Origin of the sequence: Neisseria sp. HMSC066H01, assembly GCF_001837375.1 — a bacterium.
Classification (GTDB): Bacteria; Pseudomonadota; Gammaproteobacteria; order Burkholderiales; family Neisseriaceae; genus Neisseria.
The window spans coordinates 494949-552619 of the sequence record NZ_KV832194.1; the positions used below are offsets into that span (position 1 = coordinate 494949).

The window sequence follows — 57671 nt, forward strand, 5'->3', positions numbered from 1 at the left end:
CGACTTGGGAGATAAAACCAAACCGTTGCCCATTAATTACCTGGTAGTAAACAACCTGATGCGGCCGATACTGACACAAAAGCTGAACGACTCATTACATACTGCCTTCGGCAACGGCAAAAACCGTTATTCAACCTCACAGGGTTATTACTGGCTGCATCGCTGGGATAATGCCAATTTTGAAAACGGGATTTTTGATCCTAAAGGGACGAAGCAGGAACTGATGCCTGTTTACCGTCAAAAGCCTTTGGAAGCCCCTTATGCAGGAATGTGGATACCCGATAATTTGGAGAACGCGATAGAACGACATTTTGAAGAAGGGGAAGTTTTTCCCGAAAGGGGAGAGTATTACAAGCACCTTCTAAACGGCACAACGGAAATTAGGAAAGGCTTTTGTATCTGGCGTTTGGTCAAGCGGGACGACGGAGGCAGTGTATTGGTAGCTTCGGAATTTTAGTCGATGACTATCAAAGGTCGTCTGAAACTTTCAGACGGCCTCTTTAGCAATGTTGATTGCCTTATTTGACAGTTTATGCGGCTATAGTCGTTATATTTGAGATATTTGATTACACATCAAATCTATTTGAAGCAGCTTGATGATTACGCCAATGAAATGAAGGCAAAGTATGGGGGAAATGTCAAAAGGACTTTTTTGCAAAGGTCTCAGGCCGTCTGAAATATGGAGTTTTACTTTCAGACGGCCTTAAATGTAAGAAACGCCAGAATAGGGGCAATATGACAACCAAACTATATGAATCACTGCAACGGGAAGCCGATGAAATCCTGATGTATGACGAAGACTACAATATCAATGCCCGTCTGGGACTGACCATATTGATCTACTACACGGGCGGAGGTTCGGTAGCGGGACAGCGTAAGACGCTGGAAGTTTTCGAACGCTTTTATTCGCAGTACCATGGGTATTTGAAAATGCATTTTTGGACAGACATGCGCCGTTTTGCACGGCTCAATTCGACCACATTTCAAAATAAAATAGACCGTACCATTAAAAATGCCGAATCAGGACGCAGATTAGAATGTGTGCTTACTTCGGATACGGAATATGGCCAAAGGGCTCCGGAATATCAATTCAAAACCCTATCCTCCCACCCAATAGATGAAAAAGGATTGTCTTGCCTTCAAATTACCCTGCCTTTGTCCTTTTTATCGACCACTGCCCAACAGCAGGAATTCGAAGATTGGGTGGAATATTTTTGCAAACAGTTTGATATTTTCCACGGCTATGCCGGACTGACCATTGCCCTCCCTGATTCCTACTATAAATACCAATTTTATGAATACGCTGTGACTAAACGTTATTGGGGGGTAACACCTGATTCAGATTCACCCATAACCCTCCTTTGGTACGAAGGTATAAAATCTATCAGCTGGTACACACTTGTCGGCAAGACGTTCCAAGATAAATTGAACAGCATGGAAATCCAAAACGTTTTAAACCATTATCCGGACATTACGCTGAAGACCTATAACGGCACCATGGTATTCAAAGCAGGGAAGTTTCCCGACTTGGGAGATAAAACCAAACCGTTGCCTATTAATTACCTGGTAGTGAACAACCTGATGCGGCCGATACTGACGCAAAAGCTGAATGATTCGCTGCATACTGCTTTCGGCAACGGCAAAAACCGCTACTCGGCTTCCCAAGGCTATTACTGGCTGCATCGTTGGGATAATGCCAATTTTGAAAACGGGATTTTTGATCCTAAAGGGACGAAGCAGGAACTGATGCCTGTTTACCGAGAACGTCCTTTGGAAGCACCTTATGCTGGGATGTGGATACCTGACGATCTCGAGAATGCGATAGAACGACATTTTGAAGAAGGAGAAGTCTTTCCTGATAGGGGAGAGTATTACAAGCACCTTCTAAACGGCACAACGGAAATTAGGAAAGGCTTTTGTATCTGGCGTTTGGTCAAGCGGGACGACGGAGGCAGTGTGCTGGTGGCTTCAGAGTTTTGATTATTTAGGTATCAAACGTAAGTCAAGTTGAAAAAACCAACTTTAATAAAGGCCGTCTGAAAAACCTTTCAGACGGCCTTTTTATTTTTGAATTCTGTAAGTGATTGTACTACTGAGAGAAACAGGATTTAGCAGGCTAAAATACTAGCATTATGAATTTAACATAATATAAATTAATTTCCTTTTCTCTATTCTTCTACAAATTCCGCTTATTGTTCCTATATGTCAAATGAGAATTAATGATACTCTAGAGAGAGTGCTCATAGTACTCCAATTTTTAGTATGTAATCAATAGGTTTTAAGATAAATTTGGCTACTTAATTTTACCTTACCTTTACTACCTAATTTATTGTGTAGTGGAATAGGGGAGGTATAAGAATACCAAGTAGCATCAAACTCTTGTGAAATAAATAAAGCGTCGAGGATAGCTAATTTATACTGCAAAGGCTGTCTGAAACATTAAGTCCAGACGGCCTATTTTGCAAATTTTTTTGGCAAGCTGATAAGTTAAACTATAAGAAATTTGCAAGTTAATTACATTATGAATATAAAATAATAATCTTACAAGATCTCATCTGGCCGACCTTTAATTTCAAAACCTATGTTCTATTTTAATTAGAAATTCATTCCGTTTATAACGATTTAGCCAGGACGAGCTTTTGTTGTCGGTGTGTTTGATGCTGAAAACGGGCGTGATGCCGCGAAGGAAAGGGCGATCGAATTTGATGTCTAACTGATAGGTGCGTTCGAAATCATGGCGGCGGGTTTCCAGCCAGGCATGGTAGTCCTGATAGGCTGTTTTACGCCAGATTGCCTGAAAGGTGGCGTCGATGCCGGATTCGAAACGTTTGTTGACACCCGCGCGCAGGCCGTGTCGACGGTAGGAATCCACTTTTTCGCGGCTGTTTTTGCGTAGATAGTCGTAGCCGCCGAATATCAGCCAGTCTTTCGGCAGGGCGTAGATGGCGGTGGTGAACAGAAGCGTCTGCGGGCCGTTGAAATGTTTTAATTCGCCGCGGTAGCGGTCGTATTTCTGGTCGAGCTGCACGCCCAGCGAGGCTTGGTCGGAAAAGGTGCGGCTGTATGCCGTGCTGATGCCGGCGCTGCTGTCGCGCAGTTTGCCGCCCGACCATTCGTATTGCACCTGCGGGCCGACACTGAAGGAATGGTCTTTGTTCTGAAAACTGTAGGCGGGGCTGACGTTGATATTGTGTTCGCCGTATTCTTTGTTGCCGGGATAGAGCCGGCCCCATGCGTAGCCGCCCAGTTGCAGACCGTGGTGGCCGTTGAGTGAAATGCGTCTGCTCAAGTTGGCTTCATATACCCACATCCGGTTTTTCAACGCATCGGGCGCGTAGGCGTCAAGCTGTTCGTTGCGGCAGGACAGCATTCCGGCATCGTCCAGAATCGGCTGCCCGTTCGAATCGAAACCGCAGCTTGTCTGATTGCGGACAACCGTCGCGCCCGACGACTGGTTTAAGTTGGTGTCGTAACCCGCGCCGAACGAAACCGAGCCGCTCCACGCATCGCGTTTCTTCAAAGCGTCGGCAAACACTTTGATTTTCTCATTGACGGCGGGCACTTCGGGAATATCGATGCCGTCGAACAATGCCGCCGATTCTTTGTTTTGTTTGTCTATAAACAGCAGCCGCGCCAAATCCAGGCGGCCGCGCAGAAATTCGGGATTTTGGTGGTAAAGCTCGCGGTATTTCGCCAGCGCGGCCTTCAAATCGTCGCGGAACACCGCCTGATTGGCCTCGGCAAACAGCACTATATCGGGATCGTAAACATCCTGACGGCGGTAAATGTCCAACAGCCGCACCGTTTCCTCTTCGTTTTGCGCGTTGACCGCCTTCATCAGCGACAACGCCAAATCTTCGCCGTCCTGCACTTCTCCCGCGCCGAACTCAACCGCCGTATTGTCCGCTTCGTTCCTTTCCTGCTGCGCGCGGCGGAGTTCCGTCCCCTGTTTGAGCTGCATGAAGCGGTCTTCCCTGTCGTCGGCAAGCGCGTGGGGCAGCAGGCTGATAAAAAAAGGAAGGAGCAAAAGGCGTTTCATAAAATTCTTTCCTGTGTATCGGGCGGCTTTGTTTTTCAGACGACCTTTTCAAAGAAAAGCTGACATTTCATCTTTACCGGGCAAAAACATTTTTTATTTGAATGAAAGCCCCTGCCGGGTCGTCTGAAAAATGAGCTTCTCAAGCCCATCGAAGCAGCACGCCTTCAAACTCACGGGCCGTTCGGAAAATACCGGCTTAAACGCATTGCGAAGCCCGATATTTCCGAACGGCCCTGTACGATGTGCATTGTGTGTCGGATGATTTGTGTTTTATAGGCGGACGGAATGAGGAACGTCAAAAACCGTCCGCCTTATCGCATTATGATTCATTATTTGCCGGTTTTCGTACCGCCAAAGGCAGTGTTGAGTTCACTGTTTCGGCCAAAATCAGCCACGCCCGCAATCGCTGCGCCTTGGTTGCCGAAGAAATGACCACGGGTCGTACCGGCCACTTTGTTTGCTGTAGCTTTACCGGAGAAGGAAGCCTGAACCGTATTAATCGTGGCATTGTTGATGGTGACATTCAAACCTGCGCGTTCCATTTCTCCGTTCAGCGTTCGCTTACCGAAATCAGCTTTCAACGTACCATTCAAGAGGGCTGTATTTTGCGTATGATATTGGTTGATACCCTTAACCGTATAAGTGGCAGTACCCGTAGTCGGCAGATTGGTGGTTCGGCCCGTGCCGCTATAGAAGGCGGTGTAATTCGTACCTTTTGTACCGACAGCCGCACCAGGTGCAACATTAGACCAATCACCGAAATAGACATCTAAATTGCCTACTTGTGCGTAAGACAGGCGGCCTAAATGGGAGTGATCATGCATAGGAATGCGTTCCCATATACCACCACTCATACGGTGTAGGTTTGCCACTGTTACGCCATTTCTATCCTTAGAAGCAATTGAAGAATAAAATAACTTCACTAACGGATTGTTACGAACTGCATTAACCTGTTCAAATGATACTGGTTTATTGTTCGCATATTTCTTCTTCGCTGTATCCTTAAGGGTATTATCGACAATATTGATAGCAGCCTTACCGACATATTTACCCGAATCTTCTACTGTTGTTTCCAGATGACGTACATTTGCTGCATTATTCGCAACAGTTTTATCACTTGCCGGATTAGCAGCATACGCAACAGAAACAGAAGACAATGCAAAGATAGCAATTGCAAATGAATTCATTTTCATTTTGAAATCCTTTGTCAAATAATTGAAAATTCCCCAAAAAAAGAATCACCAAATAAACTATATGGAAGATTTCTTTCTCAGGCAGAACTATCATACCATAAATATTCGTAATGATAATAGTTTCTTTTTATATTAGAACTTGCCTGTAATCCCTATTCTGATGGTTCTACCCGGCGCGGGCATATGGGTAGGATTGATTGGGTCAAGATAATAGCGATTGCCCAAATTCGTTCCAACCAGTTCGGCGGTTAGGTTCTTGCCGATTTTGTAGCGCAGATAGGCATCCCATGTAGCGACAGGCTGCCATCTCATATAGTCGGGGTCTGCCTGTTTTCCATTACCTGCTTGGTCGTGATATGCCTGAAAAATCGCCCTGCGGTTTTGATAAACCCTACTGTGGAAATGGAAACGGACGCCGCTTTCCAGTTTATTGCTAAAGAATCGCCCGCCCAAATCTGCATCGATAGACCAGCGGGGTTGAATCGCCGTAGCAAGATAACCGCTAGTGATGCTGCCATGATTACAGGTTGGATGTTTGATTAATTTTCCTTCTTGAAGATATTTTGATACAACATCAATATCCCTGTATGCATAAGAATCATCACACATCCAGTTTTTCAATGTCCTCAGTACGCCCAATCCGCCAAAAAATTTTCCAGTATCGAAACGCGTCTGCAATTCCACGCCTGTCCTCAATAATTTGTCGAACTGCTCAAACTCGAGATTGTAGTCGCGGTCGATGACGTTTTTTGTTTTGTTGTGGAAGTAGTTGATGCGGAAATCCGCACTTTTCATTTTCGGAAACAACCCTGTCAAATCATGAATATAGCCGATCTCCCAGTTTTTTGCGTGTTCGGGCTTCCAGCCGTAGCCGTAACGTGCGAATGAGCCTGCCGCTGTCGAGAAGCCGTATGTCCCCTCAAAAATGCTGGGAAAGCGCAGGGTTTCGGTATAGCGCAGATAGGCGCGGGCATAATCGGTAAAATTGACGGTCGCGGAAAAAGCTGGAGCCCACCCGCTACCGCCCTGTTTTCGGGCGCGCTGCAACTCCGCAGGTGTAATCGGAGTCAGATAATTATCCCCGCCATCTCTTGCAAGCACTTTATATGGCAACACCATACGGGGACTGTCAGGGTTATTTGGATCGTATGCGGGGTTGACCACAGGTGTAACCAAACTAGGTGTAGAGAAAATCGGATTTGTACTCGGATTCAAACGGCCTTTATCGTCCTTAAGCCAATAGTATTCCAGCTTGTCCAGCATTGGTCTGTTTTCGTCATGACGGGGGGTGGGATTTAATATTGCCAACCCTCTTTCATCTATTACGATACTGTCTCTTGCCGCATTGAATTCGTCATTGTTAACCGCATTCAGATAATCACGATATTCCTGCTCGGTAGCCACACGTGTCAGCTTGTAAGCCATCCCACGATTCATCATCAAAGGCTGCCCCCAACTGTCTATTCCCGTTTTCAAACGCTCACTGTGATCTTGTATTTTGAAGTTGGTATAGCGCGCACCTGCCGTCAGTGTCAGCCATTTCAGCGGCTGATACCGGAAATTGAAACCGAGATTCCATTCCCTACGCCTACCGTTGCGCGGTTCTCCGAAATTGGTCAACTCATAATTGGCTCGGATTTTGCCTTCTTCCACTTCTTCGGGGTATTTGTCCCTTCCCTCATTACGCAATTCTTCGGCAAACTCATTACGGGATCTCAATTTTTCATTTTGGAAATCACCCATTAAGGTCAGCGTCAGTTTATCGTGCAATTTCATACGGTTGGAAAAATTGAAACCGTTGCGGGTATTGTTGGCATAGTAGGCATTGCCCTCTATGGTATTGAAGCGCCCGTTGGTATTCGGAAGCTGTTCGACGACATCCGGTTTTTTTGTGTAACCTGCTTCTTCAATTATTCTCTTGGTTTCTTCGTCATAGGTATGCCATCGATTCATGGCGGTTTTCCATGGAGACAGATTATCCACCCTGTCTTCATACAGAGCATCGCCGGGTGAACCGCCTGCTGTATTGGTTTTGGATTTGGTACGGGTTGTCCACAATGATGCGCTCAAATCTATCCAGCGGCTGCCCTCGGGCTTCCATGCATAATCGATATTGTAGGAACGCTGCTTAACCCATGCCCTCGGCCATTCTGCAATCTTATTCAAGTTTTCCGGCGTGGCATAAATCGGACCGATAACGCGGGAAGGCATGATTTCGCCAAAAATAGCATCAGTATGGCGTAGGCCGAATTTAAGAGTCTGATGGTTCGGCAGACGGAAGGTGGTTTTACCTACCCATGATTTGGTTTCGAGCGAAGTATTGGTTACCTCTCCGCCCGGATGATAAAAAAGTCCGATCTTGGCAATGTCAGGTGAACCTAACATATTTTCACTACCGTAAAATTTTTCGCCTCTTGCCGCGGCATCTGCAACCCGTCTGTTTAATTCATTGACCGTTTCCATCGTCCAAGGACCGATGTAACCGTAGCGTTCCGCACCTTTTTTACCGGAAAAATAATTGCCTTTACTGCGGTAGGCATAGGCAAGCATGGCATCGAAATTGTCCTGCTTGGTGGCGGCGGCAATGCGGTAGGCTTTATCCTTCCCAAATTTATTGCGTCCGTTGAAACGCTGGTCGATTCGGTCGGTATCGTCCAACATCGCCCGCCAAATACCGCCGAGTGCGACAACAGGCGCATCCAATGTCCGATAATCGACCGATTTTTCATAGACATTGGCACGTTGTTTGATGGAATTATTGGAAGCCTCCGCCTTCACTTCAAATCCGTATTTCTGCCCTTCGGGGACAATATCGTCGGCATCAATGGTTTTCAGGGCGACGGAGCCGCCTATGCCGCTTTTCATATCGCGGCTGAACGAGGGGCCTTTTTCGATGGAAACGCTGCTGATGATGTTGGGGTCGACGTAGTTGCGGTTGTTTGCGCCTGCGTAGCCGCGCCAGACGGTAATCGCCTGCTCGGTGCCGTCGATGGTAACGGGAATCCGTCCCTGTCCCTGTACGCCGCGTATATTTGGGTCCAGCGCACCGCTGTTGCGCGCGTCGCCGCTGTACACGCCGGACATACCGCTTAAAAGGTCGGATACGGTGTTGCCTTTGAAGGTTTCGACTTCGTTTTTGCCTTTGTAAAGATTGACGATTTCGCGGGTATAAACTCGGTTTTTACCGATTTCATCCTTATTTCGAGTTCCTTTGACAGTGATGGTATCGAGAATAACTGTCGAATTATCTGCAGCATAAACGGTAGGTGCAAAACCAATGGCGGCGATACAGGCGGAGAGGGTTGTAATTTTGATCGGTTGCATAGAATGTATCCATATGGCTTGATTGGTAAGGCCGTCTGAACAAGACAGACCGAAAATAGATGCGATTACACTCTGACTGAATTTAGGTAAATAAGTTTGATTATTATTTATAATTTTGTGTAATTCTAACTAATTTTTAATAATATGGAAATGTTTTTGAGTCTGAAGTAAATAGAAGGATGAGGGATAAGAGGAACAAATAAAAACTTGTTTGAAAATTTCAGATAGCTTTTGATTCGGATTTCAAATGCAACACTCGGGCACCAGTGGTTGGAACAGATTTAAAAATAAAATACTTGGCGTTTCATAAGCTAAATGTTTTTTCGGCGATGCGCTTTTCTGATTTTTGCCGATGAAGGTGTCGGCTTCCCAATTGCCGATGTGAGATTTTTGGTCAAAGACGGCGGATGGGTTTTCTACGCTGACGAGGTCGGGCACTTTGCCCCTGGTTCATGAATTACTGATTTAGCTGCGTCATACTATATTTTGCGATTCGAAATGGTTGTTAGTGCTGTCTTACGGTTTCTAAACTTGCAAAAACCGCCTATTTGTTTTATAAATGAAAACCATTTTTATTCGAATAATAAGGTTATGTAATGAAAAAGAAAGCGATTGCCTGTGTAGTAGGGGCGGTTTTTTCCGGACATTTATATGCGGCTCAGATGCCGGTAGAGCAGGCCGAAATAGAGCCTGTGGTGGTTACTGCCGACCGTAATGCGCAAACCTTGGATAAAGCCGCGCCGAATGTGTCGGTTATCGGACGCAAAACCTTGAATCAAGCCTCGGCGCAGAATTTGGACGATATCGTGATGTATGAATCCGGCGTCAGTGTGCCGTCTGACAACAACCGCCGTGGCCATGCGGGCATTAATATCCGGGGCATAGACGGCAACCGCATTCTGATGATGGTGGACGGTGTGCGCATTCCCGAATCTTATGCAGGCGGCGGCTCCAACGGTGCGATTTCGGGACGCGATATGGTCGAAAGCGACACGCTCAAGCAGGTCGATATTGTCAAAGGACCTTATTCCGCGCTCTACGGCAGCGATGCGCTCGGCGGCGTGGTGAACATGGTCACGCTCTCACCGAGCGATTTCGTCGATGCGGATAAACGCGGTCATTTCAGTTTGAAACACGGCTATCGCAGCCGCGACCGCAGTCACGGCGTAACAGCGACAGCCGCCGGTTTCCATGAAAACGCCGAAGGTCTGCTGATGCTGACGCGCCGTCAAGGTCATGAAACCGAAAACATGGGCAGCGATACCAGCTACTCGACTGCACGTACTGCTACCAACCCGCAGAAAAACAATGCCTACAATATCTTGGCGAAAGGCAATATCGGCAACGAACGCCACCGCTTGGAAACTTTGTACGAGCAGTATTACCACGCCAACGATACTGTATTGGCAAACGGCTTGGGTTCGCAATCGCGCGGGCCGGTAACCATTGCAACATCCGAGAGCAACGCCCGAGACCGCATCCGCCGTCAACGTATCGAAGCGGGCTACCGCTACACTGGTGAAGGCCGTCTGAAAGAAGCGAACCTGACTGCCTATCAGCAAAAATTGCGTACAGAAGACGATGCCGTCGATGTCAGCATGACGCGCATGGGCGCGCGTCTATTAGGTAACTCGACCCGTTATTCCGACTACGGTTTCAATCAGACCATACGCGGACTGAACGGGCGAGGCGTGTGGGAATTTGATGGCGCGGTCAAACAAACCGTCGTTGCCGGCGCAGAATATAAACACGCCGAGACCGCCCGTCCGCGTGACAGCCTGACAGTGGACAACCTGACCGGCGCCGTCAGCAAAATCTATGCAGGCAGCACCTATCCGAATAAAACTTTCCCCGATAGTAAGCGCAAAACGTTTAGCGTTTACGCGCAAGACAGCCTGACCTTCGGCAACGGCATCGTCCTGACCCCGGCCTTGCGTTACGAAAAAGACAAGCTGAACACTTCGACCGACCAAGCTTATCTTAACGCCAACCCCAGCGGAACGGCGACGCGCTTCAGTGATTCCGCGTTTACGCCCAGCCTGCGCCTGAGCGTGCCGATGGGTGAGCAGTTCACCGGTTTCGCTACTTATTCCCAAGGCTTCCGCACGCCGCCGTTTGACAGCGCGACCATGGCGTTTGCCAATACGACCTACGGCTATGCCGTCATTCCCAATGCCAACCTCAAATCCGAACGATCCAACAGCTTTGAATTGGGGATGAAATTTAAAAACGAACGCACCCGTGCGCAAGTCACCGCGTTCTACAACCGTTACCGCAACTTCATCAACCGCACTGAAATCGGTACCTCCACCGTTGGCAGACGCCCAATTATCCAGTACCAATATCAAAACCTAGATAGGGTCAAAACCTACGGTGCAGAAGCCTCTGCCGCCTACAAATTCCTGCCGGGCTGGCAGGTTTCCGGCAGCATCGCTTGGATGAGCGGCAAACAGCAAGACGGTACGCCGCTGGATTCCGCTTATCCGCTCAACGGCGTTTTGGGCTTGGATTACACGCAGGAAAAATGGGGTATCGGCACCAAGCTGCGCTGGTCGAAAAAACACAGCCGCGTCAGCAGCGACACTGTTTTCCAAGCGCCGGGGTATGGTGTATGGGATGTCGGTGCGTGGTACAAGCCGTTTAAAAACCTTGAAATCGGCGCAAACATTTACAACGTCGGCAACAAAAAATACTGGCAGCATGCAGACGTTGCCGGCATGAGCCGTACCAGTGTGATGGACTTGTACACCGAAAGCGGCCGCAATTTCGCCGCAACCGTACAACTGAAGTTCTAAAGTGATTCAACCGTTTTCAGACGGCCTGAGAAAGTGAGCAGGCCGTCTGAAAGCATTCGACAAGGAAAATCAATGAAACTCAAACTCCTTCTGCTTTCCGCGCTTATTTCGTTGGCCGGCACTGCACACGCGCAACGCATCGTCGTGTTAACCCCTGATACGGCAGACATTGTTGCTGCGCTCGGCGCATTGGACGAAATTGTCGGCCGAGATCAGACCGTTCAAAACCCGGCGTTGAAAAACAAGCCCAGTATCGGCATTCATCGCCGTCTGACGGTTGAGCCGATTGTGGCCGCCAAACCCGACATTGCCATCGGTTCATGGATGGCGCAGCCTGCCGATATTTTTGCCCACCTGCAAAAAGCAGGCATTAAAGCCGTCAATGTTGCACCCGACGACAGCATCGCCGCCTATCCGCAAAGTATCCGCAACATCGGTCAGCTTATCGGTAAAAGCGCGCAGGCGGACAAGTTGGCAAGCAAGTGGCAGGCGGATATGAAACAGCAGCCTTCCAACGGCAAACGCTACCTCTTCAGCTACGACGGGCGCATCGTATCGGGCAAGAATACTGCCGCCGACGAAATCATCCGCCGTGCCGGCGGTATCAATGCCGCAGCCGCCATTGACGGCCTCAAACCGATGACGCGTGAGGCATGGATTGCGGCCAAACCCGACATCATCATTATTGCCGACCACAACACTGCCATGATAGGCAACGTCAAAACCTTTGCCGCACGTCCCGAAATCGCCGGCTCGCCTGCCGCGAAAAACGGCAAAATTTATTTGTGGAAGGCCAACGATATGTTCCGTTACGGGCTGGATACGCCGCAAGTGATTCAGCGTTTGCACGGTTTGGCGAAATAAACGCGCCTGATTTGAAAAAACTGCCCGATTTTTGTTTTCAGACGGCCTTGATGTGTTCCTTCTTGTTGAGGAGGCAAAACGGCTGTCTTAAAAATGCCGTCTGAAACCGTTCCTCAATCCGCTTGAACCGCATGATGTCATGAAACCGCATACCCTTACCCTCTGCCTGCTGCTTACTGCCGCCGCCGTTTATTTGTGCTGCGGCATCGGTTTTGGCGCGTGGGAGTCGCCGCTGGCGATGGATGAAACCGTCCGCCAAATTCGTTTACCACGCATCTATACCGCGCTTTTGGTCGGAGCCGGTTTGTCCGCTTCGGGGGCGGCATTGCAGGCTTTATTTGAGAACCCGCTGGCCGATCCGAGTTTGATCGGGACATCGGGCGGTGCGGCCTTGGGCGTGATAGTGTTATTGGCTTTGGGCGGCGGCGCGATGGGTGTGCCGGCGGCGGCTTTTCTCGGTGCATTGGGTGTGTGCCTGCTGATTTTGGCGGTGCACAAACTACTCGGCGGCGGTACTTTGGGATTGCTGGTGTTGGGTTTTGTGTTGAGCGCGTTTTCGGGTGCGGTAGTCAGCATGATTTTGTTTTTATCTGACGATTTGGTATTGCGCAGCGCGACCACATGGCTGTCGGGCAGCCTTGCTGAAGCCGGTTTCTCATCGCCTGTCACGGCAATCGCGGTCATGTTGCCCGGTTTTCTGATTTTGCTGTCGGCAGGCAGGCGGCTGGACGTTTTGATGACGGGGGAAGACACGGCTGCCAGTATGGGGGTGTCGGTTGGGGCATTGCGTGTGCAAACCGTAATTGGCGCAGCATTGATGACGGGGGCGGCGGTGTCGCTTTCGGGCATCATCGGTTTTCTCGGCATGATGATCCCCAATGTGCTGGCGCAAACCGTCGGTGGCAGCCGCCGCAAATTGATTGCGCTGTCGGCTTGGTTGGGCGCAGTATTTTTGATGGTGGTGGACGGCGCGGCGCGCTGGCTGACATACCCTGTCGATCTGCCGGTCGGTATCGTGATTGCCTTATTGGGCGGACCGTTTTTTATGTATTTGTTTATCAAGCCTTTGAAAAGCCGTTGATGTTTGAACAGGCCGTCTGAAACTTCATTGCCTCATATTTTTTGCCATGCACTCTTTATTTCAAATCCGTAATCTTTCCGTCCGCGTCCAAGACAAAACCCTGCTAGAAATCGATCAACTGGATATACCTCACGGCATAACCGTTATTATCGGCCCAAATGGTGCGGGTAAATCTACTTTGCTGCGGGCCTTAATCGGGCAAACAGGGCAGGGGGAAATCACGCTTTTCGGTGAGGCCGTTGCGCCGCAAATCCGCACGGGCAGGGTGGCATGGGTCGGGCAGCATGGCCGTTACAACATGCCGATGAGCGTACGCGAATACATTGCGTTGGCATCATTCGTACAAAAAGGCCGTCTGAACCATGAATGGGCGGACGAGTTGCTCGATTATTTTGATTTGACGGTCTTGGCGGATAAGCGCATCGGCAAGCTCTCAGGAGGCGAACAGCAACGCGCCAACATCATCCGCGCCCTGTTGCAAAACGCGCCGGTCTTGCTTTTGGACGAACCGTGCAACCATCTCGATATCCGCCACCAACACCGCCTGATGCAGTATTTGGTCGGGCATTTGAACCGTGCCTCATCAATGATGGTATTGCACGATTTAAACCTCGCCGCGCGTTATGCGGAACATATTATCTTGATGAATAAGGGAAAAGTAGTTGCATCAGGCAAGGTGGGCGAAGTGATGCGCCCCGACTTGCTTGAATCGGTTTACGGTTGGCAGATACGCCGTTGCAAAGATGAGGCAGGGTTTTATTTCAGAAGCTGAGCGCCAAAAGGCCGTCTGAAAAACGATAAATAAAATTTATTGTATTGTTCAAAAATAAAACGAGATGGGAGGATGTTCTCAGCTTGAAGAACCAAATTTTGCGCATTTCACAAGTAAAATGCCGATTTCCATCAAATAGAAATATATTTTATTATTTATAGAATACAATATTTTAAAATAATACTAATTTTTAATTACACAAAAATATTGACAAGAAAATGATGATGGTTATTTAATATATAAATCTTATTAATAATTTTTATTAATCATTATCATGGTACAGCAGCTTGTTTGGACTCCGAAACAATCCGCGCCCAAGGCATTTCCCGAACGTCAGGCATTAATGCCTGTTTGGGGCGGTGTTCCAATGCCGCGTCCCCAGTGGCAGAACATTTGGAAGAAAAAGCTTCCCTATGCTACCGATGTGGATGCGCTTGCTTATCTGCATATTCCATTTTGCGCCAACCATTGCGTTTTTTGCGGCTTCTACCGTAATGCGTGGAAGGATAGCCAAAGCAGCGTGTACACCGACAAAATTATCGAAGAAATGGCCGCTGAAGCCGAAGTTCGTACAGGCAAGGGCAAAATCCGAGCTGTTTATTTCGGGGGCGGTACGCCGACCGCATTGCTTACGGAAGACATCGTCCGCTTGATTCGTGCCTGCTATCAATATCTGCCGCTTGCCGAAGACTGCGAGTTCACCATCGAAGGGCGCATGAGCCATTTCAATTTGGAAAAAGCACAGGCCTGTCTCGAAGCAGGGGCCAACCGCATTTCCATCGGCGTGCAAACCTTCAATACCGCCATCCGCCGCCGTCTCGGCCGCAAACACAGCGGCGACGAGGCGTTTGAATATTTGGCAAAATTGTGCGAGCTTGATGCCGTAATTGTGGCCGATTTGATGTTCGGCCTGCCCAATCAAACCGATGAGGTTTGGCAAAACGATATTGCACGAGCCGCCGAACTGCCGCTGTCCGGTTTGGATACGTATGCGTTCAACCTTTATCCCATGCTGCCCATCAACCGCATGATTGAAAAAGGTGCATTTCCGACACCGCCGGGTTTCGATATTCAGGCAGACCAATATGCCTACACGGTTGAAACACTGCTGGAAAAAGGCTGGGAACAGGTCAGCAACAGCCACTTCGCCTATCCCGGCCGCGGCGAGCGCAACCGCTACAATACCCTGATCAAATCCGATATTTCCTGTTTAGCATTCGGCTCCGGAGCAGGTGGTAACTTCGGCGGTTTCAGCTATCAGGTGCAGGGCGATTTGGAGAGCTATCTTGCCACGCCGAAAGGCGAGAAAAACATCGCATTTATGAGCGGCCATAGCCCAAATAAAGCACTTCTCAGCAAAGTCCAGCACGATATTGAAACAGGCCGTCTAAATCCATCATTGTTCGACGGCAACAAAGCAGCGCAAAAGCTGATTGCCCAATGGCAGGAAATGCAGCTTTTTAAAGAACCCGATTCAGACGGTCTGATCCGTTTGAATACCAGCGGCCGTTATTGGTCGCCCACCCTTATCCGCAAACTCATGCTCACTCTTCCGACTCAAGAAAAGGATCAAACCATGCAAAAACTTTCAGCCGAACAACAAACCATGTTACGCCAATCATTGGAAAAAAATCCCGGCCAAGTGCTGGAAATGCTGGCCGCGCAAAACCAATGCAGTTTTGAAGACGTTATCCGCTGCCTGCCTGAAGAGAACGTGCGCCAAACCGAAGGCAGCCGCATTGTCGAAATTCTCCAAGCCATCGCAGCATGGGATGAATCCGTTACCTTTATCGCCCACACCCCCGATGCCATCGTCGAAGTCAGCGGCAAACTGCCTAACGGCAAAGTCGGCCGCGGTTTCTACAACTTTGACCATCCCGAAACCGACGGCGGCGTACACGGTCATATCTATTACGAAAACTGCGCCTCCATCTACCTTTTGGAACGCCCGTTCATGGGCAAAGCCACTTGCTCGCTCAACTTTATCAACCGCAACGGCGGCGCCATGTTTAAAATTTTCGTCGGCCGCGATGAGACAGGCGAGTTGAAACAACATCAAATCGAAGCCATGCGCAAACTGTTTGATGCTGCTTAAACAGTTTCAGACGGCCTGAAAATCCGTTCCTTGTTGCATAGAGGAGCGGATTTTCTAACAACAAACATCTACCATACAAAGGAACCCCAAACATGCAACTCATCTTCGGAGCCAACGGCCCGTCCGGCCGCGCCTATATCCGTACATTGAACAATTCAGCCGATACCGTCGCCGTATTGAGAAAGCCGTCTGAAGACAGCTTTTTTGCAGAACACAATATTCAAACCGTCGTCGCCGATGCACTTGATGCAGACGCGCTTGATAAAGTGTTGGCACAATATCGTCCCGACACCGTGATCAGTTTTGTCGGCGGCAAAAACGAAGAGGGCATCCGCAGCGATGCTCTGGGCAATATTAACATTATTGCCGCCACGAAAGCCGCCAATCCGCAAGCCCGCTTTGTACTGATTACCAGCATGGGCTGCGGCGAACAATGGGATATGATGAGTGAGCCGTTCAAACAGGCACTCGGCGAAGCCGTCCGTGCTAAAACAGAAGCCGAAATCTATCTCAAACAAAGCGGTTTGAATTGGACCATTTTGCGCCCCTGCGGCCTTGCCGATGGCGAAGATAATGCCTATACCTTGACACAAAATGCCCAAGAAATTCCGCAAAAATACATGACGCGCAACGGCTTGGCCACCGCTGTTGCTGCCGTTGTCAGTCAAGCGGACAGCAAGGGCGAAACGTATAGCGTTGGTACGGCATAAACGGATTGAGTAGATTGCCTACTTTCCATTGTTAAAGTTGGAGTAGGTAATTGATTAGCAGCTGATCAAACAATAAAGGATTTGCTGAGAAAAGACTGGGGGATATAAATAAAAGGCCGTCTGAAAAATTTCAGACGACCTTTTACTTTTGAATTCTGTAAGTAATTGAACTACTGAGTAAAACAGGATTTAACAGACTAAAATGTTGGCATTATGAATTTAACATAATATAAATTATGCGAACTTATGCTGGTATGATGTAAAAGCCTTGTCTACAAATTATGGCCACAACCAAGCCCATGTGCTTCGGCCTTCGCCTTGTAGTAAAACTAAAGTTCTACAAGCTGAAGCTGTGTTCATGCATTCGAAGCCGATTCCGTAGGCTGATAAGGCTACAGCAATTTTTGGATGCAGAAATTTTTGTTTTGCTCCTGTACCTATAATAATGACTCCTGGACGGTTTTCTGCTGTTTCAATTGCTGATATAACAATTTGTTCGTTTAATTCTTCGATGGTTGTTTGAGGAATAATACTAATTTTGCCATCTTGCCAGCAGATGGGTTCTGAGTATGTTTGTTTACCGATTTGCAATATGCCTTGTGAGGATGAAAAAAATGATGCGGTTTCATCAATATGGTTTTCTGTGATTTTCATGGTAATTCCTGTTTTTATGGTAGAACGATTTTTCAGACGGACTTGGGAAACTTGCAAAAAAAGGTGCAAAATCAAGCAATATCAGGTAGGATTCAACGTTTGACCTTGTGCATTGATGCTTTGTTCTGAATTTACGATTGCAAGCGATTATAACAAGCCTTGGTTTTTCGTGATTATTTTAAAGTATCGGCTCAAAAGGAGACACAATGAAGCCAGTAAATATCGGTCTTTTAGGTTTGGGTACAGTCGGTGGCGGTACGGCTACTGTATTGCAGGACAACGCTGCGGAAATCAGCCGCCGTTTGGGACGTGAAGTCCGTATTTCTGCTGTTTGTGATTTGAGCGAAGAAAAAGCCAAACAAATTTGCCCGAATGCTGCTTTTATCAAAGATCCGTTTGAGCTGGTTCAACATCAAGATGTTGATGTTGTTGTGGAATTGTTTGGCGGTACCGGTATTGCCAAAGATGCGGTTTTGAAAGCAATTGAAAACGGCAAACACATTGTTACTGCGAATAAAAAACTGCTGGCTGAATACGGCAATGAAATTTTCCCTTTGGCGGAAGAAAAAAATGTTATGGTGCAGTTTGAAGCTGCTGTTGCCGGCGGTATCCCCATTATCAAGGCTTTGCGTGAAGGCTTGGCTGCGAACCAAATCCGCAGTATCGCCGGTATTATTAATGGCACCAGCAACTTCATTCTGACTGAAATGCGTGAAAAAGGCAGCGCGTTTGCAGACGTACTGAAAGAAGCTCAGGCTTTGGGCTATGCTGAAGCTGACCCAACTTTTGACATTGAAGGTCATGATGCCGGCCATAAAATTACGATTATGAGCGCATTGGCATTTGGCACGCCGATGAACTTTTCTGCCTGCTATCTGGAGGGCATCAGCAAACTCGATAGCCGCGATATTAAATACGCTGAAGAACTCGGCTACCGTATCAAATTGTTGGGCATTACCCGTAAAACCGACAAAGGCATCGAGTTGCGTGTACACCCTACTCTGATTCCTGAAAGCCGCCTGTTGGCTAATGTGAACGGTGTGATGAATGCTGTCCGTGTCAATGCCGATATGGTTGGTGAAACCTTGTATTACGGTGCAGGCGCCGGCGCATTGCCGACTGCTTCTGCCGTAGTTGCCGATATTATTGATATTGCCCGCCTGATTGAAGCGGAAACTGACCATCGTGTCCCTCACTTGGCATTCCAACCTTCGCAAGTTCAAGCGCAAAATATTCTGCCTATGGATGAAATTACCAGCGGCTACTATCTGCGCGTTCAAGCAACCGACGAGCCGGGTACTTTGGGTCAAATTGCCGCCCTCTTGGCCAAAGAAAATGTTTCTATCGAGGCTTTGATTCAAAAAGGTGTGATTGATCAAAGTACTGCCGAAATCGTGATTTTGACTCATACAACTGTGGAACGTAATGTCAAACGCGCTATCGCAGCGATTGAGGCACTGAGTTGCGTGGATGCTCCGATCACCATGATCCGCATGGAAAGCCTGCATGACTGAGCAACAAACGGAAAGGCCGTCTGAAGAACAACTGGCGGCCAGAAAAAAAGCCAAGGCAAAAATCCGCACCATCCGCATTTGGGCATGGATTATTTTGTCTTTACTGGCTCTGACCGCCCTGCTCTCACAATGCGCGATGAACAAGCCGCAGATGAAACAAAATGTGGTGGAATCTTGCGTGAAAAACATTCCTTTTGCTGAAAAATGGCAAGCTGATTTGAAGGCAAAAGGTTTGGATGCGCAAAACGAGAAATTGGCTCAAGACTATTGTGTCTGTATGTGGGATCAGCCCTTAAGCAAACTCTCTGACGAACGAATCCGAAACTTCGGCAAAATCAGCCCAGAGGAGCAACTCAAGCTCTTGGGTGGCGCGGAAGCTTTTGAGGCACGCGATAAGCAATGCGTGGCTGATTTAAAGGCTGAGTAAACCAAAATATGGGTTTAAGCCAAAGGCTACAAGGCCGTCTGAACAACAGACGGCCTTTCTTATATTGAATAAATAGTAATAAGAATTGATTTCATTATATTTTAAGTTTAAGATAGCTTGGTTAATTGCTTTTCTATGGTTGTTGCCATGCGCTACCACTTTCCTATTGCCATTGATATTTATGATTTTTTGTATACCGGCCGGTTTGATTATCTGGAAATCGGACAATCGGCAGAGTCTATTTTGCAGATGTTTCCTGCGCCTGATTGCGTTCCTAAAGGCTTGTTGGTACAAAAAGGCTGGAATATTTGGCTTTATGGCGATATCGAACTGCATTTCTCCGACAATCGTTTGACACAGATTCGCGCTGATTTTCAGCCTGATGCTGCACTAAGCGGCGGCCGTTGGGTAAAATTGAATCCGTGGTTTTTTGCAAATGGCTGCCTTGATGTATATGCCGTCATTCAGCGCTTAGTACAACGCAATATCGATTTTATTAAAACGGAAACGCATACCAATTTGATTTTACAGCTGCAAAGCGGGGTCGAATTGATTTTTGAAAAATGTCGGGGTATGAAACTTGCCTCGTTCCGCAAACAAAAAGCCTCCCTGCCCCATTGGGCGCGTGAAACGGCTTCTTAAATAAACAATGCCGTCTGAAAACATCATTTCAGACGGCATTATCAGTTACAAACCATTCAATAACTGTCGGATTTTCGTCATCGCCATAGAAGTCTGTTCATCACAGCCCTCAGTCCCTACTCCGCTATCAAAGCAATCAATGCTGCTGATGCTGCAAAAGTGGGCATAGGCCATTTTCAACTCTCTGGCCAAAACGACTTCAGGCATACCGGTCATACCAAGTACATCTACGCCGTCCCGTCGATAACGGGCGATTTCTGCGCGGGTTGGACGGCGCGGACCTTGCAGGCAGCCATAAACGGCGGAATCGTAAATCGGCACATTGTGCGCTTTCGTGATATTTAATAACTTTTGTCGCAATTCATTGCAATAAGGGTTGAAAAAATCGGTATGAACGACAGGGCATTCTTGGCCTTCAAAAAAGGTATCTTTGCGGCCATAGGTATAGTCGATCAAATCGTCCGGCAACACCAAACTGCCGTTTTCAAAATCGGGATTGATACCGACGACTGAAGAAATGGCAATGATGTTTTCAACGCCTAAAGAGTGCAACGCCCAGATATTGGCGCGATAGTTGATTTCATGCGGCGCGATGGTATGACTGAAGCCGTGTCGGGCGAGGAAAACAATATCCAAACGCCCCAACCTGCCGAACAAAATAGGGCTGCTGGTTAAGCCGTATGGAGTGCGTACGATTTTTCTTTCAGTAATTTCGAGTTCCGGCAGTTTGGTCAAACCGCTGCCGCCGATAATGGCTAACATATAGACTTCCTTTGTTATCAATGGCCGTCTGAAACTTGGATTTCAGACGGCCTTAATATTATCGATTATTTATGTTTGTAGAAATGGCTGCCGAAATAGGCAGATGCACCTTCACGCAATATAACCAGCGTCACGGCGGCAAGCGGCAGACCGGCAAGCATACCGACAAAACCCATCAGTTGTCCGAAAGCCATCAACGAGAAAATCACCCAGAACGGAGACAAACCGATGCGGTCGCCGACGATTTTAGGCGTAATGAAAAAGCTTTCCAAGAATTGTCCGACACCGAATACAGCCCAGACCATCAACAAACCCTGCCATGAGCCATATTGCAAAAGCGCGGCAACTGTTGCCAGCAAAAGGCCGGTAAATGCACCCAAATACGGAATAAATACCAAAATACCGGCAATCATACCGATGGCAAAGCCGGAATCCAAACCGACCAGCATCAAGCCCAAGCCATAGACCAAGCCCATAATCATCATCACCATCAGCTGGCCACGCAGAAACTCGCCCAAAACTTCATCCATATTGCCGCTGATACGCGTGTAAGTTTCGATAAAACGGCGCGGAACCAATTTGCTGATTCCGGAAGACCAGCGTTTCCAATCCAACAAGAAGTAATACAGCAGCAAAGGTAACAACACCAAATTGCTGACGCCGCTGATCACGTTGCCGCTTTGACGCATCAAGGTAGGAATCCATTCTTTGAGCGTATTGCTCAACTCATCCGTATGCGACTGCAACCATGCGATGATTGATTCTTGATCGATTTGAATATAATCCCCGCTGACGCTGTTGAGCCACGGCAGCAATTTGTTTTGAACAAAGCCTACGATTTGTGGCAGGCGTTCGGCCAGATTGTTAAACTGGTTCAACAACATAGGCACGATAATCAGCACCAACGACAGCAATATCAGCAAAGCCAGTGCCATAATAATCATAGAGGCCGGCGCGCGACGGATACGCTTCAGTTGCAGCCACTCGACCAAGGGATTCAAAACATAGGCCAAAACGGCGGCTACGATAAACGGCGTCAAAACATCGCCCAAGGCATATAAAAGCCAAATAAAGGCTGCGATGACGCAAGCCATAATAATCCACGGTTTTACACTGCGCGCTTTCTTTTGATACATAAAAAGGTATTTCCCAATTGATGTTTAAGGTTTTCGAAATAAATAAGCAGTATAACAGATTCACAAAGGCCGTCTGAAAGCGCGACGGCTATTAAGATAAAATAAAAATTGTTGACAATAATGCCAAAAAATTCAGCCTGAATCCTCCAATTTAAGATAAAATACGCTCCGACAATCTACCCATACCCGAATAAGGAAATCCAATGAGCACTTCTTTGAGCTATCGTGACGCAGGCGTGGATATCGACGCAGGCGATCAACTGGTCGAAAACATCAAACCTTTTGCCAAGCGTACTATGCGCCCTGAAGTGTTGGGTGATTTGGGCGGTTTCGGCGCTTTGGTCGAAATCGGCAAAAAATACAAAAATCCGGTATTGGTTTCCGGTACGGACGGTGTCGGCACCAAGCTGAAACTGGCATTCGACTGGGACAAACACGATACCGTCGGCATCGATTTGGTTGCCATGAGCGTCAACGACATTTTGGTTCAAGGTGCAGAACCTTTGTTCTTCTTGGACTATTTCGCTTGCGGCAAGCTGGATGTTGCCCGTGCGACTGATGTGATTAAAGGTATTGCCCAAGGTTGCGAAGAATCCGGTTGCGCTTTGATTGGCGGTGAAACTGCCGAAATGCCGGGCATGTATCCCGAAGGCGAATACGACTTGGCAGGTTTTGCCGTCGGCGTGGTTGAAAAAGAACGCGTTATTAACGGCCGCAGCATTCAGGCCGGAGACGTTGTTTTGGGCTTGGCTTCCAACGGCGCACACTCCAACGGCTACTCTTTGGTACGCAAAATCATCGAGCGCGACAATCCTGATTTGGACGCGGAATTCGACAACGGTAAAACTTTGCGCGAAGCCATTATCGCCCCTACCCGCCTGTATGTGAAACCTATCCTTGCCGCTTTGGAAAAATTCACCATTAAAGGCATGGCCCATATTACCGGCGGCGGCCTTACCGAAAACGTACCTCGCGTTTTGCCTGAAAATACCGTTGTACAAATCGATGCTAAAGCGTGGGAATTGCCTAAACTGTTCCAATGGCTGCAAAAAGCAGGCAATGTGGAAACCCAAGAAATGTACCGTACATTCAACTGCGGTATCGGCATGGTCGTTATCATTGCTAAAGAAGATGCCGATGCAGTACAGGCATTCTTGAGCGAACAAGGCGAAACCGTTTACCGTTTGGGCGCAGTTCGTGAGCGCAACGGCGACGAACATCAAACCCAAGTGGCTTGATTGAGTTGTAATTAAAAAAGTGCGGATGATGAGTCCGCACTTTTTATTGTTTATGGCCTAGGAAAATCTTCGCCCTAGCCTACTTCTTCCAAAAAGCCGGCCAACTGCGCCGTATCGTGTGCAATCATCAGCTCTTCATTGGTTGGCACCACCAAAACAGCCGGCATAGAACCTGTCGGGCTGATGATACCGGAGTTGCCGTAGCGTTTGTCCATGTTGGCTTTGGTGTCGATGTGCAGACCCAAGAAATCAAGATAGGAAACGGTTTTGGCACGGATGTTACGCGAGTTTTCGCCGATACCGCCGGTAAACACGAGTGCGTCAACGCCGCCACAAGCCACAGCCATAGAAGCAATGTATTTGGCAAGGCGGTAAGTCATTACTTCCAGAGCCAAACGTGCGCCTTCATGGCCTTCATCCGCAGCGATTTCCAAAGAACGGCAGTCGTTGGAGAGTTCGGAAATACCGAGCAAACCTGATTTTTTGTTCAGCATTTCATCAACTTGGGCAACATCCAAACCGGCATGTGAAGTCAGATAGCTGTATACGCCCGGGTCGATGTCGCCGCAACGTGTACCCATTACCAAACCTTCAATCGGCGTGAAGCCCATACTGGTGTCAACGGATTTCCCGTTTTTAATGGCGGTAATGGATGCGCCGTTGCCTAAGTGGGCAATAATCATGCGGATGTCTTCCAACGGTTTGCCCAAGATACGTGCGGCTTCAGGGGCAACGTAACGCATACTGGTACCGTGGAAACCGTAGCGGCGGAAAGCGTATTTTTTGCGCAATTCGCGCGGAACGGCATAAGTGTAGGCGCGCTCCGGCATGGTTTGGTGAAACGAAGTATCCATCACGCCGACATTGGGCAGGCCCGGAAAATGCTCTTGCGCAGCCAAAATGCCGTTGATATTGGCAGGATTGTGCAGCGGAGCGAGCGGAATGCAGGCATTGAGTTCGTCCATTACTGCCTGGTCGATCAAAACAGATTCGCTGTATTTTTCGCCGCCGTGTGCGATGCGGTGGCCGATGGCTTTGATGCGGTCGTGCAGGCCGTGTTTTTCAAGCTCTTTCAACAGCATACCTACGGCACCGGCATGATCGTTACGGCCGGTCAAGGCTGTTTGGCATTTTTTGCCGTCTTTGCTGAACGTAATGACTGCTTCGGGCGTACCCAAACGTTCGCCGAGACAGCTTAAGAGAACTTTGCCGTTTTTACGGTCGATAACGGCACCTTTGAGTGAAGAGCTGCCGCAGTTCAGAACAAGAATGAGTTGGTTGGACATGGTGTTTCTCCTTTGAATTTTTGATTGTTTTTTTGGCTTCAGACCGTCTGAAAAGAGCAAAAACATTTGAGAGCTTTCCAGATTGCCTTTGGTTTGGTGTTTAGTCAGGCTTTATGCCCAACCCTAATCTCCATTGCAGGTATCGCTACCCGACTAAAATCTGCTTATTTGGTTTTCAGACGGCCTTGTTGAATACTGCGGCCGTCTGAAAACTTAAAAGCAATCTTCCGGCACTCGGACTTGTCCTTCCATAATCACGCGTGCGCTACGACTCATGACCGCTTTGGTGGCCGTCCATTGTCCGTCCTGACATTCGACAGCTGCACCGACACGCAGTGTGCCTGACGGATGACCGAAACGGACTTCTTTACGCGCTCCGCCTCCGGCTGCAAGGTTGACCAGCGTACCGGGCACGGCGGCAGCGGTAGCGATGGCGACTGAAGCGGTGCCCATCATGGCGTGGTGCAATTTGCCCATGCTCAGCGCGCGTACCAATAAGTCGATGTCGGCAGCTTTGACGGTTTTTCCGCTTGAAGCGGTGTAATCGGCCGCAGGGGCGACAAAAGCGACTTTCGGAGTATGGGCGCGGGTGGCGGCTTCGGATACGTCGCTGATCAAGCCCATTTTCAGCGCGCCATACGCGCGGATGGTTTCAAATTTTTCCAGCGCCGCGGCATCGTTGTTGATGTCGTCTTGCAACTCTTTGCCTGTGTAGCCCAAATCTGCGGCATTCAGGAAAATGGTTGGAATGCCGGCATTGATAAGCGTGGCTTTCAGACGGCCTATATTCGGCACATCAATTTCATCGACCAAGTTGCCGGTTGGGAACATACTGCCTTCGCCGTCGGCCGGATCAAGAAATTCAATTTGTACTTCGGCTGCCGGAAACGTTACGCCGTCAAGCTCAAAATCGCCTGTTTCCAAAACTGCGCCGTTTTGCATCGGCACATGGGCAATAATGGTTTTGCCGATGTTTTTCTGCCAGATTTTGACGGTACACAGGCCGTCTGAAGGGATTTTGGATTTATCGACCAAGCCTTGCTCGATGGCAAATGCGCCCACGGCGGCGGTCAAATTACCGCAGTTACCGCTCCAATCGACAAAAGGTTTGTCGATGGAAACTTGTCCGAACAAGTAATCGACATCGTGATCGGCGCGTTCGGATTTGTCCAAAATTACGGCTTTGCTGGTGGACGAACTGGCGTTGCCCAAACCGTCAATCTGTTTGCCGTAAGGGTCGGGGCTGCCGAGTACGCGCAAGAGGATTTTGTCGCGTGCCTCGCCTGCTTCCTGCGCAGCAGCCGGCAGATCGGTGCGTTTGAAGAAAATGCCTTTGGATGTACCGCCGCGGTAGTAAACGGCTGGAATTTTAATTTGCGGCATTTCGAGTTCTCCTTTGTATTTCTAGTATGGTTTTTTCAGACGGCCTCTCAAACATTCAAGGCCGTCTGAAAACCTTTTTGAGCGTAGTCCGGGTATTTTGACGATACCCGATTTACCTTACGCTGCATTTCCTTCTAAGAAGTCTTGTGCGAAGCGTTGCAACACGCCACCGGCTTCATATACCAATACTTCTTCTGCGGTATCGAGGCGGCAGGTAACCGGAACTTCGACGGTTTCGCCGTTTTTACGGTGAATCACGAGGGTCAGGTCGCAGCGCGGTGTGCGTTCGCCGACAACGTCGTAGGTTTCCGTACCGTCCAGTTGCAGGGTGTGGCGGTTGGTACCCGGTTTGAACTGCAGCGGCAACACGCCCATACCGATCAAGTTAGTGCGGTGGATACGCTCGAAGCCTTCGGCAACAATCGCTTCCACGCCGGCGAGGCGTACGCCTTTTGCAGCCCAGTCGCGGCTTGAGCCTTGACCGTAGTCCGCACCGGCAATGATGATGAGCGGCTGTTTGCGGTTCATATAGGTTTCGATGGCTTCCCACATGCGCATGGTTTGGCCTTCTGGTTCAACGCGTGCCAGTGAACCTTGGCGTACGCTGCCGTCTTCGTTTCTTACCATTTCGTTAAACAGTTTCGGATTGGCGAAGGTTGCGCGTTGGGCGGTCAAGTGGTCGCCGCGGTGGGTTGCGTAAGAGTTGAAGTCTTCTTCAGGCAAACCCATTTTTGCCAAATATTCGCCTGCGGCACTGCTGGACAAAATCGCATTGGACGGTGAGAGATGGTCGGTGGTGATGTTGTCGGGCAAAATCGCCAGCGGACGCATACCGCTCAATGTGCGTTCCCCTGCCAATGCGCCTTCCCAGTAAGGCGGGCGGCGGATATAGGTGGACATTGGACGCCAGTCGTACAACGGGCTTGGTGCTTTTTGCGCTGTGCCGGTGTCGAACATCGGGATATAAACGTCGCGGAATTGTTTCGGTTTCACATATTCGGCAACGATGGCATCGATTTCTTCATCGGTAGGCCAGATGTCTTTCAGGCGGATTTCTTTGCCGTCTGCAACGCCGAGTACGTCGTTTTCAATATCGAAACGGATGCTGCCTGCCAGTGCGTAGGCAACGACCAACGGAGGCGAAGCGAGGAAAGCCTGTTTCGCATACGGATGGATGCGGCCGTCGAAGTTGCGGTTGCCTGACAATACGGCGGTAGCGTACAAATCGCGGTCGATGATTTCTTTTTGGATTTTCGGATCCAGCGCGCCGCTCATGCCGTTACAGGTGGTACATGCGAAGGCAACGATACCGAAGCCGAGTTTTTCCATTTCAGGCAGCAGGCCTGCTTCTTTCAAATAGATTTCGGCTACTTTTGAACCCGGGGCAAACGAAGATTTCACCCAAGGTTTGCGTTGCAAGCCGAGGCGGTTTGCATTACGTGCCAACAGCGCGGCGGCAACAACGTTGCGCGGATTGGAAGTATTGGTACAGGAAGTAATCGCGGCAATAATCACTGCACCGTCAGGCATTTGGCCGTCTGAAGGCTCTTCGTAAGGTTTAGCCAAGCCTTTGCTGGCCAAATCGGCGGTCGCAAAACGGGCATGCGGGTTACTTGGACCTGCCATATTGCGCGTTACGCTGCTTAAATCAAATTTCAATACGCGAGGATAAACGGCGGTTTTCAAGGCGTCTGCCCACAAGCCTGCGGTTTTGGCGTAGGTTTCCACCAATTTCACTTGCGCATCGTCGCGACCGGTCAGTTTCAAATAATCAATGGTTTGCTCATCAATAGCGAACATCGCGGCAGTTGCGCCGAACTCAGGGGTCATATTGGAAATGGTGGCACGGTCGCCGATGGACAGACTTCTTGCACCTTCGCCGAAGAATTCGACAAATGCGCCAACCACGCGCTCTTTACGCAAGAATTCGGTCAGTGCCAACACGATGTCGGTGGCAGTAATGCCCGGCTGGCGTTTGCCGGTCAGCTCAACGCCGACAATATCAGGCAGACGCATCATGGAGGCACGGCCCAACATTACGGTTTCGGCTTCCAAACCACCCACACCTACGGAAATCACGCCCAATGAATCGACGTGCGGCGTATGTGAGTCAGTACCGACGCAGGTGTCAGGGAATGCCACGCCGTTTTTGACTTGGACAACCGGCGACATTTTTTCCAAATTGATTTGGTGCATAATGCCGTTGCCCGCAGGAATCACGTCCACATTTTCAAATGCGGTTTTTGTCCAGTTGATGAAGTGGAAACGGTCTTCGTTACGTCTGTCTTCGATTTCGCGGTTTTTGCGGAAGGCATCAGGATCGTAACCGCCGCATTCAACGGCCAAAGAGTGGTCGACGATGAGCTGGGTTTGCACCACCGGATTCACTTTGGAAGGATCGCCGCCTTTTTCGGCAATTGCATCACGCAGGCCCGCCAAATCCACCAACGCTGTCTGACCCAGAATATCGTGACACACCACGCGCGCCGGATACCAAGGGAAGTCGATTTCCTGCTTTCCCTCAATCAGTTGGCCCAGCCAGCTTTGCAGTGTAGGCAGGTCGACTTTGTCTGCGCGGTTGACCAAGTTCTCAGCCAAGATACGGCTTGTATAAGGCAGCTTGTCGTAAGAGCCTGGTTTGATGTCTTCACACGCCTGACGCGCGTCGTAATATTCCAAATCCGTACCGGGCAAAGCTTTGCGGTAGCGTTGGTTGGCAGTCATGTCGGTTCTCCTAAATCTATTCTTTTTTTGGTTTTGGGGTTTCAGACGGCCTGTTGATTTGGACCTTCAGGCCGTCTGAAACCATAAATTCTGTTTTATTGCTTGTTGTCTGAAATCTATTCGCGGTATGAAAAAAAATTGCTGCTCCGCTACCATCATTCCCGTATAGACGGAAATCCAAACTTAAATCTTTTAACACTCTTTACAGCAGAACATTTCAACTTTTGAATTTCTGCCTGTATGGGAATGACGACAGCAGAGCAGCATGTTTTCCAAACGGCCGGCTCTCTCTCTCGCATACTGCACTAGGCCGTCGAAAAACGAAAACTTAATTTATTCATTGTTTTCAAACGGCATTTCGAGATGGGGCGGGCTGGCGGCCCACCCTGCTGTTACGCGTATCAGCGATTTTCAATCTCCACGAATGCCAAATCTTCAGGGCCTGTGTAGTTTGCGCTTGGACGGATGATTTTGCCGTCTTTGCGTTGCTCGAGAACGTGTGCGCTCCAACCGGTTGTACGGGAAATCACGAACAGCGGTGTGAACATAGCGGTCGGTACGCCCAATTTTTGGTAGGAAACGGCGGAGAACCAGTCCAGATTCGGGAACATTTTTTTCTCTTCCCACATCACGCTTTCCAAGCGTTCGGCAATGTCAAAGAGGCGCATATCGCCGGTTTCTTTGCTCAAACCGCGTGCCACTTCTTTAATGACAACGTTGCGAGGGTCGGAAATGGTGTACACCGGATGACCGAAACCGATCACGATTTCTTTACGGCCGATGCGTTCGCGGATGTCAGCTTCAGCTTCGTCGGCATTGCGGTAGCGTTTTTGAATATCGTAAGCCACTTCGTTCGCGCCGCCGTGTTTCGGACCTTTCAATGCGCCGATGGCGCCGGTGATGCAGGAATACATATCAGAGCCTGTACCGGCAATCACGCGGGCGGTGAAGGTTGACGCGTTGAACTCATGCTCCGCATACAGAATCAGTGAAACGTGCATGGCTTTGATGTGTGATTCGCTCGGGCGTTTGCCGTGCAACAGGTGCAGGAAATGGCCGCCGATGGTGTCTTCGTCGCTTTCAACGTCAATGCGTTTGCCGTTGTGCGAATATTGATACCAATACAACAAGATGCTGCCGAGGCTGGCGATCAGTTTGTCGGCGATGTCGCGCGCTTCACTTTCCGGATGGCTTTCACGTTCAGGATGAACGCAGCCCAGCATGGATACGCCGGTACGCATCACGTCCATCGGATGGGTATGTGCAGGCAGGCTTTCCAAAACTTTAATCACACGGATAGGCAGGCCGCGCATGGATTTGAGCTTGGTTTTATAAGCGGCCAGCTCGAATTTATTGGGCAGATGGCCGTGAATCAGCAGGTGGGCGACTTCTTCAAACTCGCATTTTTGTGCCAAATCCAAGATGTCGTAACCGCGATAGCTCAAATCGTTGCCGGTACGGCCAACGGTACACAATTCGGTATTACCGGCCGCAACGCCGGAAAGCGCAACGGATTTTTTAGGTTTGAAAGTCGGGGTTTGAGTAGTTTCAGTCATGGTATTTCTCCTTTGTATTTTTATGGGTTTTATTTTTCAGACGGCCGATGCGGATTTGTTGAAAGGCCGTCTGAAAGCGGTTACTTATTTTTGAAACAATTTATCCAGTTTTTGCTCGAAGGCATGATAGTTCAGATGCTCGTACAGCTCGGCACGGGTTTGCATACTGTCAACCACCGCCGCCTGAGTGCCATCGCGCATAATCGCTTCATAAACATTCAGAGCGGCTTTGCTTGCGGCGCGGAACGATGACAGCGGATACAGAACCAGCGATACGCCGTTTTCAGCCAGCTCGCTTTGGGTATAAAGCGGCGTTGCACCAAATTCGGTAATGTTCGCCAACACAGGGACTTTCACCGCGTCCGCAAATTGGCGGTACATGTTCAAATCGGTCATGGCCTCAGGGAAAATCATGTCCGCACCGGCTTCCACGCAAGCTTGGGCGCGTTCGATGGCGGCATCCAAACCTTCTACCGCCAGCGCATCGGTACGCGCCATAATCACAAAGTTCTCATCAACGCGGGCATCTACGGCAGCTTTGATACGGTCGACCATTTCATCTTTAGAAACGATGGCTTTGTTCGGACGGTGGCCGCAGCGTTTTTGTGCTACCTGATCTTCGATGTGAACCGCTGCAACACCAGCGCGTTCAAAGTTACGAATGGTACGGGCAATATTAAATGCACCGCCCCAACCCACATCGATGTCCACCAGCAGAGGCGTATCCACGTTATCCGTAATGCGTCGCGCATCGATCAGCACATCTTCCATTGTGGTGATGCCCAAATCAGGGATACCGCAAGAGCAGGCTGCCACGCCGCCGCCGGACAGATAAATCGCCTTGAAACCGCTTTGGGTGGCCAATCGCGCAAAATAAGCATTGACGCAACCGACGACGGCAAGAGGATTCGATTCTTTTACGGCTTGACGGAAACGCGCTCCGGCAGAGTGTTGGCTCATCATATTTCTCCTTTATAGACTTTTATCAGTATCAATCGGCCGGTTCGGTTTTCTCTAAACCAGAAACGAACCGTTTAAAAAGAAACAATCGTTTCAAAAACTGTTTTCAGACGGCCTATAAAATTTCCATTATCAACCATCTAAAAATTTAAAATTAATAAAAACAAATAGTTATTAAAAACAATAAATACAATAAGGCTGAAGCGGAGGTATCTGTTTTTTAAATATTATTAATCAGTATATGAATGTAAACGGGGACAAGAAGTTTTAAAACCCGAAGTGTTTGTGGGAATGCGGAAACTGGATTCGGGTTGAGAGCCTTCAGACCGCCGCGACTGGCAATAAGCAGACGATGACGGGATCGGCGGAGAGGGGAGAAAATCTATAACAAGAGAGAGTGGTTTGATACAGATTCATGATGATGTTCCTTTGTAGTGCGATGTAGTTTTTATTTATGGAAACAAATTTAAAAAATAAAACAGGTCTTGTCAAACACTTTTTTCAAAAAATTTATAAAAAATTCAGTTGCTAATAAATGATTCTTTAGCAACAAACATAAAAAACAGACAGTCCCTGCCACATCAAACCCTGATGTAGCCTGGCTTCTGTCCGTTTTGTATTTTGGGTTTATAGTCAGAATGATTGTAAACAATCCATCAAAAAATAATTTATAATTGATTCATTTATAAGGAATTTTTTAATACGTTATCTAAAAAATTAGATTTTTTTAGCCTATGGCCGTTCAGACTGCCTCTATCGGATGGCTACTTCGCGCTAAATGCCGTCTGAAAAGTCTGTTTGCCGACGGTAATATCGGCAGTGTAATCATGGCGGCCCTCGACACAAAACGGCAAGCGGATTTGCAAAGCCTGCCAGCTTCGCGGAGATTGTTGCGCCAGATTATAGCGGTTGAAGCCCATGTCCATGTTTTTCATACTGAAACTGATACTGACCGCCCCTGTATTTTGCGGAACATTCTCTATCACGATATCAAACGGCTCGTGCGTATTGATGGATGTCGCACGCACTTTTGAACCGTCAGGCAGGACGCAGCCTTGTGTTAAATTACATTCGACTACTTTCGTTTTTGATTGCTGTTGCTGCCACCAATCCAAGAGCAGCAGTTTGGCCGCCGCAAACACAATCAGTAAAACAGCGGCAATCAAAAGCTTTTGATTTTTACTCATTTCAGACGGCCTCAATGTCATTATCGGTCAAAACGGCATGCGCACCCATGCTCTGCCACTGTTCGCGATAAATGGAAACCAGACTTTCCGGAGCTGCCACAATCAGCGGCATCGCCACGCCTTGCGCCAAAATATCGGCAACTTGCCCGGCGGCCGCTTCATCAGCCACTTTCCAAACAACGGCATCCGCATTTTGCACCTGCCGCCATTGTTCGGCATTTTCAATGATTGGCCACGCGCTGGGCGCTTCTATCGGCTTGCCTTGTTGCCAATCGGCAAATTCCAACAATACGGCAGATGCGCTTTGATGCTGAGCCGACATATACGGCACAACATGATATTCGCCCATGCTGTTTTGACCGCTGAATCCGCTTTTCAGACGGCCTTGAAGCCGGCGCGGAATGGATAGGGAGCGTAACAATGCGCTATTGGCTGGCAGCATCGGCGCAACGGTAAAATCCCCGGCCTTTTGCCATGCCCATTTCTGCCCTTCCCTCGATTGGATTTCGCCCGTCCATTGGTCGGCTTCCACCCATAAAAAATGCAGGCGTACATGTGCATGTTCGTAGGAATGGACTTTGGTCAGCCACGGCGTAGCGGCAAGGATACGGATACCGAGTTCTTCTTCAAACTCGCGTTGCAAGGCTTGAAAATCGCTTTCGCCTGCCTCAACCTTGCCTCCGGCAAATTCCCAATAGCCGGCATACGGTTTGCCCTCTGGGCGCGAACTGAGCAGGTAGCGGCCGTTTTGGTCGAGCAAAATTCCGGCAACCACTTGTACCAATGGACGTGTGTCTTCAGTCATCATGAGCTTATTCTTATATGCGGCAGGCGGCAACACCTGCCGATTTATGCGTAAAAAAACGATGTCGGGCCTATACGCCCGACCTTCAACAAATACCCAATCCTTCAGGCCGTCTGAAAAGGATTTTCTATTTCAGAATACTTAAATCCGGCCTTATTTTTCCGCAATGACAAAAGCCATAACAGTATCCTCTTCATCGCTCATACTGAGATGGCAGCTTCGGATACCCTGTTCTTCCAGCCATTTGGTCAAAGCCGGTGCAAAAAACAATTCAGGTTTGCCCAATGCGTCATGTCCGACACCGATATTGCGAAAAGACACCACGCCGCGTATGCCCGTACCGACGGCTTTGGCAAAAGCCTCTTTGGCGGCAAAGCGTTTGGCAAGATAGTTGACCGGTTTGCCTGCCTGTGGAAACTCCAACAGCTCTTCCGGGCTGAGAATGCGTTGCGCAAATGCCAGTCCGAATTTTTTGTTCAGGCGGATAATGCGTTTGAGGGAAACAATGTCTGTACCGATTCCGTAAATCATGGGTCTGCTCCTTGTTTAAATAGTCAGGCCGTCTGAAAGTGTGGATACCGGCCAAAGCCAATTGCCTTAGTCGGTATGGCTGATGCCGTTAAGGCAGCATTCTGGCTCTGAACATGACTTCCTTCATTTGGCGGACAGCTTCTGGCAAGCCGAGGAAGAGTGCTTGGGAAATCAGCGAATGGCCAATGTTCAACTCACGGATGGCGAGAATTTGGGCAATCGGCGTAACGTTGTGAATGGTCAGGCCGTGTCCGGCGTTGACGATCAAGCCCAAATCGCTGGCGTAATGCGCGCCGTTTTGAATGCGCTCGAATTGTTTCATCTGCTCGGCGTGGCCGTGTGCATCGGCATACGCACCGGTATGCAACTCGATAACGGGCACGCCGACATCATAAGCGGCTTGGATTTGCGCGTTGTTGGCATCGATAAACAAGGACACGCGGATGCCTGCGTCGGTCAGGATTTTGGTGAATTCGGCCACTTTATCCTGTTGCGCCAATACATCCAAACCGCCTTCTGTAGTCACTTCTTGACGTTTTTCAGGCACGAGGCATACATCTTCCGGCATGACGTTAAGCGCGTTTTCCAGCATTTCTTCCGTCAGCGCCATTTCCAAATTCAGACGCGTGCGGATGGCGTTTTTAACGGCGAACACGTCCGCATCTTTAATATGGCGGCGGTCTTCACGCAAGTGCATGGTAATCAAATCTGCGCCATGGGTTTCTGCAATCAGCGCCGCTTCGACAGGGCTGGGATAAATCGTACCGCGCGCATTGCGGACGGTGGCAATATGGTCGATGTTTACGCCTAACAACATAATAATGTCCTTTCATTAAGGTTTCAGACGTCCTGAGCCTTTATCTATCAAAGGCCGTCTGAAAATATTCAACTGCCCAAACAAAGCTGTTGCAACTGCTGCAAAACCTGCCGAGATTTGACGCCCTCGGGCAGAAGGTTGTCAATCAAAAGCCGCGTTACTTTCAAAGCCTGCCCCAGACTTTCCTGATGAACGAAACTGCCTTCCCTCAAATCGATTAAAGTCACACCCAATACGGCAACGCCCTTATTGAGCGCATGGAAACGGTCGGCCTCTGCCAGGGGAACTACAGCCTCTTCCGGTGTGAGCCAATAAGTTTCTTCGCCGTTGATTTCATTGCCGTTGCCATCGTGGAACAAATCGGGGGCAAAGCCCAAGCGTGTCAACAACGTCCATTCAAAACGGCGCAAAGCGGCAATGTGGTTGGCCTCGCAACAGATGGTTTTCATGGTTTCCGCCAAAACATCGTAAAGCTCGGGCAATGGGTCTTCACGGACGGTCAATTTCAGCATCAACTCGTTCACATACAATCCGCTGAATAATGCCCTGCCCTGCGGCTGCGGCCAACCGCCTATCCATTCGGCGCGATGCAGGGTCTTCAACTCTTGCGAGCCATACCAAGACGCACTCACCGGTACAAACGGCACTAATACGCCGCGCAATTCGCTCTGTCGTTTACGCGCGCTTCTAGCCAACAAAGCCACCCGCCCATAACGGCGGCTGAAAGCCTCCACCCACAAGCTGCTCTCGCGCCACGGGGCGGAAGCAAGCAGAAAGATAGGTTCGTGGTTGATGCGGTTCGGTTGCGCCATAAGGGTTTGGAAAGATAAAGATTGTGTCGATTATAACGGAAAATCGACACAAAAGGCCGTCTGAAAGGCCTGCTTCTGTAAACAACGCCTGAAAACCTTTATAATCCGTTTTCAATAATTTTCCGATTTTGTTGACTTTATGCCGAAATTCCCGCTCAAATCCACGCTTTCCATACTTTCTCTCGCCCTGTTATCCGCCTGCTCCTTGGTGAAATACCAACCCGTTGCCGGTATTGATGCAGTCGATTTGAAGCAAGGCTACCGCTTTGAAACCAGCAAACTCCAGCGGGAAGACGATGACGATACCTTGATTGTCGTCATGTTTTCAGGCGGTGGAACGCGTGCGGCGGCCTTGGGTTACGGCGTTTTGGAACAGCTTAACCAGCAGCAGGTAACCATCGGCGGTAAGAGAAAATCCTTGCTGGCCAACGTCGATGTCGTTGTCGGCGTATCCGGCGGATCGGTTTTAGCTGCCTATTTCGCATTAAAAGGCGAAGAAACCATCCCATTGTTTTACAAGCGTTTCCTGCATCAAAACTTCCAACGCCAAGTCATCAAACAAGCCTTTTCCATGTCCAACCTGCCCCGACTGGCCTCGCCCGAGTACGGGCGCGGAGATTTGTTGCAGGAGCAGTTTGAAAACTATCTTTTCGGCAAGGCCACTTTCCGCGATTTGGAAAAACACGGCAAAGGCCCGTTTGCCATCATTTCCGCCACCGATATGGGCATAGGCGAACGCTTCAACTTCACGCAGGAATACTTTGATCCGATGTGTATCGACCTGGGCAACCTCCGCATCGCCCGCGCCGTCGCCGCATCCAGCTCCGTCCCCATAGTCTTTGCACCGATCACCCTAAACAACAACGGCGGACGCTGCAACTACACGCCGCCGATCAAAATCGAAGACGCGGACGACAGCGAAACAGGCAGACAACAAAGCCGCACCATAAAAGAATTTTACGAGCGTTTCCAAAAATACGCAGACGGGAAAAACCGACCCTACATCCACCTGATAGACGGCGGCCTGACTGACAATCTGGGCATGCGCAGCCTTTTGGATATGACGGAAATGTATCCGGAAAAAATCCTGACAAACAAAATCCTGCAAAACAACATCCGCCATATCGTTGTCATCAACGTCAATGCGCAAAACCAAGTCAGCAGCAATTTGGACAAAACCGCGGCCGTTCCCGGTTTCCGCGACGTTGTCTCCTCTATCGTCAATATCCCCATCGACCAAAACTCGCAAGAATCCCTGCGCCGTTTCCGCGCCTTCGTCGATCAGTGGAATAAAGACAAACAAACCGACGGCATCAGCTTCTCCTTCGTCAGCCTCAACCTCAAAGACCTCCCTCCTTCCGAGTTAAGGGAAAAAGTATTGAACATTCCGACCAGTTTTTATCTGCCGCCGGAAGACGTGGACAATCTGCGTACCGCCGCAGCCGAACTGATGAAGCAATCGTTGGACTACCGCAACCTGCTGACAGAATTTGCAGCGCACCACAATCCCGATGCTATCTTTGCCGAACCGCCGCCGGACGCTAAAGATTTCAAACCGTTAAACGAAAAAGAAACACAGAAACAATCTGTTCCATAAAGTATTGCTCTGTTAAAATAGACAAATAGATTTCAACCCCTTCAGACGGCCTCAGAGATAAAGGCCGTCTGAAACAAAATATCAAAAACAGAATACAACCATGACCGAAAAAACCACGCCTATCGTTACCAATATCGACCGCCCCATCCTCGTTCCGCCCGGCGGTCATAAAAAAGTCCTGCTGCATTCCTGCTGCGCCCCGTGCAGCGGCGAAGTAATGGAAGCCCTGCTTGCCAGCGGCATCGACTACACCATTTATTTTTACAACCCCAATATCCATCCGCACAAAGAATATATGCTGCGCAAAGAAGAAAACATGCGCTTTGCGGATAAATTCGGCATTCCCTTCATCGACAAAGACGACGACTACGAAAACGACCGCAAAGAATGGTTCGCCAAAGCCAAAGGCATGGAATTCGAACCCGAACGCGGTATCCGCTGCACCATGTGTTTCGACATGCGTTTTGAAAAAGCGGCCCAATACGCCCATGAAAACGGCTTCCATGTATTCACCAGCTCACTGGGCATTTCACGCTGGAAAGACATGAAACAGATCAACGGCTGCGGCCATCGCGCTGCCGAGCCCTACGATGACTTGGTTTATTGGGATTTCAACTGGCGCAAAGGCGGCGGCAGCGCACGCATGATTGAAATCAGCAAGCGCGAACATTTCTACCAACAAGAATACTGCGGATGCGCCTATTCCCTGCGCGACTCCAATGCCCACCGCAAATCGCAAGGCCGCATCCCCATCAAGCTGGGCGTGTTGTATTACGGTGATGAATCCACTCAATACGAGCCTCAAGCCGAAAGCAAAATCATCGTTGAGAAATAAAAATCAAAGGCCGTCTGAAACCTTCAGACGGCCTTTATTCAAATCAGCCGATTAACGGCGGCGGAATTTGCCATGATCAAAATCATCAAATGCCCGATAAGCGGCTTGGCATTGGATTTTTTGTTCGGCATAAGGCAAACTGCGGAACGCTTTTGCCGCTTTTCGGTTTTCCTTCAGCTCGGCCTTGTTGCCCTTGTAGCGATACCAAGCGGCACGGCGCTCAAGGTATTGCCTGCAGGCAGGATGCAATTTATTTTTCTCCGCATGCTGGTGTTTGCTCGCTTGAGGGCCATGCGGCTTGGCCGCCACCTCGGCAGAATAAGCACCCAAACTCAATATGGCAACCGCCGCCAGTGCGGAACCTAAATTTTTCAGCATCAACATGATTCGCCTCCTAAGTAGTTTTTCCATTATATGTTTCGCTTGGTACACCGGCAAAACGCCTATTTTTTACATGACAAAAAATGTGGTTAATTACTACATCATACTACTTGCTTTGCAAAATTTAACACACCTTCCATTTAGACGAAATCTGAATATAAATCTCTTTATTTCATAAGCCTCTAGAAAAATTTTGAACAAATGTGATGCAAACACAAAATAATGCCTGACTGCCACAAACCCACATAAAACCTAGCCTGAGCCATTCCCCTCTTTAATCAACCCCTGAAAAAAGCGCATTGTCAAGTCTAGTTAAACAAAGAAAAATACATTATATTGTGCCGTTCAAAGCAATCACATACCGTATCTTGTGTTTTTTAATGGGAAGACTGAACAATGAATGCAGCAACGAATATTAAAGTAACCAAACGCGACGGACGCTTGGAAGATATCAATTTAGACAAAATCCACCGCGTTGTTACTTGGGCGGCAGAAGGCTTACAAAACGTCTCCGTATCGCAAGTCGAGCTTAAATCACATATTCAGTTTTACAACGGTATCCGTACCGACGATATCCATGAGACCATCATCAAGGCCGCGGCCGACCTGATCTCACAAGATACGCCCGATTATCAATATCTGGCCGCCCGCCTCGCCATTTTCCATCTGCGCAAAATCGCTTATGGCGAATTCGAACCGCCTCACCTCTATGATCACGTTAAAAAACTGACCGAAGCAGGCAAATACGACCGCCATATCATCGCAGATTACAGCCGCGAAGAATTCGACGAGCTGGATGCCTATATCGACCACAGTCGCGATATGACCTTCTCTTATGCTGCCGTAAAACAGCTGGAAGGCAAATATCTGGTTCAAAACCGCGTTACCCGCCAAATTTATGAAACGCCGCAGTTTTTATACATTTTGGTGGCCATGTGTCTCTTCAGCAAATATCCGAAAGAGACCCGTTTGGATTACGTCAAACGCTTTTACGATGCCGTTTCTACGTTTAAAGTATCGCTGCCGACCCCGATTATGAGTGGCGTGCGCACGCCTACGCGCCAGTTCTCAAGCTGCGTATTGATTGAATGCGACGACAGTCTGGATTCCATCAATGCCACCACTAGCGCGATTGTGAAATACGTTTCCCAACGTGCGGGCATCGGCATCAACGCCGGACGTATCCGCGGTTTGGGCAGCGAAATCCGTGGCGGTGAAGCGCAACACACAGGCTGTATCCCATTCTTCAAAATGTTCCAAGCAGCGGTTAAATCCTGCTCGCAAGGTGGCGTACGCGGCGGCGCGGCAACCTTGTTCTACCCATTATGGCATATCGAAGCCGAAAGCCTGTTGGTATTGAAAAACAACCGCGGCGTAGAAGACAACCGTATCCGCCAACTGGACTACGGCGTACAAATCAACCGCCTGCTGTACACCCGCTTGATTAAAGGCGGCAACATTACCCTGTTCTCGCCGAATGAGGTTCCAGGTTTGTATGATGCCTTCTTCGCCGATCAAGACGAATTCGAGCGCCTCTACACTCAATACGAGCAAGACCCAAACATCCGCAAACGCACTTTGCCGGCAACAGAATTGTTCTCCACCCTGATGCAGGAGCGCGCCGGTACCGGTCGCATCTACATCCAAAACGTTGACCACTGCAACACGCACAGCCCGTTTGATCCGCGCGTTGCGCCTGTTCATCAGTCCAATTTGTGCATGGAAATCGCCCTGCCGACCAAACCGCTGGACAACATCAACGACGCAGAAGGCGAAATTGCCTTGTGTACCTTGTCCGCCTTCAACTTGGGCGCATTGAACAATTTAGACGAACTGGAAGAGCTTGCCGATTTAACCGTGCGCGCGCTTGATGCCTTGCTGGATTACCAAGACTATCCGATCGAAGCCGCTCGCACCGCGACCATGAACCGCCGCACGCTTGGCATCGGCGTCATCAACTACGCCTACTATCTGGCGAAAAACGGCGTCCGTTACAGCGACGATTCCGCCCTCGGCCTGACCCACCGCACCTTTGAAGCCATGCAGTATTACCTGCTCAAAGCATCGGTAAACCTTGCCAAAGAATACGGCGCATGCCCGCTGTTCAACCAAACCGTTTATTCGCAAGGCAAACTGCCTATCGACACCTACAAAAAAGACTTGGACGCCGTGTGCAACGAGCCTTTGCACTACGACTGGGAAAGCCTGCGCGCCGACATCGTCAAATACGGCCTGCGCAACTCTACCCTGACCGCACTCATGCCGTCTGAAACCAGCTCGCAAATCGCCAACGCCACCAACGGCATCGAGCCTCCACGCGGCCTGGTCAGCGTTAAAGCATCAAAAGACGGTATTTTGAAACAAGTCGTACCGGAATTTGAAACCCTGAAAGACGCCTATGAAACCCTGTGGCAGCTTCCGGGCAACGAAGGCTACCTGAAACTCGTCGGCGTAATGCAAAAATTCGTCGATCAATCGATTTCCGCCAATACCGCCTACGATCCGAACAAATTTGAAGGCAGCAAAGTTTCCATGAAACAAATGCTGAAAGACCTGCTGACCGCCTATAAATATGGCGTCAAAACCCTGTACTACCACAACACCCGCGACGGTGCGGACGATACGCAGGCCGATATTCAAGATGATGGCTGCGCGGGCGGGGCTTGTAAGATTTAAAGGAATGATAAGATTTGATATTAAATTTTAATTAATTGGTAGATTAAAATAAATAAATAAATAACCATTGTCATTCATGCGCAAGTGAGAATCCATCGATAATATCAAAAAGTCTTTGTTTGAAAAGAAATTACTGAATTTCAAAAATGGATTTCCACCTATACCAGAATGAAGGCCTGGTGAATGCTTATTTAAATTTACTATACATTAGGGAAGGATTAATACAATGCGTCATAAAGATAAATTGATTTTAGAAGATGGTGATACTATACAAAGGTTATTGCCTACTAGTTTTGGTAAACATTTAGGGCAAGAGGAAACAGATTTGTATGAGATTAGAAATAAAGAAGGCATTGTAACTAGTGAAGTTATAGTTATAGAACATACAAATACAAAGAAACCATTTAATACAACTATTCATATAATGCAAAGGCATATTGAAAAGGGGGTTGTAGTTGATAAAATTATAAGGAACTAATATGAAAATTTTATTTCCTATTATTTCGGCATTATTCATTTTTGGATGTGCAAGCTACAAAGATCATAGTAAAACTAACTCTAATCATGATTCTTATTATAAGTCTATCGATATGAGTAAACCTGTTTATGTCAGGGGATACTTCCGAAAAAATGGTTCTTATGTCAGACCTCATACACGTAGCTATCGCAGAAGATAGTTGAGTATTTTCAATATGTTATATTGTTCAAAACGATAATTAGTGATTAAATTTTAATAAAAGGTTTATTTTTTTATTTAGATTACCTTATCTTATTTATTTAATTAGAAAGCCGTCTAAACTATATTAAGTTAATCAATTCAAACTTATCTCGAGAAAAACCCATGTCCTGCGAACACCTAGTCATGTCATACAGCACCTTTTCTAAGACAAAAAACGACGCGCTGAAAGAGCCGATGTTTTTTGGTCAGCCAGTAAATGTCGCCCGTTATGACCAGCAGAAATACGAAGTATTTGAAAAACTGATCGAAAAACAATTGTCTTTCTTCTGGCGTCCGGAAGAAATCGACGTATCGCGCGACCGTATTGACTACGCCAATCTGCCTGAACACGAAAAACATATTTTCATAAGCAATCTGAAATACCAAACCCTGCTCGATTCGATCCAAGGCCGCAGCCCGAATGTTGCGTTCTTGCCTTTGGTGTCTATTCCCGAGCTGGAAACGTGGATTGAAACGTGGAGCTTCAGCGAAACCATCCACTCGCGCAGCTATACTCATATCATCCGTAATATCGTGAATGATCCGTCAGTCGTGTTCGATGATATTGTGCAAAACAAATACATCATCGCCCGTGCTGAAGACATTGCCTGCTATTACGATGATTTGATTGAATACACTCAGTATTACAATCTGTTGGGCGAAGGTTCGCACAATGTCGGCGGCAAGCTTGTTACTGTATCTTTACGCGAGTTGAAGAAAAAACTCTATCTCTGCCTGATGTGCGTCAATGTATTGGAAGCCATCCGCTTCTACGTTTCATTCGCCTGCTCGTTCGCCTTTGCCGAGCGCGAATTGATGGAAGGCAACGCCAAAATCATCAAACTGATTGCCCGCGATGAAGCCCTGCATTTGACCAGTACCCAGCATATGCTCAACCTGATGCGCGCCGGTGCCGATGATCCTGAAATGGCTGAAATCGCGAATGAATTGCAGGACGAGTGTTTCAACCTCTTCAAAAAAGCAGCCGAGCAGGAAAAAGAGTGGGCGGCCTATCTGTTTAAAGACGGTTCGATGATTGGCCTGAATAAAGAGATTCTGGCGCAATACGTTGAATACATTACCAATCTGCGTATGCAGGCGGTTGGCCTTCCTGCCGGATTTGAAGGTGCGACCCAAAATCCGATTCCTTGGATCAACGCATGGCTATCTTCTGACAATGTACAGGTTGCGCCGCAAGAAGTGGAAATTTCCTCTTACCTGATTGGTCAGATTGATTCGGAAGTCAATGCCGACGATTTGGGCGATTTCGAGCTGTAATTGAACATTCGGTTTTATGATTAAGGCCGTCTGAACGGTGTGGCAGAAATCTTTGATTTCGTCTTTACACCGTTTCAGACGGCCTTTCCAATCCAAACAAATCATATGGCACTCATCAGCACACACGACAAAACCTTCCAACTCCAACAAGGCGAAACCTTATTGGAGGGTTTGGAGCGCACCGGACACGAGGTTGAATACCAATGTCGCAGCGGTTATTGCGGTTCGTGCCGGGTCAAAATCTTGGATGGAAAAGTCTCTTATGATAATTTTCCGCTCGCTTTTGTCGCACCCGGAGAAATTTTGCCGTGCTGCTGTCGGGTTACCGAAGACATCAAACTTGATTGTCGGGAACGCATCAAAGAGCCGGATTTATTTGATGTCGATTTATTTGAAGACAAATAAAAAATGCCGTCTGAACATTATGGCCGAAATCTTCGATTTCATTTCCACCGTTCAGACGGCATTTTGTATGACAAAGCTTATTTACACTCGCAAACCGGCAAAACTGTTTTGCCGAAAGATTCGTTAATGACTTCCGCAGCGGCCAAGTAGAATGCACCAAGTGCAGTTACCAAGCCTAAACAACCGCCGATATGGACGATGCTATGATTTTCCATGCCATCGCCAATGCCCAGGGCAAAGAAAGTCAGTGTCAAGAAAAAGAAAATACCGCTCAATACTTTAGGCTTGGTCAAGGCGGCCACAAACATCATCAGCGAAAACATACCCCATGCGCAAAGATACCAGCCGATAAATGCCGGAACTGTTTCACCTTTGAAAAAGATGGTAAACAAAGCCCATGTCCATCAGAATGCGCCATAGCTGATAAAAGCGGTAAAGCCAAACGTATTGCCTTTCTTGAACTCAAACATACCGGCAATAACTTGGGCGATACCACCAAAGGCGAGAGCCATGCCCAAAACTAAGCCGACACCTTCTTGAGCAGTAAAAAAGCCGCCGTTAATCAGACTGAGCAACCAAGTTGTCAATGCAAAGCCGCACAAGCCGACAGGACCTGGGTTCGCCAGGTTTTCTTTAGTAGTAGTCATTTTATTTCTCCTCTAGTTATTAGAAATAGGAAGCCCATTGTTACAGGTTTTATTTAAAATTAAAAGAAATAAATTTAAAAAAATCAGGCCGTCTGAAAAATATTTTTCAGACGGCCTTGAATATTAATAATTAAACTATCCCAAAATTGCCAAGATTTTCCTCAAATCATTAGCATCAATTTGGCCGGGGGCCGACGTTTTTTGTGCTGCACCAAAGGTAACGGCTGAACCGAAAGTCGAACCGGCCAAGCGGCTGATAGCTCCGGTTTTACCCATGGACATGGTAATAATCGGGCTGTCGATAATTTGTGAAGCATCATATGTCGCCTGCAACAGGGTCAACACATCTTGCGGCGATTGCGGCATAACGGCAATTTTGCAGATATCCGCGCCCCACTCGGCCATTGTTTTCAGACGGCCTGTAATGTCTGCCAAAGACGGCGTGGCTTGAAAATCGTGATTGCAAAGCAAGGCGGCAGCTTGATGTTCATGTGCCAAGGCAATGGTTTGTTTGACGCCGCCCTCCTCGGCAAAAAGCTCGATGTCGATAATATCGGCTTGTTTGGAACAGATGATTTTTTCCAATAATTCAAAATAATAGTCTTCCGAACAAGGCGTATTACCGCCCTCTTGCGCCCTTCTAAACGTAAACAGCAAAGGTTTGGTAGGAAAAGCCTGTCGGACAATGCCTAATTGCTCGGCAATAAATTCGGCATTAAGCGCTGCTTGGAAAAAATCCGCACGAAATTCAATGATGTCAAAAGCCGTCTCTTTTAATACGCGCAAAGCCTGCTCCAATTCCTGCGTATTGGCGGCCACCAGCGGCACGGCAATTTTAGGCAGGCCTTTGCCGATCTCGATATTTTTGATGATGACAGATTTCATATTGTTCCTTTTTGCTGTTCAAGCCAATCAGTGCAGATGCTCGTAAATGGTTTCCGCCAAGGCTTTGCTGATGCCTTCCACTTTTTCCAAGTCCTCGCGGCTGGCTGCAATCACGCCGCGCAGGCCGCCGAATCGGGTGAGCAATGCTTGGCGGCGTTTGCTACCTATACCGGGGATTTCGCTGAGTGAGGAAGTAACGCGCGCTTTATCACGTTTTTTGCGGTGGCCTGTAATGGCAAAGCGGTGCGATTCATCGCGTACGGTTTGCAATAAATGTAAAGCCGGGCTGTTGGGCGGCAGGCGGAAAACTTCGCCGGTAAAAGGCAATATGAGTTCTTCCATACCGGCTTTGCGTTCTGGGCCTTTGGCGATACCGACCAAAGGAATGTGCAGCCCGAGTTCTTCCCATACCGATACGGCTACGCCGATTTGCCCTTTACCGCCGTCAATCAACACGACATCCGGCCATTTGACGGCTTCGCCGTTGGCTTCGGCTTCCTGCATTTTGCCGTAACGGCGCGTCAACACTTCGCGCATGGCGGCGTAGTCGTCGCCGGGTTTGGCGGTCGTGATGTTGTAGCGGCGGTATTGCGAAGGCTGGATGTTTTGTTCATCGTACACAACGCAGGACGCAATCGTGGCTTCGCCTTGCGTGTGGCTGATGTCGAAGCATTCGAGGCGATTGAGGCCGTCTGAATCCATGCCGAGGATTTTGGCCAGTTCGTCGATGCGGTGTTGCTGGCTGCTTTGTTGCAGGCGGCGTTGTGCAATCGCCATTTGTGCGTTTTGTTCCGCCATTTTCAACCAGACTTTGCGTTCGCCTATGGTTTTGGTCACGAACTGCATCTGTTTGCTGTGTTCGCCTTCCAAGGCCTCTTTCAGCGCATCAGGAACGGGAAAGTTGCTGATGATAATGTCGGGTTTGCTTTTGCCCAAATAATGTTGGGCGACAAAGGCTTCAGCGTAATCTTGTCCGTTTGGCTCCGGATCGTTTTTAGTGTCGGGGAAAAAGCTTTTATCGCCGACATGCCGTCCGCCGCGTATGCTGACCCAGTGTACGCAGACTAGGCCGTCTGAAACCGCCAGCGCGAGCAAATCGATATCGTTGGGATTGTTCGGATTTTTGCTGTCGATAAACTGATTACTCTGCATGATACCGAGCGCTTGAATTTGATCGCGGTAACGGGCAGCTTCCTCAAATTGCAGATTGGCGGCGGCGGTTTGCATTTTGTGTTGCAAGGTACGCGTCAGCTCGTCGGTTTTGCCATTAAGGAAAGTCGCGGCTTCACGCACGCTGTCGCGATAATCTTCTTCGCTGATGTGGCCGACACAAGGCGCGGTGCAGCGTTTGATTTGGTAAAGCAGACAAGGACGGTCGCGATGCTCGAATACGCTGTCTTCGCAGGTACGCAACATAAAGACTTTTTGCAACACTTGAATGCTATCGCGCACGGCGTTGCTGTTGGGATACGGGCCGAAATATTGATTAGGCTTCTTCAGCGTGCCGCGGTAATACGCCATTTGCGGATATTGATGGCCGCTGAGCATCAAATAAGGATAGCTTTTGTCATCGCGGAAAAGAATATTGTATTTCGGCGACAGGGCTTTGATGAAGTTGTTTTCGAGAATCAGCGCTTCGGCTTCGGAACGCGTGATGGTGGTTTCGATGTGGTGAACCTGTTTTACCATCAATGCGATACGCGGCGAATGGTCGTTTTTTTGGAAATAGCTGGAAACGCGCCGCTTGAGATTGACCGCTTTGCCGACATACAAAACATTGTTGTCTTCGTCAAAAAAACGGTACACGCCCGGCAGATTGGGCAGATTTTTCAGGAAAAGAGGTAAATCGAACGGTTCGGTTGCGCTCACGGGATTTTCTTTTGGAATAAGCAGGCCGTCTGAAAATGTTTCAGACGGCCTTTTTCATTGACGTTTAAGATTCCTGAGACGGAGTATCTTCAGTTTCTACCACTTGGTTTTCAGCTGCATCGCTTTCCAAAGCGGCTTCATCTTCAGCCTCTTCGGCCACACGCTCCAAGCTGACCAAGGTTTCGCCTTCATCCAGATTAATCAGGCGGACACCTGCGGCAGCACGGCCTGTCTCGCGGATTTGCTCAACTTTGGTACGAATCAGGACGCCGCCGCTGGTAATCAGCATCAGGTCGTCGGTTTCGCTGACCAAAGTGGCGGCAACCAAATCGCCGTTGCGCTCGCCGGTATTGATGGCGATATTGCCTTGGCCGCCTTTGTTTTTACGGCTGTAATCGGCAATCGGGGTTCGTTTGCCATAGCCGTTGGCCGTAGCGGTCAATACTTGCAAATCACTTTGCTCGGCTTCGGGGGCGAAGGTAATCAGGCTGACAATCTTACCATCGGCCGGCAGGCGCATACCGCGCAAACCGCCGCTGCCGCGACCGGACGGACGGACACCATGTTTGCCGCTTGGCAATGCGTTTTCGGCATTTTCATCATCCAGGCCGTCTGAATCTTCGTTTTCGGTTTCGATATCGGCATCTTCCGCTTCATCGTTACCGGATTTTTCCCAATATTCGTTAAAGCGGATGGCTTTGCCCAAGTTGGAGAACAACATAATGTCGTCCGCACCGCCGGTTTGCGCTGCGCCGACCAAGTAATCGCCTTCTTTAAGCGCAATGGCTTTGATGCCTTGGCTGCGGACGTTTTTAAACGCAGACAGCTGGACTTTTTTCACCATGCCTTGTGCGGTAGCGAAGAAGACGTATTGGTCTTCCGGGAACTCGCGGACGGCCAAGATGGCGCTGACTTTTTCGCCTTCTTCCAATTGGATGACGTTGTTAATCGGACGGCCGCGGCTGTTGCGACCGCCTTCCGGCAGTTTGTACACTTTAATCCAATGGCACTTGCCCAAATTGGTGAAGCACATCAAATAATCATGCGTATTGGCAACGAACAAGGTTTCGATAAAGTCTTCGTCTTTGGTGGCCGCCGCCTGTTTACCTCGTCCGCCGCGACGCTGCGCCTGATAATCGGTTGTCGGTTGGGTTTTGATATAGCCGCCATGAGTCAGGGTAACGACCATTTCACGTTGCGGAATCAGGTCTTCATCGGCGATATCACCACCGAATGGATTGATTTCGCTGCGACGCTCGTCACCGAAGTTGGCTTTAATATCTGCCAATTCTTCGCGGATGATTTGGGTAACGCGTTCAGGTTTGGAAAGAATATCCACGAAATCAATGATTTTACTCATCAGATTTTTATATTCGCCGACAATTTCTTCCTGATCAAGGCCGGTCAGGTTACGCAGGCTCATGCGCAGGATGGCATCAGCTTGTAATTCGCTCAGGTAATACCCTTGGCCATGCAGGCCCAAATTCTCTGGCAAGCCTTCAGGGCGCATCATTTGCAGGTCCAAATCCGTACGGCTGAGCATATCTTCAACCAAGCTGCTGCGCCATGGGCGGGACAGCAATTTTTCTTTAGCTTCCGGCGCATTGGCAGATTCTTTGATTAGACGGATGATTTCGTCGATATTGGACAAGGCTACCGCTTTACCTTCGGCAATATGGCCTTCATGACGCGCTTTTTTTAGGCGGAACAGGGTACGGCGGGTAACAACTTCGCGACGGTGGCGCAGGAATTCTGACAGGATTTGTTTCAGGTTCAGCAAACGCGGCTGGCCGTCAACCAAGGCCACCATGTTGATACCGAAGCTGTCTTGCAGCTGGGTCAATTTGTAGAGTTGGTTCAAAACGACTTCGGCATTTTCATTGCGTTTTAATTCGATTACGACACGCATACCGGATTTGTCGGACTCGTCGCGCAGGTCGGATACGCCTTCCAGCGTTTTTTCACGTACCAATTCGCCGATTTTCTCAACCAGCTTGGCTTTGTTTACTTGATATGGGATTTCATCGATTACAATGGCTTCGCGCTCGCCGTTTTTGCCGATAGGCTCGATATGGGTTTTACCGCGCATGACCACGCGGCCGCGGCCGGTTTTATAGCCTTCGCGCACGCCGCTCAAGCCGTAAATAGTCGCACCGGTCGGGAAATCGGGCGCTTGGATGATGTTAATCAGTTCGTCGATTTCTGTTTCAGGCTCATCCAACAAGCGCAGGCAGGCATTGATGGTATCACCCAAATTGTGCGGCGGGATATTGGTTGCCATACCGACGGCAATACCGGACGAACCGTTGACTAGCAGCGCGGGGAAACGGGTCGGCAATACCAGCGGCTCATGTTCGCTGCCGTCATAGTTGGGGCCGAAATTAACGGTTTCTTCTTCAATATCCGCCAACATTTCATGAGAAATTTTTTCCATGCGGATTTCGGTATAACGCATGGCTGCCGCGGCCAATCCGTCAACGGAACCGAAGTTACCCTGACCGTCGATCAGTACATAACGCATGGAAAAATCTTGCGCCATGCGGACGATGGTGTCGTAAACGGCTGTATCACCGTGGGGGTGGTATTTACCGATAACGTCGCCGACGATACGCGCCGATTTTTTATAGGCGGAATTCCAGTTGTTTTTCAACTCGTGCATCGCGTACAACACGCGGCGGTGTACCGGCTTGAGACCGTCGCGGACATCCGGCAGGGCTCGACCCACAATCACGCTCATGGCGTAATCGAGGTAGCTCTTGCGCATTTCGTCTTCAAGGCTGACAGGCAGGGTTTCAAGTGCAAATTTATGGTCGTTGCGGATGGTTGCGTCGGTCATGATTATCTGTAATTTCGTATGGCAAAAATCTTGTTGATTCTACCACAAAACAAGCGGTTTATGGCTTTTGCGTGAAGGCCGTCTGAAACAGGATTTCAGACGGCCTTCATTATTTAATAACTTTATTTAACTGCTGCAAGAATCTTCATCGGAAGCCTGCAAACTCAATGCTTTGCGCTTTTTAGCCTTTTCATAACGGCAACGTTGGCGCGGTGTATTGATTTCCAAAGGCGGCACAGCAACCGGCTTGCCGTCTTCTACGGCAACCATGGTGAAGTAGCAGCTGTTGGTATGGCGCACTTCACCGGTGCGGATGTTTTGCGCTTCTACACGGATGCCGACTTCCATAGAAGTGCGGCCGGTGTAGTTAATGCTGGCGTAAAAGGTTACCAGTTCGCCGACATGGATAGGCTCTTTAAACAAAACTTTATCGACAGACAAGGTAACGCAGTAGTTGCCGCTGTATCGGCTGGCACAGGAATAAGCGACTTGGTCGAGCAAGCGCAATAATTCGCCACCGTGGACGTTGCCGCTGAAATTTGCCGTATCCGGCATCATCAGCTCGGACATAATGAGTTCGTGAGAAGGAAGTTGGCGTGCTTGTTCCATAGTTTGGCCTCTTGAAGTGGTTTGTTTTTAAGGCCGCCTAGTATTTCAGACGGCATGTTTTGTAGGAATTTTGATTCTACCGTTTTTGAGTGGAAAAATTCAATCTACCACACCTGATCATAACCATTTTCTACGCGAAAAGAAAATCAGCAGTCCGATGATGATGCACAGCATCACACCCAAAACCATGAAATAGCCGTAATGCCAATGCAGCTCGGGCATATTGTCGAAGTTCATGCCGTAGATGCCTGTAATGACGGTTAGCGGCATGAAGATGATGGTAATAACCGTCAACACGCGCATTTGCTGGTTCATGCGGTTGGATTGGAAGGAAAGATAAATGTCCATCATGCTCAACACCATATCTCGAGAGGCATCAAGCGATTCGATAAGCTGCATATTGTGGTCGTACACGTCGCGCAGATAAACGGTCGATTCGCCTTTGAAAATGGCGAAATCGCCGCGCACGGCCAGTTGGTAAAACACATCGCGCAAGGGCAAAAGCGTTCGGCGCAGGCGGACGGCATCACGCTTGAGGCGGTGAATCTTACTGAGAATATCGCTGTTTTCATTTTTAAACAGGGACTTGTCTATGGTTTCAAAACGGTTGTTGTATGATTCCAAAACGATAAAATAGTCGTCCACAATGCGGTCAAGCAGGCAATACGCCAGAAACGCTGTGTTTTTGTTCAAAATATTGTGCGGATTTTCGTGCATCTTCCGGCGCAGATGACTGAACAAGCCCAGCGGTTTTTGTTGGAAAGACAACACAAAATCTTTGCCGATAATCACATACACTTGGTCGGAATGGAGCTTGCCTGTGGTGGTGTAATGGTAAACCTGTGCGGCAGTAAACACATAGTTGCCGTAGTCTTCAATTTTCGGACGCTGTTTGCGGCTGAGAATGTCTTCAATAACCAGCTCATGGATACCGTAAGGCTCAAGCGCGTGTTTGAGTAAAGCAGCATCATTGATGCCGACAAAATGCAGCCAGTTGATTTGGCCTTCTTGCGGGCGTGCAATATCGGGCAAAGCCTTTCCGGCAAGATAATCATGCTGAACAAAGGTATCGGCGGAATATAAGGTTTGGTGGATGGCAGAACGCGGCGCATTGTCCGTGTTGCTGCGCTGCATGGTTTGATCTTGCAGATTGTCGTTTGTCTCAATTGGATTGGCTGGTTTGCTCATAAAAATAAATCATGTTTTTTAGTTAGAATGAATTGTACAGACAGAAAAGGCCGTCTGAAAACTGATTTTCAGACGGCCTGACAATATTGATAAACGCTTTATTAGGCTTGAGGCGCTGTTTGTTCCAACTCTAATGCCGCGGCGAGCAAGGACAAGCGTGCCATTACGCCGTAAACGTAGAGGCGGTTGTGTTCGTTATCCACGTCGCAGTCTTTTTCAGAGCGTGGCATACCGAGCGAATCCCATTGTTCGAATACGCGTTTGCAGGCTTCGGGGGCTTCTTGGGAATTATCGCCGCTGCCGGTGGGAATACTGTTGGACAGCGGCACAAATACCATACCGCCGGCGTTGAGGTTTTCGTCCGCTCCGCGTCCTTCGTGTACACGGAAGAAGCCGCCGATGACGAAACGGTCCATCATATAAACGACAGGTTCGCTGACGGCGCCGTTCATGGTTTCATAGGTATAAATACCTTCTTGGACAATGACTTCGCTGACTTCCAAACCTTCTTTGACTTTCGCCATTTTATTGCGGTTTTTACGGTTCAATCCGCGCACTTCATCGGCGGATTTGACACTCATCACGCCCATGCCGTAAGTGCCTGCGTCGGCTTTGACAATCACGAAAGGTTGGTCGGTAATACCCAATTCATCGTATTTGGCTTGAATTTTCGCCAATACGCGCTCTACCGCCCCTGCTAACGCGTCCTCGCCTTCGCGCTCTTGGAAATCCAAACCGCTGATTTTTTCAAAATAAGGATTAATTTGCCATTCGTCGACGTCAATCAGCTTAGCAAATTCGGCGGCAACTTGGTTGTATGCACCGAAATGCTCAGTTTTACGGCGAGTCGTCCAACCGCCGTGCAATGGAGGCAATACGGTTTGGCTGATGCCTTTGAGAATATCGGGAACGCCAGCGGACAAGTCGTTATTCAACAAAACAACGCAAGGCGAAAAACCGTCGGCAAGATGGACGCGCTCGCGGGTACGCAATAAAGGTTCCAGCAGAATTTTATCGCCCAAAGCAGTTTCAAACTCAGTCGGCTCGGTAACTTCCGGATTCAGGCTGCCCAAACGGACTTCATACCCTGCCGAACGCAAAATCTCGCTGAGTGCATAAACGTTTTGCAGATAGAATGTGTTGCGTGTGTGGTTTTCAGGAATAATCAATACGGATTTTGCCGTTTCACAGGCGCGCTGTACCGCATCTTGCGCGGCAACCGCCGCCAGCGGGATAAAGTTTGGATTCAAATTATTGAAGCCGCCCGGAAACAAATTCATATCGATAGATGAAATTTTGTAACCGGCATTGCGGATGTCAACCGAACCATAAAACGGCGGACGGTGTTCGTTCCAATGCGAACGAAACCATGCTTCGATTTTGGCATGATTGGCAAGAATTTTTCTCTCGAATTCCTGAAATTGAGTCAGGTACTCAGGAGCCAGAACCGGTAATTTCATTCTCTATACCTCTTGGTAAATGTGGATATTGAGTGAGAATGATAGAACTTTTTAGTGCATTTCGACAAGCATTCTTTCAGATAAAATGCATCTTTTTGTCAACAATTCTACAATTTGTCTAATTTTCGATAAGAATTTTTGAAACTTTACGACAAATTTTAAAAATTGGACAAATTTCTATTGCACAGCCCCTATAAAAAGCCTAAAATCCGCCCATAAACACAAACCATCATTCATACTTACCAATTAGCAAAGAAACTCATCATGAGCGCACAAACCCTTTACGATAAACTTTGGAACAGCCACGTCGTCCGCGAAGAAGAAGACGGCACTGTCCTGCTTTACATCGACCGTCATTTGGTTCACGAAGTTACCAGCCCGCAGGCATTTGAAGGCTTGAAAATGGCCGGCCGCAAACTCTGGCGTATCGACAGCGTGGTTTCCACCGCCGACCACAATACCCCGACCGGCGACTGGGACAAAGGCATCCAAGACCCGATTTCCAAACTGCAAGTCGATACTTTGGACAAAAACATCAAAGAGTTTGGCGCACTCGCCTACTTCCCGTTCATGGATAAAGGTCAAGGCATTGTGCACGTTATGGGCCCGGAACAAGGTGCCACCCTGCCCGGCATGACCGTGGTCTGCGGCGACTCGCACACCTCTACCCACGGCGCATTCGGCGCATTGGCGCACGGTATCGGCACTTCCGAAGTCGAACATACCATGGCGACCCAGTGCATTACCGCAAAAAAATCCAAATCTATGCTGATTTCCGTTGAAGGCCGTCTGAAACCCGGTGTTACCGCTAAAGACGTAGCGCTTTACATCATCGGTCAAATCGGTACGGCCGGTGGTACGGGCTACGCCATTGAGTTTGGCGGAGAAGCCATCCGCAGTCTTTCCATGGAAGGTCGCATGACCTTGTGCAATATGGCGATTGAAGCCGGTGCGCGCTCAGGTATGGTTGCCGTCGACCAAACCACCATCGACTATGTAAAAGGCAAACCTTTCGCACCTAAAGGCGAAGCATGGGACAAAGCCGTCGAGTACTGGCGCACGCTGGTGTCTGACGAAGGCGCCGTATTCGATAAAGAATACCACTTCAAAGCCGAAGACATCGAGCCTCAAGTAACCTGGGGCACCTCACCTGAAATGGTTTTGGACATCAGCGGCAAAGTGCCTAATCCTGCCGAAGAAGCCGATCCGGTCAAACGCAGCGGCATGGAACGCGCCCTTGAATACATGGGCTTGGAAGCCGGTACGCCATTAAACGAAATCCCTGTCGATATCGTCTTTATCGGTTCTTGCACCAACAGCCGTATCGAAGACTTGCGCGAAGCCGCCGCTATCGCCAAAGGCCGCAAAAAAGCGGACAATGTACAACGCGTATTGATTGTCCCCGGCTCCGGTTTGGTGAAAGAACAGGCCGAAAAAGAAGGCTTGCACGAAGTATTTATCGAAGCCGGTTTTGAATGGCGCGAACCGGGTTGCTCGATGTGCCTCGCCATGAATGCCGACCGCCTGACCCCGGGACAACGTTGCGCCTCTACTTCCAACCGTAACTTTGAAGGCCGTCAAGGCAACGGCGGACGCACCCATCTCGTCAGCCCTGCCATGGCAGCCGCAGCCGCGGTTACCGGCCACTTTACCGACATCCGCACTATGGCTTAAAATATTTTCAGACGGCCTTTATTCATCAGGCCGACTGAAACAATACCTTGCTCAAACAAGTTTTCTTATTATATTGCGAAAAACGTCCGAAAACCTTCTTAATCATTGATAACTTGAAAGGAATCTAGTATGAAAAAACTGTTTGCATTGGCTGCCGCAGCCCTCATCCTGTCAGCTTGTTCCAGCACTTGGTCCGGCGCAAAAGACGATACCAGCCGCAATTGGGACAAAACCAAAGAAACCGCAGAACACGTTGCCGACAAAACTGGCGAAGCCGTTAAAAAAGGCGGCAATGCAGTAGGCCGCGGCATGAGCCATGTTGGAGAAAAAATCGAAGCCGCTACCGAATAATTCGGTAAATCAGGCCGTCTGAAGCTCCTAACTCCGTTTCAGACGGCCTGATACATTATTAATTTTTCAGACATTTTCACGATTCCAAGCAAAGGAAGAAACAATGAGCAATCCGTCAAGCTGGTTTGGTATTCACGCTCATGATTTGGATCGCGCCAAGGCCTTTTACGAATCCGTATTTGACAAGCCCTTGCAAGACGTTGGTGGCAACGGATTCCGTTTCATCATTTTTCCAGCCGATTACACCCAACACGGCACGGCGGGCATGATTTGGCACGACAGCAATGCCCAATCCGGCCACGGTGGAACGACCATTTTCTTCAATTGCCCGGATTGTGCCGAAACCGCAGAAAAAGCCGTTGCAGCAGGCGGCAAACTGTTACAAGAGAAATTCCGCATTGCCAACGGCTTTGCCGCATTTATCGAAGATACAGAAGGCAACCGAATCGGCTTGCACAGCACGCGCTAAGCCGAATAGCCATAAAATTTCCCATTATTACTATAAGAATCTGACATGAAAGCCTTTACCAAAATCACCGCCATCGTCGCCCCGCTCGACCGCAGCAATGTCGATACCGACGCCATCATCCCCAAACAATTTCTGAAATCCATCAAACGCAGCGGCTTCGGCCCTAATGCCTTTGACGAATGGCGTTACCTCGACCATGGCGAACCGGGCATGGACAACAGCAAACGCCCGCTGAACCCCGATTTCTCCCTGAATCAACCACGCTATCAAGGCGCGCAAATCCTGTTGACGCGCAAAAACTTCGGCTGCGGCTCTTCACGCGAACACGCCCCTTGGGCATTGGACGACTACGGCTTCCGCGCCATCATCGCACCTAGCTTCGCTGACATCTTCTTCAACAACTGCTACAAAAACGGCCTTTTGCCCATCGTTTTGACCGAAGAACAGGTTGACCAGCTTTTCAAAGAAGTTGAAGCCAACGAAGGCTATCAACTCTCCATCGACCTTGCCGAGCAAACCCTGACCACTCCTAGCGGCGAAACATTCACATTTGACATTACCGAACACCGCAAACATTGCCTCTTAAACGGCTTGGACGAAATCGGCCTGACTCTGCAACACGCCGACGAAATCCGCGATTTCGAAGAAAAACGCCGCCAAAGCCAGCCTTGGCTGTTTAACGGTTGACATACCAAAGGCCGTCTGAAAAATTTAAGCGTTTCAGACGGCCTTTAATCAACACAAATATATTATGATTACCGACACCATAAGCAATGCCACCCGCTATGCTGCCCTGCATCCCGACTTTGCCGAGGCCTTCCATCTATTGCAGACCCTAGATTTTGCCAATCTGCCGGACGGCCAAGTGCCGTGCAAAAATCCCAATATCCGTATTTTTATCGGCAGCGAGCCGATGAGGACTAAAGACGAAGCCCAGCCTGAAGCGCACTTAAAACACATTGATATTCAAACACCGATTGATGGCAGCGAAACATATGGCTGGATAGACAGAGGCCGTCTGAAAAACGGTTTGGGCTACGACGAAAAGCGCGATATCGAGTTTTTCGACTGCGAGCCGGAAACTTGGTTGACCTTGGAGCCCGGCGAATTTGCGCTATTTTTTCCGAATGATGCGCATGCCCCATTAGTCGGCGACAGACTGAACATACGCAAAGTTGTTTTTAAAATCCGTGTTGAAACCGAACGCCTATAACTTTCCAGACGGCCTTACTTCCTTATTCAGGACACAATATGTCTTTTTTCAGCAGGTTGTTCCGCTCCAAACCTAAATTAATGACTTGGCAGGAATTTGTCGAATACTTTGCCCGTCGTATCCAAGAAGAATTGGATCTTGAGGCGAAAATCGACTGGGGCGAAAACATTGCTTCTTCGCCTATCATCGTCCAGTTTTCCGAAGACGATGAAGCATCGTTCAGCACATATTTGAGCAACCATTACACAAGTTATCTGCAGAATCCCGAGGCCTTGGAAGCTATTGTTGCTGCCAATTTAGCGGTTATCGATAAGATTCAAGACACTGATGCCAGTGTTTCAGCACAACAAATTCTTCCGACAATTAAAAATACGATTTATCTGGAAAACGTCAGACTGATTACAAATACGGACAAAGACGAACCTGCCGATTATCTGGTATACAAACCGATTGCGGGCGATATCATGTTGCTTTACATGGTGGATACGGACGAATCCATGCATACGCTCAATCGTGAGCATATGAAAGAGGCCGGTATTGAAGATGAAGACGCTTTGTATCGTACCGCCATGGATAATCTGCGCCAACGGATGAATGGACGTGTCCAAATTCATCATGCCGAAGGTTGGTCATTGACTCAAATCCATTTGGACAACGACTATGATGCTTCCCTGATTTTGCTTTTGGACGAAGTACTTAAAGACGATCCTATGCTGCCGGCCAACCCCGTTTTTGCAGTCCCGGCACGCAACGCCCTGCTCGTTTGCAGCCCGTCCGATGAAGAAGCTTTGCAGGCGATGGCGAATATTGCCCTGCAGGCATTTGAAGAATCTGCCTACGCGATTTCTACCCAGCTTTACCAGTACCATAATGGTACAATCAGCGTTTTCAGAGCAAATTGATTTAAGGCCGTCTGAAAAACAGACGACCTGCCCTTTACCTAAAACCTTCCCATAAGGAAACCCGAAATGACCAAACATATCGCTATCTTGCGCGGCGACGGCATCGGCCCTGAAATCGTTGCAGAAACCGTCCGCGTACTCGACAAACTTATCGAACAAGGTTTGGATGTCAGCTACGAATATGCGCCTTTGGGCGGCGAAGCCTATGACGAATACGGCCATCCTTATCCAGAATTCACGCAAAACCTTTGCCGTAAAGCCGATGCGGTTCTGCTTGGTGCAGTCGGTTCTCCTCAATACGACAATCTCGACCGTCCGCTGCGCCCTGAACGCGGCTTGTTGGCCATCCGTAAAGACTTGAATCTGTTTGC

47 protein-coding genes and 3 pseudogenes (1 of these 50 only partly in view) are annotated in these 57671 nt (G+C 48.8%); 25 read left to right on the forward strand and 25 right to left on the reverse strand.

Annotated features, from left to right (window positions below):
• Both HMPREF2551_RS10720 and HMPREF2551_RS06500 read left to right on the forward strand, forming a co-directional pair.
• Nucleotides 1-457, forward strand: a pseudogene (locus HMPREF2551_RS10720) (hypothetical protein); the annotation flags it as partial.
• Between the two features lie 278 nt (nt 458-735).
• A complete protein-coding gene (locus tag HMPREF2551_RS06500; RefSeq protein ID WP_283122414.1) occupies nt 736-1980 on the forward strand; it encodes a type VI immunity family protein in 1245 nt (414 codons plus the stop codon).
• Nucleotides 1981-2572: 592 nt separating this feature from the next.
• On the opposite strand, the gene HMPREF2551_RS06505 is transcribed toward HMPREF2551_RS06500, so the two are convergent.
• The 4 genes and pseudogenes from HMPREF2551_RS06505 to HMPREF2551_RS06520 form a co-directional block, all read right to left on the reverse strand.
• Nucleotides 2573-4039, reverse strand: a complete 1467-nt coding sequence (locus HMPREF2551_RS06505) for a surface lipoprotein assembly modifier (protein ID WP_070837963.1) — start codon at nt 4037-4039, stop codon at nt 2573-2575.
• 329 nt (nt 4040-4368) lie between these two features.
• Entirely contained in the window at nt 4369-5232 is an 864-nt protein-coding gene (locus HMPREF2551_RS06510; RefSeq protein ID WP_070837965.1) for a Slam-dependent surface lipoprotein, read from the reverse strand.
• A gap of 132 nt (nt 5233-5364) precedes the next feature.
• Nucleotides 5365-8556, reverse strand: a complete 3192-nt coding sequence (locus HMPREF2551_RS06515) for a TonB-dependent receptor domain-containing protein (protein WP_070837966.1) — start codon at nt 8554-8556, stop codon at nt 5365-5367.
• Between the two features lie 243 nt (nt 8557-8799).
• Nucleotides 8800-9015 (reverse strand): annotated as a pseudogene (locus HMPREF2551_RS06520) (hypothetical protein); the annotation flags it as partial.
• A 137-nt stretch (nt 9016-9152) separates the two neighbouring features.
• Here HMPREF2551_RS06520 and HMPREF2551_RS06525 point away from each other — a divergent pair.
• The 6 genes from HMPREF2551_RS06525 to HMPREF2551_RS06550 all read left to right on the forward strand — a co-directional run bounded on the left by HMPREF2551_RS06525 (nt 9153) and on the right by HMPREF2551_RS06550 (nt 16873).
• Nucleotides 9153-11351 carry a TonB-dependent hemoglobin/transferrin/lactoferrin family receptor gene (locus HMPREF2551_RS06525; protein WP_070822204.1) on the forward strand — a complete coding sequence of 733 codons (2199 nt, stop codon included), beginning with the start codon at nt 9153-9155 and terminating at the stop codon, nt 11349-11351.
• A gap of 72 nt (nt 11352-11423) precedes the next feature.
• Nucleotides 11424-12215 (forward strand): heme/hemin ABC transporter substrate-binding protein, encoded by a 792-nt coding sequence (locus tag HMPREF2551_RS06530; protein ID WP_049360052.1) that lies wholly within the window; start codon nt 11424-11426, stop codon nt 12213-12215.
• Nucleotides 12216-12354: 139 nt separating this feature from the next.
• Complete coding sequence (locus tag HMPREF2551_RS06535) at nt 12355-13296, forward strand: FecCD family ABC transporter permease (RefSeq protein ID WP_049360051.1); 942 nt, start codon at nt 12355-12357, stop codon at nt 13294-13296.
• Between the two features lie 46 nt (nt 13297-13342).
• On the forward strand, nt 13343-14068 hold the full coding sequence (locus HMPREF2551_RS06540; RefSeq protein WP_049360048.1) for an ABC transporter ATP-binding protein: 726 nt from the start codon (nt 13343-13345) through the stop codon (nt 14066-14068).
• A gap of 274 nt (nt 14069-14342) precedes the next feature.
• Nucleotides 14343-16163 carry a heme anaerobic degradation radical SAM methyltransferase ChuW/HutW gene (hutW, locus tag HMPREF2551_RS06545; RefSeq protein WP_049360044.1) on the forward strand — a complete coding sequence of 607 codons (1821 nt, stop codon included), beginning with the start codon at nt 14343-14345 and terminating at the stop codon, nt 16161-16163.
• Between the two features lie 92 nt (nt 16164-16255).
• Nucleotides 16256-16873: an NAD(P)H-binding protein gene (locus HMPREF2551_RS06550; protein WP_049360043.1), complete on the forward strand. Its 618-nt coding sequence runs from the start codon at nt 16256-16258 to the stop codon at nt 16871-16873.
• 279 nt (nt 16874-17152) lie between these two features.
• Here the strand turns inward: HMPREF2551_RS06550 and HMPREF2551_RS06555 are convergent, their stop codons facing one another.
• A complete protein-coding gene (locus HMPREF2551_RS06555) occupies nt 17153-17527 on the reverse strand; it encodes an Mth938-like domain-containing protein (protein WP_070837968.1) in 375 nt (124 codons plus the stop codon).
• Between the two features lie 206 nt (nt 17528-17733).
• Here HMPREF2551_RS06555 and HMPREF2551_RS06560 point away from each other — a divergent pair, with 206 nt between their 5' ends.
• The 3 genes from HMPREF2551_RS06560 to HMPREF2551_RS06570 all read left to right on the forward strand — a co-directional run bounded on the left by HMPREF2551_RS06560 (nt 17734) and on the right by HMPREF2551_RS06570 (nt 20110).
• Complete coding sequence (locus HMPREF2551_RS06560; protein WP_070837969.1) at nt 17734-19041, forward strand: homoserine dehydrogenase; 1308 nt, start codon at nt 17734-17736, stop codon at nt 19039-19041.
• Nucleotides 19034-19468: a hypothetical protein gene (locus tag HMPREF2551_RS06565; RefSeq protein WP_070837971.1), complete on the forward strand. Its 435-nt coding sequence runs from the start codon at nt 19034-19036 to the stop codon at nt 19466-19468. Before HMPREF2551_RS06560 ends, HMPREF2551_RS06565 begins: the two co-directional genes overlap by 8 nt.
• 147 nt (nt 19469-19615) lie before the next feature.
• Entirely contained in the window at nt 19616-20110 is a 495-nt protein-coding gene (locus HMPREF2551_RS06570) for a hypothetical protein (protein WP_063075906.1), read from the forward strand.
• A gap of 45 nt (nt 20111-20155) precedes the next feature.
• On the opposite strand, the gene HMPREF2551_RS06575 is transcribed toward HMPREF2551_RS06570, so the two are convergent.
• Both HMPREF2551_RS06575 and HMPREF2551_RS06580 read right to left on the reverse strand, forming a co-directional pair.
• The gene (locus HMPREF2551_RS06575) at nt 20156-20872 is read right to left on the reverse strand and encodes an S-methyl-5'-thioinosine phosphorylase (RefSeq protein ID WP_070837973.1); all 717 of its coding nucleotides are present in this window, start codon (nt 20870-20872) and stop codon (nt 20156-20158) included.
• A 65-nt stretch (nt 20873-20937) separates the two neighbouring features.
• A complete protein-coding gene (locus tag HMPREF2551_RS06580; protein WP_070837975.1) occupies nt 20938-22008 on the reverse strand; it encodes an AI-2E family transporter in 1071 nt (356 codons plus the stop codon).
• A 203-nt stretch (nt 22009-22211) separates the two neighbouring features.
• Between HMPREF2551_RS06580 and purM the strand changes: the two genes are divergently transcribed.
• A complete protein-coding gene (purM, locus tag HMPREF2551_RS06585; RefSeq protein ID WP_070837977.1) occupies nt 22212-23246 on the forward strand; it encodes a phosphoribosylformylglycinamidine cyclo-ligase in 1035 nt (344 codons plus the stop codon).
• Nucleotides 23247-23320: 74 nt separating this feature from the next.
• Here the strand turns inward: purM and HMPREF2551_RS06590 are convergent, their stop codons facing one another.
• The 10 genes from HMPREF2551_RS06590 to recO all read right to left on the reverse strand — a co-directional run bounded on the left by HMPREF2551_RS06590 (nt 23321) and on the right by recO (nt 35307).
• Complete coding sequence (locus HMPREF2551_RS06590) at nt 23321-24532, reverse strand: acetate kinase (protein WP_070461921.1); 1212 nt, start codon at nt 24530-24532, stop codon at nt 23321-23323.
• Between the two features lie 213 nt (nt 24533-24745).
• On the reverse strand, nt 24746-25915 hold the full coding sequence (gene prpF / locus HMPREF2551_RS06595) for a 2-methylaconitate cis-trans isomerase PrpF (protein WP_070837979.1): 1170 nt from the start codon (nt 25913-25915) through the stop codon (nt 24746-24748).
• Nucleotides 25916-26032: 117 nt separating this feature from the next.
• Nucleotides 26033-28639, reverse strand: coding sequence for a Fe/S-dependent 2-methylisocitrate dehydratase AcnD (gene acnD / locus HMPREF2551_RS06600; RefSeq protein WP_070837981.1), 2607 nt, complete (start codon nt 28637-28639; stop codon nt 26033-26035).
• A gap of 401 nt (nt 28640-29040) precedes the next feature.
• Complete coding sequence (prpC, locus tag HMPREF2551_RS06605; protein ID WP_070837983.1) at nt 29041-30195, reverse strand: bifunctional 2-methylcitrate synthase/citrate synthase; 1155 nt, start codon at nt 30193-30195, stop codon at nt 29041-29043.
• A gap of 84 nt (nt 30196-30279) precedes the next feature.
• Nucleotides 30280-31155 carry a methylisocitrate lyase gene (gene prpB / locus HMPREF2551_RS06610; protein WP_036490908.1) on the reverse strand — a complete coding sequence of 292 codons (876 nt, stop codon included), beginning with the start codon at nt 31153-31155 and terminating at the stop codon, nt 30280-30282.
• Nucleotides 31156-31919: 764 nt separating this feature from the next.
• On the reverse strand, nt 31920-32342 hold the full coding sequence (locus HMPREF2551_RS06615; RefSeq protein WP_070837985.1) for a hypothetical protein: 423 nt from the start codon (nt 32340-32342) through the stop codon (nt 31920-31922).
• Between the two features lies 1 nt (nt 32343).
• Nucleotides 32344-33147 carry an NUDIX domain-containing protein gene (locus HMPREF2551_RS06620; protein ID WP_210400286.1) on the reverse strand — a complete coding sequence of 268 codons (804 nt, stop codon included), beginning with the start codon at nt 33145-33147 and terminating at the stop codon, nt 32344-32346.
• A 153-nt stretch (nt 33148-33300) separates the two neighbouring features.
• Complete coding sequence (acpS, locus tag HMPREF2551_RS06625; RefSeq protein ID WP_003686416.1) at nt 33301-33678, reverse strand: holo-ACP synthase; 378 nt, start codon at nt 33676-33678, stop codon at nt 33301-33303.
• An 88-nt stretch (nt 33679-33766) separates the two neighbouring features.
• Nucleotides 33767-34495: a pyridoxine 5'-phosphate synthase gene (gene pdxJ, locus HMPREF2551_RS06630; protein WP_070837989.1), complete on the reverse strand. Its 729-nt coding sequence runs from the start codon at nt 34493-34495 to the stop codon at nt 33767-33769.
• Between the two features lie 68 nt (nt 34496-34563).
• A complete protein-coding gene (gene recO / locus HMPREF2551_RS06635) occupies nt 34564-35307 on the reverse strand; it encodes a DNA repair protein RecO (RefSeq protein WP_070837990.1) in 744 nt (247 codons plus the stop codon).
• Nucleotides 35308-35446: 139 nt separating this feature from the next.
• Between recO and HMPREF2551_RS06640 the strand changes: the two genes are divergently transcribed.
• Nucleotides 35447-36904: a patatin-like phospholipase family protein gene (locus HMPREF2551_RS06640; RefSeq protein ID WP_070837991.1), complete on the forward strand. Its 1458-nt coding sequence runs from the start codon at nt 35447-35449 to the stop codon at nt 36902-36904.
• A 100-nt stretch (nt 36905-37004) separates the two neighbouring features.
• Nucleotides 37005-37739: an epoxyqueuosine reductase QueH gene (locus HMPREF2551_RS06645; protein ID WP_070837993.1), complete on the forward strand. Its 735-nt coding sequence runs from the start codon at nt 37005-37007 to the stop codon at nt 37737-37739.
• 51 nt (nt 37740-37790) lie between these two features.
• Here the strand turns inward: HMPREF2551_RS06645 and HMPREF2551_RS06650 are convergent, their stop codons facing one another.
• Nucleotides 37791-38123, reverse strand: a complete 333-nt coding sequence (locus HMPREF2551_RS06650; protein ID WP_070837995.1) for a stress response protein — start codon at nt 38121-38123, stop codon at nt 37791-37793.
• Between the two features lie 393 nt (nt 38124-38516).
• Between HMPREF2551_RS06650 and nrdA the strand changes: the two genes are divergently transcribed.
• From nrdA to yfaE, 4 genes are all read left to right on the forward strand, one after another.
• Nucleotides 38517-40796 carry a class 1a ribonucleoside-diphosphate reductase subunit alpha gene (nrdA, locus tag HMPREF2551_RS06655; protein WP_070837997.1) on the forward strand — a complete coding sequence of 760 codons (2280 nt, stop codon included), beginning with the start codon at nt 38517-38519 and terminating at the stop codon, nt 40794-40796.
• Nucleotides 40797-41022: 226 nt separating this feature from the next.
• Nucleotides 41023-41274 carry a hypothetical protein gene (locus HMPREF2551_RS06660; protein ID WP_070837999.1) on the forward strand — a complete coding sequence of 84 codons (252 nt, stop codon included), beginning with the start codon at nt 41023-41025 and terminating at the stop codon, nt 41272-41274.
• Between the two features lie 384 nt (nt 41275-41658).
• Entirely contained in the window at nt 41659-42792 is a 1134-nt protein-coding gene (gene nrdB, locus HMPREF2551_RS06665) for a class Ia ribonucleoside-diphosphate reductase subunit beta (protein WP_004520359.1), read from the forward strand.
• A 105-nt stretch (nt 42793-42897) separates the two neighbouring features.
• Complete coding sequence (gene yfaE, locus HMPREF2551_RS06670; RefSeq protein ID WP_003686421.1) at nt 42898-43197, forward strand: class I ribonucleotide reductase maintenance protein YfaE; 300 nt, start codon at nt 42898-42900, stop codon at nt 43195-43197.
• Nucleotides 43198-43274: 77 nt separating this feature from the next.
• On the opposite strand, the pseudogene HMPREF2551_RS06675 reads toward yfaE, so the two are convergent.
• The 7 genes and pseudogenes from HMPREF2551_RS06675 to gshA form a co-directional block, all read right to left on the reverse strand.
• Nucleotides 43275-43844, reverse strand: a pseudogene (locus HMPREF2551_RS06675) (acetate uptake transporter).
• Between the two features lie 135 nt (nt 43845-43979).
• Nucleotides 43980-44729, reverse strand: coding sequence for a type I 3-dehydroquinate dehydratase (aroD, locus tag HMPREF2551_RS06680; RefSeq protein WP_070838001.1), 750 nt, complete (start codon nt 44727-44729; stop codon nt 43980-43982).
• Between the two features lie 27 nt (nt 44730-44756).
• The gene (gene uvrC, locus HMPREF2551_RS06685) at nt 44757-46598 is read right to left on the reverse strand and encodes an excinuclease ABC subunit UvrC (protein ID WP_070838003.1); all 1842 of its coding nucleotides are present in this window, start codon (nt 46596-46598) and stop codon (nt 44757-44759) included.
• A gap of 64 nt (nt 46599-46662) precedes the next feature.
• Complete coding sequence (gyrA, locus tag HMPREF2551_RS06690; protein WP_070838004.1) at nt 46663-49434, reverse strand: DNA gyrase subunit A; 2772 nt, start codon at nt 49432-49434, stop codon at nt 46663-46665.
• A 126-nt stretch (nt 49435-49560) separates the two neighbouring features.
• Nucleotides 49561-50043 (reverse strand): acyl-CoA thioesterase, encoded by a 483-nt coding sequence (locus HMPREF2551_RS06695; protein ID WP_070814170.1) that lies wholly within the window; start codon nt 50041-50043, stop codon nt 49561-49563.
• Nucleotides 50044-50160: 117 nt separating this feature from the next.
• The gene (gene corA / locus HMPREF2551_RS06700; protein ID WP_070838006.1) at nt 50161-51231 is read right to left on the reverse strand and encodes a magnesium/cobalt transporter CorA; all 1071 of its coding nucleotides are present in this window, start codon (nt 51229-51231) and stop codon (nt 50161-50163) included.
• Nucleotides 51232-51332: 101 nt separating this feature from the next.
• Complete coding sequence (gshA, locus tag HMPREF2551_RS06705; RefSeq protein ID WP_070838008.1) at nt 51333-52691, reverse strand: glutamate--cysteine ligase; 1359 nt, start codon at nt 52689-52691, stop codon at nt 51333-51335.
• Between the two features lie 264 nt (nt 52692-52955).
• On the opposite strand from gshA, the gene leuC reads away from it, so the two are divergent.
• From leuC to leuB, 7 genes are all read left to right on the forward strand, one after another.
• Nucleotides 52956-54365: a 3-isopropylmalate dehydratase large subunit gene (gene leuC / locus HMPREF2551_RS06710; protein WP_049343582.1), complete on the forward strand. Its 1410-nt coding sequence runs from the start codon at nt 52956-52958 to the stop codon at nt 54363-54365.
• Between the two features lie 129 nt (nt 54366-54494).
• Nucleotides 54495-54716 (forward strand): hypothetical protein, encoded by a 222-nt coding sequence (locus HMPREF2551_RS06715; RefSeq protein WP_070644808.1) that lies wholly within the window; start codon nt 54495-54497, stop codon nt 54714-54716.
• Nucleotides 54717-54819: 103 nt separating this feature from the next.
• The gene (locus HMPREF2551_RS06720) at nt 54820-55185 is read left to right on the forward strand and encodes a VOC family protein (RefSeq protein ID WP_070838010.1); all 366 of its coding nucleotides are present in this window, start codon (nt 54820-54822) and stop codon (nt 55183-55185) included.
• Between the two features lie 45 nt (nt 55186-55230).
• Nucleotides 55231-55872, forward strand: coding sequence for a 3-isopropylmalate dehydratase small subunit (leuD, locus tag HMPREF2551_RS06725; RefSeq protein ID WP_049322418.1), 642 nt, complete (start codon nt 55231-55233; stop codon nt 55870-55872).
• 64 nt (nt 55873-55936) lie between these two features.
• A complete protein-coding gene (locus tag HMPREF2551_RS06730; protein WP_070838011.1) occupies nt 55937-56398 on the forward strand; it encodes a NanQ anomerase/TabA/YiaL family protein in 462 nt (153 codons plus the stop codon).
• A gap of 38 nt (nt 56399-56436) precedes the next feature.
• Nucleotides 56437-57300 carry a DUF1444 family protein gene (locus HMPREF2551_RS06735; protein ID WP_070838013.1) on the forward strand — a complete coding sequence of 288 codons (864 nt, stop codon included), beginning with the start codon at nt 56437-56439 and terminating at the stop codon, nt 57298-57300.
• A gap of 66 nt (nt 57301-57366) precedes the next feature.
• Nucleotides 57367-57671: the start of a 3-isopropylmalate dehydrogenase gene (leuB, locus tag HMPREF2551_RS06740; protein WP_049349474.1), read on the forward strand. The gene runs 766 nt beyond the window's last position; the window shows 305 of its 1071 coding nt (coding positions 1-305); it begins with the start codon at nt 57367-57369; its stop codon lies off the right edge, out of view.

Bases quoted from the DNA above. Each gene is read 5' to 3' on its own strand.
- HMPREF2551_RS06500 (WP_283122414.1), top strand. From the start codon at position 736: ATGACAACCAAACTATATGAATCACTGCAACGGGAAGCCGATGAAATC.
- HMPREF2551_RS06505 (WP_070837963.1), bottom strand. From the start codon at position 4,039: ATGAAACGCCTTTTGCTCCTTCCTTTTTTTATCAGCCTGCTGCCCCAC.
- HMPREF2551_RS06510 (WP_070837965.1), bottom strand. From the start codon at position 5,232: ATGAAAATGAATTCATTTGCAATTGCTATCTTTGCATTGTCTTCTGTT.
- HMPREF2551_RS06515 (WP_070837966.1), bottom strand. From the start codon at position 8,556: ATGCAACCGATCAAAATTACAACCCTCTCCGCCTGTATCGCCGCCATT.
- HMPREF2551_RS06525 (WP_070822204.1), top strand. From the start codon at position 9,153: ATGAAAAAGAAAGCGATTGCCTGTGTAGTAGGGGCGGTTTTTTCCGGA.
- HMPREF2551_RS06530 (WP_049360052.1), top strand. From the start codon at position 11,424: ATGAAACTCAAACTCCTTCTGCTTTCCGCGCTTATTTCGTTGGCCGGC.
- HMPREF2551_RS06535 (WP_049360051.1), top strand. From the start codon at position 12,355: ATGAAACCGCATACCCTTACCCTCTGCCTGCTGCTTACTGCCGCCGCC.
- HMPREF2551_RS06540 (WP_049360048.1), top strand. From the start codon at position 13,343: ATGCACTCTTTATTTCAAATCCGTAATCTTTCCGTCCGCGTCCAAGAC.
- hutW (WP_049360044.1), top strand. From the start codon at position 14,343: ATGGTACAGCAGCTTGTTTGGACTCCGAAACAATCCGCGCCCAAGGCA.
- HMPREF2551_RS06550 (WP_049360043.1), top strand. From the start codon at position 16,256: ATGCAACTCATCTTCGGAGCCAACGGCCCGTCCGGCCGCGCCTATATC.
- HMPREF2551_RS06555 (WP_070837968.1), bottom strand. From the start codon at position 17,527: ATGAAAATCACAGAAAACCATATTGATGAAACCGCATCATTTTTTTCA.
- HMPREF2551_RS06560 (WP_070837969.1), top strand. From the start codon at position 17,734: ATGAAGCCAGTAAATATCGGTCTTTTAGGTTTGGGTACAGTCGGTGGC.
- HMPREF2551_RS06565 (WP_070837971.1), top strand. From the start codon at position 19,034: ATGACTGAGCAACAAACGGAAAGGCCGTCTGAAGAACAACTGGCGGCC.
- HMPREF2551_RS06570 (WP_063075906.1), top strand. From the start codon at position 19,616: ATGCGCTACCACTTTCCTATTGCCATTGATATTTATGATTTTTTGTAT.
- HMPREF2551_RS06575 (WP_070837973.1), bottom strand. From the start codon at position 20,872: ATGTTAGCCATTATCGGCGGCAGCGGTTTGACCAAACTGCCGGAACTC.
- HMPREF2551_RS06580 (WP_070837975.1), bottom strand. From the start codon at position 22,008: ATGTATCAAAAGAAAGCGCGCAGTGTAAAACCGTGGATTATTATGGCT.
- purM (WP_070837977.1), top strand. From the start codon at position 22,212: ATGAGCACTTCTTTGAGCTATCGTGACGCAGGCGTGGATATCGACGCA.
- HMPREF2551_RS06590 (WP_070461921.1), bottom strand. From the start codon at position 24,532: ATGTCCAACCAACTCATTCTTGTTCTGAACTGCGGCAGCTCTTCACTC.
- prpF (WP_070837979.1), bottom strand. From the start codon at position 25,915: ATGCCGCAAATTAAAATTCCAGCCGTTTACTACCGCGGCGGTACATCC.
- acnD (WP_070837981.1), bottom strand. From the start codon at position 28,639: ATGACTGCCAACCAACGCTACCGCAAAGCTTTGCCCGGTACGGATTTG.
- prpC (WP_070837983.1), bottom strand. From the start codon at position 30,195: ATGACTGAAACTACTCAAACCCCGACTTTCAAACCTAAAAAATCCGTT.
- prpB (WP_036490908.1), bottom strand. From the start codon at position 31,155: ATGAGCCAACACTCTGCCGGAGCGCGTTTCCGTCAAGCCGTAAAAGAA.
- HMPREF2551_RS06615 (WP_070837985.1), bottom strand. From the start codon at position 32,342: ATGAGTAAAAATCAAAAGCTTTTGATTGCCGCTGTTTTACTGATTGTG.
- HMPREF2551_RS06620 (WP_210400286.1), bottom strand. From the start codon at position 33,147: ATGACTGAAGACACACGTCCATTGGTACAAGTGGTTGCCGGAATTTTG.
- acpS (WP_003686416.1), bottom strand. From the start codon at position 33,678: ATGATTTACGGAATCGGTACAGACATTGTTTCCCTCAAACGCATTATC.
- pdxJ (WP_070837989.1), bottom strand. From the start codon at position 34,495: ATGTTGTTAGGCGTAAACATCGACCATATTGCCACCGTCCGCAATGCG.
- recO (WP_070837990.1), bottom strand. From the start codon at position 35,307: ATGGCGCAACCGAACCGCATCAACCACGAACCTATCTTTCTGCTTGCT.
- HMPREF2551_RS06640 (WP_070837991.1), top strand. From the start codon at position 35,447: ATGCCGAAATTCCCGCTCAAATCCACGCTTTCCATACTTTCTCTCGCC.
- HMPREF2551_RS06645 (WP_070837993.1), top strand. From the start codon at position 37,005: ATGACCGAAAAAACCACGCCTATCGTTACCAATATCGACCGCCCCATC.
- HMPREF2551_RS06650 (WP_070837995.1), bottom strand. From the start codon at position 38,123: ATGTTGATGCTGAAAAATTTAGGTTCCGCACTGGCGGCGGTTGCCATA.
- nrdA (WP_070837997.1), top strand. From the start codon at position 38,517: ATGAATGCAGCAACGAATATTAAAGTAACCAAACGCGACGGACGCTTG.
- HMPREF2551_RS06660 (WP_070837999.1), top strand. From the start codon at position 41,023: ATGCGTCATAAAGATAAATTGATTTTAGAAGATGGTGATACTATACAA.
- nrdB (WP_004520359.1), top strand. From the start codon at position 41,659: ATGTCATACAGCACCTTTTCTAAGACAAAAAACGACGCGCTGAAAGAG.
- yfaE (WP_003686421.1), top strand. From the start codon at position 42,898: ATGGCACTCATCAGCACACACGACAAAACCTTCCAACTCCAACAAGGC.
- aroD (WP_070838001.1), bottom strand. From the start codon at position 44,729: ATGAAATCTGTCATCATCAAAAATATCGAGATCGGCAAAGGCCTGCCT.
- gyrA (WP_070838004.1), bottom strand. From the start codon at position 49,434: ATGACCGACGCAACCATCCGCAACGACCATAAATTTGCACTTGAAACC.
- HMPREF2551_RS06695 (WP_070814170.1), bottom strand. From the start codon at position 50,043: ATGGAACAAGCACGCCAACTTCCTTCTCACGAACTCATTATGTCCGAG.
- corA (WP_070838006.1), bottom strand. From the start codon at position 51,231: ATGAGCAAACCAGCCAATCCAATTGAGACAAACGACAATCTGCAAGAT.
- gshA (WP_070838008.1), bottom strand. From the start codon at position 52,691: ATGAAATTACCGGTTCTGGCTCCTGAGTACCTGACTCAATTTCAGGAA.
- leuC (WP_049343582.1), top strand. From the start codon at position 52,956: ATGAGCGCACAAACCCTTTACGATAAACTTTGGAACAGCCACGTCGTC.
- HMPREF2551_RS06715 (WP_070644808.1), top strand. From the start codon at position 54,495: ATGAAAAAACTGTTTGCATTGGCTGCCGCAGCCCTCATCCTGTCAGCT.
- HMPREF2551_RS06720 (WP_070838010.1), top strand. From the start codon at position 54,820: ATGAGCAATCCGTCAAGCTGGTTTGGTATTCACGCTCATGATTTGGAT.
- leuD (WP_049322418.1), top strand. From the start codon at position 55,231: ATGAAAGCCTTTACCAAAATCACCGCCATCGTCGCCCCGCTCGACCGC.
- HMPREF2551_RS06730 (WP_070838011.1), top strand. From the start codon at position 55,937: ATGATTACCGACACCATAAGCAATGCCACCCGCTATGCTGCCCTGCAT.
- HMPREF2551_RS06735 (WP_070838013.1), top strand. From the start codon at position 56,437: ATGTCTTTTTTCAGCAGGTTGTTCCGCTCCAAACCTAAATTAATGACT.